Here is a 57084-nt window from a genome sequence, read left to right on the forward strand (position 1 = left end):
CCGGGATACGTCCATGGTAGTCGTGGCCCGCCCCGGCGGCGGTGCGCATGACGCTGTGCGAAGCCGGGGCCGGCCCGGCGGTGTTACAGCTGGCCCAGCACGCTGTCCATGATCTGCTTGGCGACCTGGCCGAACTGTTCATCGGCCAGCGATTGGCCGGAGATGAAGGAGACCATGGCCACGTACTGGCCTTTGGTCTGCACCAGCACCAGGGTGTCCTGGGCGGTGTCCGCGTTGCCGCGCCGGGTGTAGGCCAGCTGGGACTCCACCTCGCCGACCTGCGGGTTGCTGAACTTCAGCGTCTCGGTGTACTCGCTGCGGTTCAGCTTCACGCTGGAGCAGTCGGTGCGCATGGTCAGCACGGTCTTGAAGTGCTCCTCCACCGGGGCCCGGTCCGCGACCTTGGCCACCTCCACCGAGCCGGCGATGTTCCCGGCCTGGTTGGTGAAGTCGGTGCGCGCCACCTCGGTGCCCAACTGCGCCGGGGACCAGTTCAGCGCCTCCAGCGGCTGCTCGCACTGGGAGGGCAGCACCACCACATCCTTCAGGGTGTCGGTGGGCGGGGTGGCCAGTTCCTTCAGCTGCTCCTGGCCGATCCGCTGGGACTGGTCAAAACCCAGTTGGGCGGCGAAGACGGCACCGACCTGGGTGGCCAGCTCCACGGTGGAGGCCTGCCCGGTTTGCTCGCTGCTGCCCGGTTCGGGGCTGGGCAGCGGCTTGCCGCTGGGCTTCGGGTTGGCGGTGGCGGAGACATGGATGTCATCCTGCGGCATCTGCTCGGCCTGTGGTTCTGCCGAGCAGCCCGCCAGCAGCAGCCCGGCCACCAGCAGTCCAGCGCCGGCCCTGAATCGTTTAGCTGCCACGGTGCTCCCTGTGCTCAACTTGCTGCTCCATTTTCTTGTCCATCTGCTTCAGCCGGGCGAACATTTCGTTGTAGGCGGCCAGGTCCGCGTCCCCGTCACGGTCCGCCTGGCGGTCCACGCGCTTCTTCTCCCGGTCATCGCTGCGCGCCCAGGTGATCATCACGGCGATGGCGATCACCAAGGTCGGCACCTCGCCGATCGCCCACATCGCCCCGGCACCGACCACCTGGTCCTCCAGGGCGCTGCCGCCCCAGGTGCGGCCCATGTTGCCGAACCAGTCGGCGGCCAGCAGCGTGTCGGTGCTCATCAGCGCCACGGCGAAGAACGCGTGGAAGGCCACGGTGGCCAGCAGCAGCAGCAGGCGGAACGGGTAGTTGAAGCGGAACGGGATCGGGTCGGCCTCAATGTGGCTGAGCACGAACAGGTAGCCGGTGAGCAGGAAGTGCACGTTCATCAGCTCATGCCCGGCGTGGTAGCGCATGGCCGGTTCCAGGATCGGGGTGAAGTAGAAGATCACGATGGACCCGGCGAAGTTCACGGCGGCGAAGATCGGGTGGGTGATGACCTTCGAATACGGTGAATGCACCAGCCACAGGATCCATTCGCGGGCCCCGCGGGTCCCGTCGGTGCGGGTGGGCAGCACCTTCAGCGCCAGGGTGACCGGGGCGCCGAGCACCAGGAAGATCGGCACGATCATGGTCAATGACATGTGATCGATCATGTGCACCGAGAACTGGATTTTGCCGTAGACGGTCAGGGCGCCGCTGGTGACATAGAACAGGGCCACCAGGCCCACAATCCAGCTGATCAGGCGCAGCACGCTCGGCTTGTCCCCGCGCCGGCGCAGGGTGATGAACGCCCACAGGTAGAACACCAGCAGGAACACGCACACCGCCACCCACAGCCAGTCCGGGCGCCACACGGTGAACCAGCTGGAGGTCTGCAGCGGTTCGGGCAGCTCATAGCCGGTCAGCAGCCGGGCCGGGGTAGGCTCGGTCGGCGGGTCATCCGGGGTGGGCGGTGCGGTGCGGGAGAGCACGGTGGCCACCGACATGGTGGCGCCCATCAGCGCCACCTCCACGGCGATTACCCGCCAGGCCGCGGCCACGGCACTGACCTTCCCGGCCAGCAGCCGGGGAATGTTCCAGTTGCGGTGCGCCAGGCCCAGCGCCCCCAGGATGAGGGTCAGCACGATCTTGGTGATCACCAGGGTGCCGTAGGGGCTCAGCCACTGGTCCCAGTCGGTGATGCGGATCAGGGCGGAGACCAGCCCGGAACCGGCCATCAGCACGATCGCGCCGGCGGCCAGGGTCGAGTAGCGGCGCAGCACCACGCCCAGCAGCAGCGGCCGGTCCTGGTAGCGTCCCGGGGCCGGGCCGGTCAGGGTGGGGGTCAGCAGCCCAAGCACCACCAGCCCGCCGAACCACAGCACCACGGCCAGCAGGTGCAGCCCGATGCCGTTGACCGCGGCGTAGTGGTCATCCCCGCCGGCGGCGTGGCCGATGAAGGCCAGCGGCACGATTCCCAGCAGGGAAAACCCGGCCACCAGACCCACCCCCACCTGGGAACGCACGGCCAGGGCCAGGGAGGTGACGATCGCGGAGATCACGATCATCCACGCCCAGGCCCGCCCGGTGGCGATCTGCAGGATGTAGTCCAGGATCGCGGCGGTGTAGTTCGGTTCAAAGTTGATCGGCACCCCGGCCAGGTCCCAGAAGGTCAGGATCAGCACGCTGCCGGCGGCCAGCGTCCACACCACCCCGGCCCCTGCGGCCAGGTTCATGGCGCGGGTGAAGGAGGGGTGCTCCGTGCCGGCGTCGGTCACCGGGTTCTCCGCGGTGGGCCGGCGCGACTTGGTGCTGCGCGGGATGATGCAGGAGGCGAAGATCAGTGCCGCGATGGCCACGGACATCGCGGTGTGGTGGATGATCCGGCTGATCGGCAGCGCCCAGCGCACGAACCCGCCCGGATCAGCCAGCAGCCGGGGGGCGGTGATGCCGCCGACCAGCACGGCCAGCAGGAAAGCCACCACCATGCCCAGCACACCGGGGATGATGAAACGGGTCAGTTTCGGGACAGGCATGCCCAGCTCAGCCTGCCGGGGTTCGCGTGATTGTGTCGCCATAGCCTCTCCATCATCTCATTGCGTACCAACCGCCGTTAAGCTTCCGGCGGCTGGTTGGCGCATCTCACATGTGCGCCTCCGAAGGGGCCTGGCCCGACGCCCGGGCCCCTTCGGACGGCGCTAGTGCCCTGCGGCCTGGAACAGCTGCTGGCCCAGGTACATGCCCTGGCTGATGCCCGGCAGCACCCCGTACACGGCCGAGCCGATGGGGCTGGTCCATTCGTTCAGGGCATCCAGTTCGGCCAGCCGGATTTGGACCGGGATGAAGCTGCGGGCCACATCCACCTGGTAGCTGGCGAACAGCAGGCCGGCACTCCCGCCCTCCTGGTAGCTGTAGCCGCGGCGCCACAGCACCTCATCCCCGCTGGCGGGCATCGCCCGGGCCACATGGGCGTGCCCGGCGATCGCCGGCAGCCCCAGTTCGGTGACCGCCTGCAGGTCCACCGGGTCCTGCGGGTGCTGCCCGGACAGCGGGGCGCCGTCGCTCTGCCGGCGCCCGAGCGCGAAGTCCCGGGCGGGGCGGTCCACCTCATCCCAGGTGTCCAGATCCATCTGGATCCGGCGCAGCACCAGGGTGGTGGCATCCGGGAACCAGGCGTCGGACGGCTCATGGCCGAACACCGCCAGCCGGCGGGTGTCATCCTTCGGGTTCGCGATCCCGTCCACCTGCCCAAACAGGTTGCGGAACGGTGAACCGGCCGGTTGGGAGCTGGCGGCATGGGTGAACCCGTGCTGCTCGTATTTCACCCGGGTGATCGAGCGCAGGTTCTTGCGCACCGAACGCACCGCGTGCGCCAGCACCGTGGGGTCCTCCGCGCACAGCTGGATCACCAGGTCCGACTGGCCGTACTCTTCACGCAGCCGGTCGATCTTGAACTTGGGCAGCGGTCCCAGGCTGGCGGGGGCTAGGTCGGGGCCGATCAGCCCAATCGCGGCACGGCTCAGGCCCACGGTCAGGCTCAGGTTCGCCGGCAGCTGCGCCATCTCCGGTTCAGTGTCGGCCAGCACCCCCTGGCCGGCCATGAGCCGAACCACGTCATCGGTGATCATCCGCAGAATCGAGCGCAGCCGTTCGCGCTTCGCGGCGGGCTCCAACCCCTCCAGCACCATGTCGATACCCAGGAACACGGCGTGGGCCTGCGGATTTTCCAGGATCCCGGGCTGGTGGCGCCCGTACGGGGAAAGGTATCGGGCCAGTGCCGGTTCGGGCCCCGCCGGGCTGGCGGCGGCCTGCTCGGCGGTGAGCTGGCCAACCCCGAACCCACTGACCAGCCCGCCCAGCGCCGCCACGGCGGAGCCGGTCAGCAAGGTGCGCCGCGAAGGTTCAGCACGGCGGGTCGATGCCGGAACTCCGCTCATTTAGTGCCCTCCCCCGTGCTCCTCGTGGGTGCCCTCGGTGTCCTGGGAGTGCTGCGAGTGGTAGCTTTCGTTCGCGCCGTCGTAGTTGCGGATGGGGAACTGCACGTCCTTGCTGGAGCCGTCGGCGAATTCCAGGCGCAGGGTGGCCACCTCGGCGGGCACCAACGGCTGCTTCAGGTCCATGAACATGATGTGGTTGCCGCCCGGGGCCAGTTCCACGCTCTGTCCGGCAGGAATCTGCAGCGCCCCCTCGATCTGCTGCATGACGGCATCGGTGCCCTGGCCGGCCATTTCATGGATCTGCAGGGTGTTGCCGTGTTCCTGGTCCACCACTGCCTCCAGCTCCACCGGCTGGTCGGAGTCATTGCGCAGGGTGCCGAACGCGGCGCTCATTCCCTTTTCGGCGGCCTTCGCCCACGGGTCGGTGACGGTCAATGCGTCGGCCTGCCGGCTGGCGTGCTGTTCGTGGTGGCTGTTCTGGGCCGTTGGCTCCTGTGTGGTGCCGTCGGCTGGGGCGCAGCCGGTGAGCAGCAGGGCCGCCCCCAGGCCGAGGGCGGCAAGGGACTTGGTCGAGATCTTCTCTGACATCATGATTTGTTCGCTTTCTTGCCCGCCGCGCGTGCTCACCAGGGGTGCGCAGGGTAGGGCTGGGCGCGCCTCGCAGGTGGACCGGGAGGGCGCGCCGGATGGGCGCGTCAACCCGGAGAAATGCGTTGGGGTGCGCGGCAGCGGCGCGCGGCAACTGCTGGGCTGCGGCGGCGTGGCGGTAGGTTCGGGAGGTGGCGCGATTCCGCGCCGGAAATTTGGTGGAGGGGCTACTTCATGTTGTTGCGGCGGGCGAAGTTCACCAGCACCGCCACGGCGACACCGAAAATCGCTACGCCGACGATGATCCACACGATCGGGCTGATACCGGCGGCGGCCTCCTGCGGCGCGGTGGCCGGTTCCTCCGGTGACTGGGTGGCAGCATCCTGGGCGCCGGGTTCGTCGCTGGCCTCGGTGCTCGGGGCCGCTGCGGTTTCGGTCGCGTCGCTGCCGGCCGCCTGGCCTTCGAGGGTGAAGCCCACGGTTCCGTCGATGGGGTGACCGTCGGAGGAAACCACGCGGTAGGTCACGGTGTATTCACCGTTGGGCAGCGGCTGGTTCGGGGTGGCGATGACATCCCGGCCCTTGACCTGCAATTCGTTGTCGAACTTTTGGCCCTCGGCGTTCGAGATGACCACCACGGTCATGTCTGCGCCCTCCACGTGCTGCAGTTCGCCGGAGAAGTTAAGCTTGATCTGTTCTGGCGATTCACTGATCGTCGATTCGTTCTTCGGGGTGGAGCCGGTCAGCTGATCGTGGGCGTTGGCCGCGGTGCCGGCGGTGAAGATCGCCAGCACGGCGATCAGCAGGGCCGCGAAGAGGCGTGCGGCGTAGGTCGTCTGGCGGGAGATGGCCAGGGTTTTCATGGGTTTTCCTTCCATCCCTGTCCGCAGGTGTTCCCCTGGGACAAGGCAGGTATTGAGTTCGGGGTTCAGGCGAAGGTCAATACGGCGGAAGGCGGTCCGCGCAGCAGCGGCAGCCGGTGGTCGTGCCGGCCGGAGAGCACCGGCACTTCACGAGTGTTCGTGGTGACGCGGGGCCAGGGAGCCGGGGCGGTGCGCAACAGCAGCAGCAGTCGGCGCACGAAGGAAAGGCTCAATATCTCCAGCACGGCCCGGGCCAGTCGTTCGCCCTGGCGCAGGGTGAAGATGGTCAGCACGGCGGCGCCCATGTGGGCGGCGAGCATGTCCAGCGACTCGGCCTGGACAGCTTGCGGGTTCACGCCCAGCGACATGACGTGGTTGGCGTGCACGCCGGTGCCGGTGGCGGCAACCAGGCTGGAGCCGTGGTGCGTCATGACCGACAGTGCCAGGTGGTAGAGTCCCTGGCTTCCGAAGACGAGCAGGCTCAAACTCAACAGGCTGTTCTTGCGCCCCAGCATCGCCATGGCCACCACCGCGGAGACGCAGGTGATCAGGACCATGACCACCAGGGATGCGACGGTGGGGACGGCGTGGGCGTGGGCGGCAAACGCCATCCAGGTGCACACAGCGGCAGCAAGCCATCCGCGCATGACGCGTGGTGCTGCTGTGCTCATGACTGTGCTACCCCTACCGGTTCGAGCTGGACGTGCCCATTGTGGGTAATTCTACGTCAGGTAGAAGCAGGGATCGAATCGGCCCCTGCACCATGCAGCAGAGGCCGGAATCCATGATGGATTCCGGCCTCTGGCAACAGTTCGCCCGGGTGAGCCCGGACACCGTTGAAAGTCTGAAAGAAGACTACTTCTTGGCTACGGCGGCCTTCAGCTTCGAACCAGCGGTCAGCTTCACCGAGTGGCCGGCCGGGATCTGGATGGCTTCGCCGGTCTGCGGGTTGCGGCCGGTGCGGGCGGCGCGGTCGGTGCGCTCAACGGCCAGCCAGCCCGGGATCGATACCTTCTCGCCCTTGGAGATCTGCTCGACGAAGACGTCGAACACGGCATCCAGCACACCGTTGACGGCAACCTGGGAGTTATCGGTCTTTGCTGCAACAGCAGCAACAAGTTCGCTACGGTTCATAGCCAATGTATGGTCCTCCTGGACTAGTCTTCCTTGGCCCAACGAGCCTTGGACGCCACGCGGTCGCGCGGTCTTCTAGAAACAGAACCTATCAAATGATTATGGGCGAAACGCCCGAAATCACCGGAAATCTGCGGATTTTTTTGGAGATTGGCGGAATTTCACGCTCGGCTTGACTAGTTCACCACATTTTGAGGTGCGCCGATCCGGCTCTGAGTGAAGACTGGGCCATCTGTTGCTAGAGGCCGAAGGGATCGGCCCCGTCATTGGCTCGCCGATAAAGCTCCCACACCGGATCCAGGAGTTTCTTGCTGCGGGTCAACCGGGACGGTTTGACCATGCGCACCCGCCCCTTGGAGAGCAGTGCCGGGCCAAAATACGCCCCGCGTTCGGTGGCGGCGATCCCCGGGTTCAGGGCTGCCTCGATGATCGGCACCGCCCCCTGGTGCTTGCCCTGGGCAAAGCCCGACTGCAGCTGATCGCGCCAGCGCCGGGCCGGGGTCGGTTCGTTGATCCCCGGCACCGCGATGCTCAGACCGGATATGGAGTATCCCGGGTGCACGGCCAACGACCGGGCCGGCCAGGACAGTTGCTTCAGGCGGTGGTCCAGGGCCATGGTGAAGCACTGCAGGGCCGCCTTGGACTGGGTATAGGCGCGGTAGGCGCTGTACCTGTGGTGCAGTTCCAGGTTCTGCGGGTCGGCCGGCAACATCCGGGTGGACATGGATCCCAGGCCAATTAGTCGCAGCTGCCGCTGGCGGAACTGCTCCGCCAGGGAGCCGATGAGCCGGGCATGGCCCAGGAAGTTGGTGGCCAGGGTCAGTTCGTGCCCGTCGACGCCCACCTGGCGTTGCCGTGGGGTGTGGATCAGGCCGGCGTTGGCGACGATGATGTCAAGTTCCTCCGAGGCCAGGTCGCGGCCAAGCCGGTCAACGGAGGCGTAGCTGCTGGTGTCCAGTTCATGCTGCCGTATCCGGCTGCCCGGGACGAGCTGTTCAATCAGCTCCCGGGCCAAGCGACTGCGCTGCATCGAGCGGCTGGCGATGATGACCTGTGCCCCGCTGGCCGCCAGACCCAGTGCGGTGAAGAAGCCAAGCCCGGCGTTGCCGCCGGTTACCAGGGCAGTCTTGCCCTGCCCCCAGCCGTTCCAGCGTTCCCGGTTGGCATGGACGGTATCCGCTGGTTCCCCGTGCCCCAGCAGGCCTACCGCTCCGTGTCGATACTTTCTGGTCATGGCTTTCAGGCTACTACGGGCCATGGCACGACACTGGGAGGCGGACGGCGACTATTGCCGCAGCGACCGGCACGGTGACACGATGGATTCATGAGCAACGAGTCCAAACGCCCCGGCGAAGACGCGTCGCTAAATGCCGCCCGCTATCAGATGCAGCGCTCCAGCGAGGAGGCGTTGCCCGAGGACGAATATGCCCGGCGGGCAGGACGCAGCGACCCGCAGGCCAAGCCCCGCACTCCCCTGCAGTATCACGCCGAGGATGAGGCGTGGCAGGTGGCCAATTCGGCGATCGAGGAAGCCATGTCTCGCGGGGAATTCGACAACCTGGCGCTGGCAGGTCAAAGGATTGACCATGTCACCGGCGACAGCGACCCGGACTGGTGGCTCAAGGGCCTGATGAAGCGCGAACAGATCAGCGGACTGGGTCCTCCGGCCCTGACGTTGCGGGTTGAGGATCAGCACCTGGAGCAGGTACTGGACCAGCTGCCCGGCGAGGCCGGAGTGCGGGAGCATCTGAAGGATTTCAACCGCCGCGTTATTGAGGCCCGCCGTCAGCTGCAGGGTGGTCCGCCGGTGATTACGGCGTTGCGCGACGTGGAGGAAGAAGTGGCCCGGTGGCGGGATCGTCGTGCCGCCCGCAAGCCACAGCAGCCCTCGAACGAGCCCGCGGCCCGCCGGCGCTGGTGGCAGCGGCGCACCGACCAGCCACGGCCGTGATGATCCAGTTCGGCCGTTAACGGCAGCATGCCGCCGCGCCATTCGGCGCAGCGGCATGCTGCTGGGGACGAATCCCTAAACTTTGGTGCTTACCAGGAGGACTTGGTAATGCCCGGCAGCTCACCGCGGTGAGCCATGTCGCGGAAGCGAACACGGGAGATACCAAACTTCTGGAAGGTACCGCGCGGGCGACCGTCGATGGAGTCGCGGTTGCGCACGCGCACCGGCGAAGCGTCACGAGGAAGCTTCTGCAGGCCCACGCGGGCTGCTTCGCGAGCCTCGTCGGAAGCGTTCGGATCCACAAGGGTCTTCTTCAGTTCGAGACGCTTTTCGGCGTAACGCTCGACGATGACCTTGCGCTGTTCGTTCTTGGCGATCTTTGACTTCTTGGCCATGTCTTAGCGCTCCTCTCGGAATTCAACGTGCTTACGGACAACCGGGTCGTACTTCTTCAGAACCATGCGGTCCGGGTTGTTACGACGGTTCTTGCGGGTCACGTAAGTGAATCCGGTACCGGCGGTCGACTTCAGCTTGATGATCGGACGTACGTCCTTATCCTTCTTTGCCATGTTTAGAGCTTCACACCCTTCGCAAGCAGTTCGGAAACAACGGCGTCGATACCGCGCACGTCGATCAGCTTCATACCGCGAACGGAAACGTTCAGGGTCACCTTACGACGCAGGGAAGGAACCCAGTAGGTCTTCTTCTGGATGTTCGGGTCGAAACGACGCTTGGTGCGACGATGCGAGTGGGAGATGCTGTGTCCGAAGTTCGGAACTGCACCGGTCACCTGGCATACAGCTGCCATGATCACTCCTCAGTTAGTAGTAGTAAAATTTGACGGTACTCGCGCGTGACAAGGGCCAACGAGCCCATACCACTCAGGCGTTATGAGTCCCGCCAACCAGTGAAACACCGTTAATACTGCACACTATGAAGGTAACCAGGCTGGGTGAGAACCAACCGAAGCGCCTTGAAGCATGTAAGACGGTGAACTTCGTGACCGGTAGAGCATTTTCCCCGTACTCAGGTGGTCGCGATATTCGGTATTACGGGCTACGCACGCCCACCATGCCACCGCAATGGCGGCACAACGAAGCGCGCGATTAACGCCATATTAGGATAGCCAATAAATCGGCGGCAATCCAAATCGGCTCAGGAGCGCTCCAGGATCCAGTGTTCGGGGTCCAGACGCTGCACAATTTTTCGCGCAATCCGCCTCAGATCCTTAACGTCCTTGTCATCGAGGGATTCGAAAACCAGTTGGCGTACCGTGGCCACATGATGCGGGGCCATCTGCACCAGCATGTCCCATCCCTTGGTGGTCAATGAGGCGATCTTCACACGCGCGTCCCCCTTGGACTGCAGGCGCACCACCCAGCCGCGGGCCTCAAGCTTCTTCACCACGTGGGACAGCCGGGAGAGCGAGGCGCTGCTGCGCGAGGCCAGCTCGGTCATGGTCAGGTTGCGTTCCGGGGCCTCGGAGAGCATCGCGAGCATGTGGTAGTCGAACAGGGTGATGCCCTGCAGGTTCTGCAGCTCGGTATCCAGTGCTCCGGGCAGCAGGGTGATCACGCTGTTCAGGGCCAGCCAGGCCTCGCGTTGTTCCTCGCTGAGCCAGACTTGCTGATCTTCCATCGTGCCCCGTACCCCGTTCACTGTCGTTCCACCGCCTGGGTTGCGCCCCGGGAACCAAGTGTAGGCCACCGTGGCCGGCGCTCCCCGCCCGGCAGCCGCCACCGGCCGCAGCGCAGCACGGGTGCTGTCCTGCGGCCGGTGGTCTCACGCGGCGGCTTACTGCGCTTTTTCCAGGGCGCGGCGTTTGCGGTAGCTGAGCACCTGCCCGATGACCACGACCAGCAAGGCCAGGATGAACATGGCCGAGCCGATGACATTGGCCTGGGCCGGGATGCCGCGCGTGGCGGCCACGTAGATGAACTTCGGGAAGGTCTCATAGTTGCCCGAGTTGAAGTTCGTGATGATGAAGTCATCAAAGCTCATCGCGAAGCTCAGCAGGGCGGCGGCGATGATGCCGGGCAGCAGCAGCGGGAAGGTGACCTTCCAGAATGTGGTGCGCGGGTTGGCGTACAGGTCCGCTGCGGCCTCCTCCAGTGTGGGATCCAGGGCCGAGACCCGGGCCCGCACCGTGACAATCACAAAGGCCATGCAGAACACCACGTGGGAAATCACGATCGTGGTGAATCCCAGTTCCCATCCCAGGTTCAAGAACTGCGCCAGCAGCGCAGCACCGAGCACCACTTCCGGCGTGGCCAGGGGAAGGATGATCAGCAGGTCACTGACGTTGCGGAACCTGAACTTGTAGCGCACCAGCCCCAGGGCGACGCAGGTTCCCAGCGCGGTGGCAATCACGGTGGCGACCACCCCGATCTGCAGCGAATTGCCCAGTGCCTGGCATACGGCCGGGGCGCCGCATGGGTTCAGCCAGTTCCCCCAGGTGAAGCCGCGCCACTCCAGGTTGGTGCGGCCGGCGTCATTGAAGGAGTAGATAAATATGTACGCGATCGGCACCAGCAGGTAGATAAAGGCCAGCCCGCCGATGGCCGGGATGATCCAACGTCCAATCTTGTGTCGCATCATGTGCTCCTACATCAATTCCTTGGTGCCAAAACGTCGGATATAGATAATGACCAGGATCAGGATGGAGAGCATCAGCACGAAGCTGAGTGCCGCCGCCCCCGGATAGTCAATGACCCGGAAGAACCGGGAGTCGATGACCTGGCCGATCATCGTGGTGTTGCGGTTGTTGCCCAGCAGTGCGGCGTTGATGTAGTCGCCAGCCGCCGGGATGAACGTCAGCAGGGTTCCGGCGAACACCCCGGGCGCCGACAACGGCAGGGTGACCTTGCGGAAGGTGGTCGCCGGGCTGGCGTACAGGTCCCCGGAGGCCTCCAGCAGCCGGGTGTCCAGGCGGTCCAGGTTGGCATAGATCGGCAGCACCATGAACGGCAGGAAGTTGTAGGTCAGCCCCGCCACGACGGCGAAGGGTGTCGCGGTCAGGTGCCCGTCGGGCGGCAGCAGCGCCAGCGCCTTCAGGCTCTGGGCGACGAATCCCTCATCGGCCAGGATCTGTTTCCAGGCCTGGGTGCGCAGGATGAAGCTGGAGAAGAAGGGGGCGATCAGCAGCACCAGCAGGATGCCCTTGAGCAGCCCGTGGTTGCGCAGGCGCACCGCCACCAGGTACGCCATCGGGTAGCCGATCAGCAGTGCCAGCACCGTGGCGATCAGCGCGAACCAGAAGGAGCGCAGCAGCTCGGGCCAGTACGCCGACAGCACCGTGGCGTAGTTGCTGATCTGGAAGGAGGGGACGAATTCCCCTATTTCCGCGCCCGGTGGGCGGGTGTACAGCGACATGGACAGCAGCACCAGCACCGGCAGCGCGAAGAACAGCAGCAGCCCGATGATGCCGGGCAGCACCAGGTACAGGCCGGTGCGCCCCTTCTTGCGTTCGGCCTTGATCTCCTCCTTGCTGCGCAGGTCCGCGATCTTTCCGCGCTTGGTCATCACCGGGGTGCTCATGACTCCTCCACCCCCGCGGCCGCGTTTTCGCTGCCCTCCAGTCCGAAGGTGTGCACCGGGTCCCAGGAGAGGTAGACGCGTTCCCCCACGTCCCCGGGCTGCTGCCCGCGGTTCTGCGAGAACGTGCCCAGCAGGCCGATCCCCTCCACCTGCACCAGGTACTCGGTGGTGGTGCCGGTGAACGAGGCGTCCTTGATGGTGCCGCTGAGCAGGTTCGCCCCCGGTTCCACCGCATCCGGGGTGGCGGCGATGTGCATCTTTTCCGGGCGCACCCCAACCATGATCTGTCCCTGGGCGGAGACGGCGCGTTCGGCCGGCAGCAGGACCTGGTTGCCTGCGACATCCACGCGCAGCATGCCGGCCTCGCCGCCGGTGACCTCGCCGCGCATCAGGTTGGACTTGCCCAGGAAGTTGGCCACGAAGGCGGTGCGCGGCAGGTCGTAGAGTTCGCGGGGCGGGCCCATCTGCTCGATGCGCCCCTCGTTCATGACCGCGACCACGTCGGCCATGGTCATGGCCTCCTCCTGGTCGTGGGTCACGTGAATGAACGTGAGTCCCACCTCGGTTTGGATGTTCTTCAGCTCCAGCTGCATCTGGCGGCGCAGCTTCATGTCCAGGGCGCCGAGCGGCTCGTCGAGCAGCAGCACCTGGGGACGGTTGACCAGGGCACGGGCCAGGGCCACCCGCTGCTGCTGGCCGCCGGAGAGCTGGGCGGGTTTTCGGGTGGCCAGGTGCCCGAGCTCCACCAGCTCCAGGGCGGCTTTCGCCTTGGGCATCGCTTCGCGGTCCTTCTTGCGCTTGAGTCCGAACGCCACGTTCTCCAGCACGCTCATGTGCGGGAACAGCGCGTAGGACTGGAACACCGTGTTCACCGGCCGCTGGTGGCTGGGCAGCTGGGTGACGTCCTGGCCGCCGATGGAGATGCTGCCCACGCTGGGGGCCTCCAGTCCGGCGATCATCCGCAGGGTGGTGGACTTGCCGCAGCCCGAGGGGCCGAGCAGGGCGAAGAAGGTGCCCGAGGGCACCGTCAGGTCCAGCTGGTCCACGGCAATGAATTCCGCGAAGCGCTTGGAGATGCTGCGCAGGTGCAGATCCGCGCCTTCGCTGGTGTTGGTGCGGGTCTTGGCCGATTCCCGGCTGCGAATTTGAGTGTTCATTTCGTCCTATACCCCAATGACTGCTTGGAATTGGTTCTGCAGGTCGGTTTCTTCCTCAACCGACAGTTCACGTTCGGTGGTGGCCTTGGCCAGGAACTCCTGATCCGGGAAGATCAGCGGGTCCTCGACCAGCTCCGGGTCGATCTTGGCCATTTCCTGCTGGGCGCCGACCACCGGACAGAGGTAGTTCACGTATGCGGCCACCTCCGCGGCGACGACCGGGTCGTAGTAGAAGTCCATGAGCTTCTCGGCGTTGGCCTTGTGCCGGGCCCCGATGGGCACCATGAAGTTGTCGGACCAGATCAGCCCCCGCCGCTCGGGCATGATGAACTCCCACTGGTCCCCCTCCTCGAAGTTCAGCTGGGTGATGTCCCCGGAATACACGATCCCGGCCAGGGCGTCCCCGGAGACGAAGTCCTGTTTGTACGAGTTGCCCTTGACCTGCCGGATCTGTCCGTTGGCGATGTTGCGTTCGAGCACTTCCAGGGCCGAGGAGTATTCGTCCTGACCCCAGTTGCCGGCGATGTCCACGCCCTGGTCCAGCAGCAGCATGGGCATGGTGTCGCGCATTTCGTCCAGCACCGTCACCCGTCCCTTGAGCGCCGGATCCCACAAGTCCTCAACGTTGCGCAGCCCCTTGGGGAAGGCCTTCTTGTTCCAGGCCAGGCCCGTGTAGCCGGATTGCCAGGTCAGTGAGAATTTCCGTCCCGGGTCAAAGCGCACGTCCTTCAAATCCGGCAGCAGGTTGGCCAGGTTGGGGATGTTGGCGTGGTCCAGCGCCTGGGCGTACCCCATGCGGATCAGCCGTTCGCTCATCCAGTCGGTGAGAGTGATCAGGTCCTGTCCGATGTCCTGCCCGGCCGCCAGCTGTCCCTGGATTTTCCCGTAATACGAGTCATTGGAGTCGATGTCCTCGGAGTACTGCACATCGATCCCGGACTGCTTGATGAATTTCTCCAGTGTCGGGTACGTCTTGGACTGGTCGTCGTAGTCCAGGTACAGCGTCCAGTTCGCCCATCCCAGCCGTTGCTCCGCGTCGGAGAGGTCGGCGGCGGCGGTGGGAGCGGTGGTGGTCTTGCCCGTTCCCCCGGTGCCGCAGGCCGCCAGCAGCCCGGCCAGGGCCAGGCCCGCCGCACCGCCCAGCACCCCGCGCCGGGTCATCTGTGCTTCGGCAATCGCCCGGGAAAGCGCGCGCCGCTGCCCTGCCTGGTGTTGTGCACGAGACATTACGAATCTGCTCCCCTCGGCTTCTTAAGCCCCGATGGCACTTTGGAATTCGGAACTGAAGCTGGTTTCCTCCTCCGGCTCCAGGGACCGGAAGGCGAAGGCACGGTTGAGGTCTTCCTCAGTGGGGAAGATCAGCGGGTTGTCCACCAATTCCGGGTCAATGGACTGCATGGCTTCGCGGGCCCCCACGACCGGGGAAATGAAGTTCACGTACGCCGCAACCTCGGCGGCCACCTGCGGCTCGTAGTAGAAGTTCATCAGCTTCTCGGCGTTGGCCTTGTGGGGTGCGGCAATGGGCACCATCATGTTGTCGCTCCACAGGGTGCCGCCGGTTTCGGGCAGCACGAACTCCCACTGGTCGTCGTTCTCGAAGTTCATCTGCACGATGTCCCCGGACCACACGATCCCGGCAATCGCATCCCCGGAGATGAAGTCCTCCTTGTACGCGTTGCCCTTGACCTGGCGGATCTGGCCGTTGGAAATGTTCTGGCGCAGGGTATCCAGGGCGGTACCGAACTCCGATTCGCCCCACTGCCCCGAGATGTCCACGCCGTTGTCGAGCATCAGCAGTCCCATGGTGTCGCGCATTTCATCCAACACGGTGATCCGGCCCTTCAGCTCCGGCTGCCACAGGTCGGCAACGGTTTTCAGGCCCTTGGGGAAACGCTTCTTGTTCCAGGCGATGCCGGCGTAGCCGGACTGCCAGGTCAGTGAGTGCTTGCGTCCGGGGTCAAAGTCCACCTCCTGCAGGTTGGGCAGCAGGTTGGAGATGTTAGGGATGTTGCCGTGATCCAGTTCCTGGGTGTAGCCCTGGCGGATCAGCCGGGCGCTCATCCAGTCGGTGAGGGTGAAGATGTCCTGGCCAATGTCCTGGCCCGCGGCCAGCTGGCCCTGCACCTTGCCGTAGTAGGTGTCGTTGCCGTCGATGTCCTCGGAGTAGTTCACCTTGATGCCGGTGTCCTTGGTGAACTGCTGCAGGGTGGGATACTTCTTGGTCTTGTCGTCGTAGTCCAGGTACAGCGTCCAGTTGGCCCAGTTCACGACCTTTTCGGAGTCGGACAGATCGGTGACGTCCACCGGCGCCGCCGAGGTTCCCCCTCCGGTGCCGCTGGTGCCGCAGGCTGCCAGCAGACCGGTGAGTCCCAACGCGCCGGCGGCCCCCAGCACCGAACGGCGGGACATGGAGCGGGCGGCCAGGGCCTGGGCCAGCGCCCTGATCTGTGGATCTTCAGGCAGTCGTCTTTGCGAGTGAGACATGGGCTTCCCTTCATCAGCAAGGTCCACGGGAAACTGTGGCGTGCACCACAGTCGTTGGTGCCGCTTATCCTTTCAGCATTTCCGGCGCGAAACAAGAGCCAAACGAAAGAATCCTTTACTCGCCCGAAAGGGTGCAACGAAATCATTTTCTCCATAGCCCTTCCGCAACTGATTTAGTCGCTGTATGGTCGGGATTACACCTCAGTGCCGCGGCCGGGTGGCAACGGCGCTTCCAGCAATGACCGGGGAGGTCGATATTTAATGACGGTGCCGCACAACGGAAGTACCCCCCACGCAATTGACGAAATCTCCAAGGAGATCATCGAGCAGCTGCAGGAGGACGGGCGTCGCTCCTATGCGGCTATCGGCAAGGCCGTGGGCCTGAGTGAAGCCGCTGTCCGGCAGCGGGTACAAAAACTGGTCGAAAGCCGCGTGATGCAGATCGTGGCGGTCACCGACCCGCTGGAACTGGGCTTCACCCGCCAGGCCATGATCGGCATCGTCGCCTCCCAAGACATCAACACCACAGCGGATCGCATCGCGGCCCTGCCCGAGGTCGACTACTGCGTGGTCACCGCCGGTCCATCGGACATCCTGGCGGAAGTCATCTGCGCCAACGACGAGGACCTGCTTCGCGTCGTCGCCAACATCAGGGGCATCGAAGGGGTCAAAAGCACCACCACCTTCATGTACCTCTCACTAAAGAAACAGGAATACAACTGGGGAACGAGATGAGCACAACTCCACGCGGCACAGACCGCCAACAAGCCGCCCGCGACCACCTGTGGATGCACATGGCCCGCCATTCACACCTGGCCTCCGGGGGCACCGTCCCGGTCATTACCCGGGGCGAAGGCCACAACATCTACGACGATGCGGGCAAGGAATACTTTGACGGGCTCTCGGGCCTGTTCGTGGTCAACGCCGGACACGGCCGCACGGAACTGGCCGAGGTCATGGCCAAGCAGGCCGAAAAGCTGGCCTTCATGCCGCTGTGGTCCTACGCCCACGAACCAGCCATTGACCTGGCCGAGCGCCTGGCCGGCTACGCTCCGGGCGACCTGAACCGCGTCTTCTTCACCACCGGCGGCGGTGAAGCGGTCGAATCCGCGTTCAAGCTGGCCAAACAGCACTTCAAGATGAAGGGCAAGCCGGGCAAGACAAAGGTGATTTCCCGTGCCCTGGCCTACCACGGCACCCCGCAGGGGGCGCTGGCCATCACCTCGCTGCCGGACATGAAGACCCCGTTCGAGCCGCTGGTGCCCGGCACCTTCCGGGTACCGAACACGAACTTCTACCGCGCCCCGGAAATGTTTGCCGACAATGAAAAGGACTTCGGGTTGTGGGCCGCCGAACGGATCCGCGAGGCCATCGAGTTCGAAGGCCCGGATTCGGTTGCCGCCGTGTTCCTGGAGCCGGTGCAGAACTCCGGGGGCTGCTTCCCGCCTCCCCCGGGCTACTTCGAACGCGTGCGTGAAATCTGCGACGAGTACGACGTGCTGCTGGTCTCGGATGAAACCATCTGCGCCTTCGGCCGCATCGGCTCCATGTTCGCGTGCAACGATTTTGGCTACGTCCCGGACATCATCACCAGCGCCAAGGCGCTGACCAGCGGCTACGTCCCGCTGGGCGTCATGATCGCCTCGGATCGGTTGTTCGAGCCATTCACCAAGGGCGACACCACCTTCTACCACGGCTACACCTTCGGCGGTCACCCGGTGGCGGCCGCGGTGGCGATGGCGAACCTGGACATCTTTGAACGCGAATCGCTGAACGAGAACGTGAAGAACAACGCGGAGAAGTTCAAGGAAACCCTCTCCAAGCTCACCGATCTTGACATCGTCGGCGACGTGCGCGGGGCCGGTTACTTCTACGGGATCGAGCTGGTCAAGGACAAGAGCACCAAGGAGACCTTCAACGACGAGGAATCCGAGCGGCTGCTGCGCCAGTACCTGACCCCGGCCCTGTGGGAGGCCGGCCTGTACTGCCGCGCCGATGACCGCGGCGACCCGGTGATCCAGCTGGCCCCGCCGATCACCATCGGCCAAAGCGAATTCGACTACATCGAATCCACGCTGCGTTCGGTCCTGGCCGAGGCCTCCAGCAAGATCTAGGATCCTGGACCCCAACCCCGGCGGGCCGCTCCACTGCTGGAGCGGCCCGCCGGGGTGCATCCGGCCTTGGGTTGTTGGGTCCCGGGTCGGCGCCTACCCCTACCCCAGGGGCCGGTTCGGCGCTAGGCTTGGGGCACCTCATCGGTCTGGCAGTCTGCCGCCGGCAGATTGCGCGCTGGTACTAAGGATCTGCCATGAACCAACAAGCCGGATTGAACCACGTCGACGCGGCCCGCTCCCGGGAAGTCGCCGAAGCCTCCCGTGAACAGGACTGGCAGCGGCCCAGTTTCGCCAAGGGCCTGTACATGGGGGATGCCGATTTCTCCCTCATCGACCCGTTCCCGCAACCCGACCCGGACGCCGCCGCACGCGGCGCCCACTTCCTCTCCCGGCTCGATGCCCTGGTGCAGAACATCGATGCGGCCCGCATCGAGGCCGAGGCCCGCATCCCGGATGAAACCATCGCCGGGCTGCGCGGCATCGGAGCGTTCGGGATGAAGATCCCCACCGAATACGGCGGACTGGGCCTGAGCCTGCTGGACTACGGCCGGGCGCTGATGCGCATCGGCTCGGTCTCCCCCGCTATCGGGGCGCTGCTCTCGGCCCACCAGTCCATCGGGGTGCCCGAACCGGTCAAGAGCTTTGGCACCGAGCAGCAGAAGCGCACCTACCTGCCGCGTTGCGCCGCCGGGGCGATCAGCGCCTTTCTGCTGACCGAGAATGACGTCGGCTCCGACCCGGCCCGCCTGGGCACCAAGGCCCGGCTCAGCGAGGACGGGGAGCACTACATCCTGGACGGCGCGAAGCTGTGGACCACCAACGGGGTGGTGGCCGAGCTGCTGGTGGTCATGGCCGCCGTCGCCCCGCATGAGGCCACCGGCTCCCAGCCGGCTGGCCGCGGCGGGATCACCGCGTTCGTGGTGGAGGCGGACAGCGCCGGAATCACCGTGGAGAACCGCAACGCCTTCATGGGCCTACGCGGAATTGAGAACGGGGTCACCCGATTCCACGGGGTCAAGGTGCCGGTGGCCAACCGGTTGGGCAAGGAGGGCAGCGGGCTGAAGATCGCGTTGAGCACGCTGAACACCGGCCGGCTTTCCATTCCGGCCATGTGCGCCGGGGCCGGAAAGTGGGCAACCAAGATTGCCCGGGAGTGGTCCGCGGCACGCGTGCAGTGGGGCCACCCGATCGGCCGGCACCAGGCGGTGGCCTCCAAGCTGTCCTACATCGCCGCCAGCACCTACGCCCTGGAGTCGGTCTTTGAACTTTCCGCCTCACTGGCCGATGCCGGGATGAAGGACGTGCGCATCGAGGCGGCACTGGCCAAGCTCTACAGTTCGGAGGTTTCCTGCAAGATTGCCGACGAGCTGCTGCAGATCCGCGGCGGACGCGGTTACGAGACGGCCGCATCCCTGGCCGAGCGCGGCGAGCGCGCGGTGCCGGTGGAACAGCTGGTGCGGGACCTGCGAATCAACCGGATCTTCGAGGGCTCCACCGAAATCATGCACCTGCTCATTGCCCGTGAGGCGGTGGACGCGCACCTGCAGGCCGCCGGGGACCTGGCCCGGTCGGATTCGAGCATGGAGCAGAAGGCGAAGGCCGCGCTGGGGGCCTCGGGGTTCTACGCCAAATGGCTGCCCCAGCTGGCGCTGGGCTCCGGGAACCTGCCCACCGCCTATTCGGGACACGGTCCGCTGGCCCGGCACCTGCGCTATGTGGAACGCGCCTCGCGGCGCATTGCCCGCCAAACGTTTGCGGGCATGGCCCGCTGGCAGGCGGCCATGGAACGCCAGCAGAACTTCCTGGGGCACATCGTGGACATTGGCGCCGAACTGTTCGCCATGGCGGCGGTAATCTCCAAGACCCACGCCCTGCAGGAGGCCCAGGACGGCCGGCACGATGCGGCGCTGGCCCTGGCGGAGGCATTCTGCGAGCAGGCGACGCTGCGCTGCGAGGAGCATTTCGAGCGCCTGTGGCGGAACACGACGCAAACCGATGACAAGCTGGCCCAGCGGCTGCTGGACGGTGACTTCAGCTGGCTGGAGGAGGGCGTGCATGACGTCTCCGCGGGCACCGGGCCATGGATCGCGGACTGGTCCCAGCAGCAGCGGCCCGATGCCCGACGGCTCTACGGGCCCGGTGCGGGCCAGGCGGAACCCACCGCCGACGCCAACGGCTAGGACCAGGCGGCGCCGGGAGCTAGCCGTGCAGCCGGTACCACATCAGTGCCACCTGCAGGCTGGCCCGGGATTCGGCGCTTTCCAGCGATAGCCCCAGCTTGTCCTCCAGCTTGGCCAGCCGGGCGTAGAGGGTGGGGCGTGAGAGGTACCCGGCCTTGGCCAGCGCGGACTTGTTCCCGCCGTGGCGCAGGTAGAGCTCGAGCAGTTCCAGCCCCTCCACGTCCAGGGGCTGCAGCACCCCGGAAAGCTCGGTGTGGGCGAAGCTGCGCATCCTGGCGTCCTGGCCCATGGCCGCCAGCACCCCGCGCAGGCGCAGGTCCGCGAACCGGTAGTAGGGCTGGGCGCGGGTGGGCAGGTTCGGCACGATCTCGGCCACCTGCGCGGCATCCTCCAGATTCTTGGCGCACTGGGAAATCCCGGTCGCCTCGGCCCCCACGCCCACCGCCACCGTCAGGCTCAGGCTTTCGCCCAGCTCCCGGGAGAAACGCTGCAAGGTTCCCTCGACCAGTTCCCGGGCCGCCACCGGCAGCACCGCCCCGAGCACCCCGGAACGCAGGGAGCCGGCCAGCACGCCCAGGCGCATGGTCTCGGCCACCTGGTCCATGACCTCCAGCACCTCGCGTTCGCGCAGCTGCATGCTCGTGGGGCTCTGCCCGGCCGGCAGCATCAGCCCGACGGCGACCGGCACGTAGTGCGCGGCCGCGTCCAACCCCAGCGCCTCGGCGCGCACCTGCACCTCCCCGGCGGAGAGCGAATGGTGCTGCAGCAGTTCGTGCAGCAGTGAGGTGCGCGCCTGGTAGAGCAGTTCGCGCTGGTCGCGCCCGGAGAGCCGGGCAATGGTCAGCGTCTGCCCGGCGCGTTCGAGCACCAGGGCGGCATTGGCTTCATCCTCCAGCCGGGCCGGCACCACCAGCCGGCCCCAACGGCTCTTGACCGCACCGACCGGGGTCTGCAGCCAGTCCTCGGCCCCGTGGCTGCGCCCGGTGGATTCGGCGTAGGCCACGAACCGCGAGCGGCTGATCCAGTGCTCCAGCACCGAGGCGGCCCCCTGCCCTGCCCCGGCGTGCGCGAGCACCCGGTGGCGGACGTCTTCGAGCACCACCGGGGCCTGCAGCAGTTCGGCGGTGCGCTCCACGATCATGTGTTCATCGGCTTCGCTCAGCGAGAGCTCGGTGAAGATCTCATGCACGTGCCGGGAGAACTCGACCACGCGCAACTGCTCGGCCACAAGCAGCTTGTGGATCACCTCGGTGATCTGCACGAACCGCACCCGCCGGCGCAGCCAGATCACCGGCAGCCGGTGTCCGGCCGTGGCCTGTTCAAACAACCCCTGGCACACCTCCGGCTCGGCCGAGTAGTACTCGATCAGCACCCCGGCCGCCCCGGCCCGCTGCAGCTCGTCGAGGAATTCACGCAGCCGCCGTGGGCTGGGTTCCACGTTGCGCAGCGTGCTGAGCACCAGTTCCCCGCCTTCGAGCAGCCCGGCGTTGTCCGGGGACTCGGTGACGTGCACCCAGCGCACCGGACGGTGCAGATCCTGGCTGCTCCCGTAGACCACCGGCTCCGCGGCGCGCACCACCTCCAGGTCCAGTACCTGCGCCATTGTCAGTTCACCCACGGCCAACCTTTACAGTTCGATAACTCCTTCAGGTAAATCATGACACGTTGCCTGTGTGGTTCGTCATATTTTTGGCCCATGATGTTTTCAAGAGCACCCGAACGTCCCGGAAAGGACCACCTCGATGACCACCACCATGACCGAAACCCTGCAGCACTGGGTCAACAACGCCGCCTTCTCCGGTGAGGGCCAGAGCCGCACCGGCAAGGTCTACAACCCGGCCACCGGCGAGGTCGCCCGCGAGGTCGCCCTGGCCTCGAAGGCCACCACCGAGGCCGCCATCGCCGCCGCGGCCACCGCCTTCCCGAAGTGGCGCGACACCTCCCTGGCCCGCCGCACCGCCATCATGTTCCGTTTCCGCGAGCTGCTGGCCGAGCGCAAGGGCGAACTGGCCGCCATCATCACCGCCGAGCACGGCAAGGTGCTGGATGACGCACTGGGCGAAGTGGCCCGCGGCATGGAGGTGGTCGAGCTGGCCTGCAACGCCCCCTACCTGCTCAAGGGCGAATACTCGGAAAACGCCTCCACCGGGGTGGACGTGCAGTCGCTGCGCCAGCCCGTGGGCGTCTCGGCGATCATCTCCCCGTTCAACTTCCCGGCCATGGTGCCGCTGTGGTTCTTCCCGGTGGCCATCGCCGCCGGCAACGCCGTGGTCCTCAAGCCCTCCGAGAAGGACCCGACCGCGGCGAACTGGCTGGCCGAGCTGTTCGCCGAGGCCGGGCTGCCCGAAGGCGTGCTGAACGTGGTGCACGGGGACAAGGAGGCGGTGGATACCCTGCTCACCGACGAGCGCATCGCCTCGGTCTCCTTCGTTGGCTCCACCCCGATCGCCCAGTACGTCTACTCGACCGGCACCGCCCACGGCAAGCGGGTCCAGGCCTTCGGCGGGGCGAAGAACCACATGCTGGTGCTGCCCGACGCCGACCTGGACCTGGCGGCCGACATGGCCGTGAACGCCGGCTATGGCGCCGCCGGCGAGCGCTGCATGGCCATCTCCGTGGTCGTGGCCCTGGAGCCGATCGCCGATGAGCTGGTGGCCAAGATCGCCGAACGCTCCAAGAAGCTGCGCGTGGGTGACGGCACCCGCGGCTGCGACATGGGCCCGCTGATCACCGGGGAACACCGCGACAAGGTCGCCGGGTACATCGATGCCGGCGTGGCCGCCGGGGCAGAGCTGGTCCTGGACGGGCGAGAGGGTTCCACCGACGCGGACGGTGAGGGCTTCTTCCTGCACCCGACCCTGTTCGACAAGGTCGGCACCGACATGTCCATCTACACCGATGAGATCTTCGGCCCGGTGCTCTCGGTGGTGCGCGTGGAGAGCTTCAACGAGGGCATCGAGCTGATCAACGCCTCGAAGTACGGCAACGGCACCGCGATCTTCACCAACGACGGCGGCGCGGCCCGCCGCTTTGAAAACCAGATCCAGGTGGGCATGGTCGGGGTCAACGTCCCGATCCCGGTGCCGGTGGGCTACCACTCCTTCGGCGGCTGGAAGGCCTCCCTGTTTGGTGACCAGCACGCCTACGGTCCGGAGGGCTTCAAGTTCTTCACCCGCAACAAGGTCGTGACCAAGCGCTGGCTGGATCCCAGCCACGGCGGCATCAACCTCGGCTTCCCGCAGAACGACTAGCGCCGCGCCCCGGCGCACGTCACCCAATGCGTTTCGTTGAGTAAAGGAAAGAACTCATGACCGAACAACTGACCAGCGATCTCTCCGCCGAGCAGATCACCGCGGGCCGGCGCGCCTACGAGCTGGACAAGGCGCACGTCTTCCACTCCTGGCAGGCCCAGGGCCCGTTCAGCCCGATGACGATCCTGAAAACCGAGGGCTCCCACGTCTGGGACGGCGAGGGGCGCAAGCTCATCGACATCTCCAGCCAGCTGGTGAACACCAACATCGGTCACCAGCACCCCAAGGTCATCGCCGCCATCCAGGAGCAGGCCGCCAAGATCGCCACGATCGCCCCGCAGCACGTCAGCGACGTGCGCTCCGAGGCGGCCCGGCTGATCGCCGAACGCACCCCCGGGGATCTGAACAAGATCTTCTTCACCAATGGCGGGGCGGACGCGGTGGAGCACGCGGTGCGCATGGCGCGGCTGCACACCGGGCGGAACAAGGTGCTTTCGGCCTACCGCTCCTACCACGGCGGCACCCACATGGCGGTGAACATCACCGGGGATCCGCGGCGCTTCGCCTCGGACAAGGCCACCGACGGGGTGGTGCACTTCTTCCCGGCCTACCCGTACCGTTCCTACTTCAACTCCACCACCGAGGCGGAGGAAACCGAGCGGGCGCTGAAGCATCTGGAGGACACGATCATCCTGGAGGGCCCGGGCACCATTGCCGCGCTGATCCTGGAAACGATCCCCGGCACCGCGGGCATCTACCTGCCGCCGCCCGGCTACCTGCAGGGGGTGCGCGAACTGACCCGCAAATACGGGATCGTGTACATCGCCGACGAGGTCATGGCCGGCTTCGGGCGCTCGGGTGAATGGTTCGCGGTGGACCACTGGAACGTCACCCCGGATCTGCTCACCTTCGCCAAGGGCGTGAACTCCGGCTACGTGCCGCTGGGCGGGGTGGCGATCAGCGAACCGATCTTCGAGACCTTCCGCGAGCAGGTCTACCCCGGCGGGCTGACCTACTCGGGGCACCCGCTGGCCTGCGCCGCGGCGGTGGCTACGATCAACGCCATGGAGGACGAGGGCATGATCGCCAACGCCAAGCGGTTGGGCGATGAGATCATCGGGCCGCGGCTGCGCCAGTTCGCCACCGAGCACGCGGCGGTGGGCGAGGTGCGCGGCACCGGGGTGTTCTGGGCGATCGAGCTGGTCAAGAACCGGGCCACCCGAGAACCGCTGGCCCCCTACGGGGGCAGTTCGCCGCAGATGAACGAGGTGGTGGCCGCGGCGAAGTCCGCCGGCCTGCTGCCCATGGCCAACTTCAACCGGCTGCACGTCGTGCCGGCGATGAACATCCCCGACGAGGTGCTCATCGAGGCACTGGACCGGCTGGAACAGGCCCTCATCGTGGCCGACCGCTTCGTCGAGGAATAGACGCAAAATCCGGCACAGCCCGGAAAAACACCGCGGTCCGATCCCTGGCACGGGCCAGGGACCTGGACCGCGGTGCTGTTCCCGGCATGGAGGCAACCCTTGACAGGGTGATCCGCTGCACTAGATTTGGATCATGGATGCCCGGACATACGCTGAGGTGGACTACCTCACCCCGATGATGCATCTGGGGATCGCGGGCATCCTGGTGGTCTTTGGCATTCCGCTGCTGCTGCACGGGCTGTTCCGCCGACGCCGGTTCAGCCGGTTGCGCGACGGGGAACAGACGTGGAAGGCCCGCTCCTCCATCCGTATCGAGCTGCTCACCGGCGGTGTGGCGCTGCTGATCGCGGCCGTCTTTGGCGCCCTGTCGTGGAACGGCTACGAGCGCTCAACTCGCCACCTTGAGGCGAACATCGTCCAGCGCTACCACCCCAGCAGCTTCGAACTGGGCTACTGGAACGGCTCCTGGGCCACCATCGACATCACCTTGCCCGACGGCACCCGTTTCCCGGACAGCATCGTGATGCTGCGCGCCGGCAGCGAACCGTTCATTGAGGACATCTGGTACCACCACAACCCCAAGCCCTGAACCTGGCCCCACCCCGGTTTCGGCCCCGCCGCACCCCACGTTAACGGCCACCGGCGCCGGACACGGTTTCCCGTGACCGGCGCCGGTGGGTGCAGCCTGGCGCTAGCTCTTGATGATCTGCGGCTGGGCCAGGGACTTCAACCCGTCCAGGCCGAACTCCAGCCCGTAGCCGGACTGCTTGGCCCCGCCGAACGGCACCCGCGGGTCAATGGTGCCGTGCGAGTTGATCCACACGGTGCCGGCCTGCAGCTGCGCGGCGACCTCCTGGGCCTTGGCCTTGTCGGCGGACCAGACCGAGGCGCCCAGGCCCACCTCCAGCGAGTTCGCCAGCTCGATCGCCTCCTGCACGTCCTTGACCTTCACGATCGGCAGGGCCGGGCCGAACTGCTCCTCGGTGACCAGGCGGTTCTGCGGGTCGATGTCCGCCACCAGGGTGGTGGGGTAGAAGTAGCCGGTCGCCTGCCCATCCGGGTTGGCGCCCAGCAGCACCCGCGCCCCGGAGTCCACCGCGTCCTGCACCAGGTCCGCGACGATGTCGTACTGGGCCTTGTTCTGCAGCGGGCCGAGCACGTTCTGCTCCTCCAGGCCCACCCCCATCGGCATCTTCCCGGCGACCTCAACCAGCGCGTCGCACACCTGATCGTAGATCGCCTCGGGCACGTAGAGGCGCTTCAGGGCCGCGCAGGTCTGCCCGGTGTTGATGAAGGCTCCCCAGAACAGGTCCTCGGCCACCGCTGCCGGGTCCACGTCCGGCAGCACCACGCCGGCGTCGTTGCCGCCCAGTTCCAGGGTCAGGCGCTTGACCGTGTCCGCGGAGGAGCGGATGATCGCCTTGCCGGTGCGGGTGGAGCCGGTGAACATGATCTTGGCGATCTGCGGATGGCTGGAGAGCTTCTCCCCCACCTCACGCCCGCCGGGCACCACGTGCAGCACGCCCTGGGGCAGCACCTGGTTGATCACGTGCACCAGGGCCACCACCGACAGCGGGGTGTACTCGCTGGGCTTCATCACCACGGTGTTGCCCATGCGCAGGCTCGGGGCCAGCTGCCAGATTGAAATCATCATCGGCCAGTTCCACGGGCCGATCGCGCCCACCACGCCCAGCGCCCGGTAGTGCTTGACGGCCAGGGTCTGCCCGTCATCGACCACGACCTCCGGCTCCACCTCATAGGCGGTGGCGGCGCGCAGCCAGCCCACCGCCCCGCCGACCTCGAAGCGGGCGTTCGGCCCGTTCAGCGGCTTGCCCTGCTCCCGGGAGAGCAGTTCGGCCAGCGCCTCGGCGTTGGCTTCGATGGCGTCGGCGGCAGCGTTCAGCAGGCGCTTGCGCTCCTCATGGCCCAGGGCGTCCCAGCCGGGCTGGGCGGCCCGGGCGGACTCGACGGCGGCGTCCAGGTCAGCGGCGGTGCCTTCGGCCACGCGGCCCACCAGCTCCCCGGTGGCCGGGTCGTGGACCTCGGTGCCCCCGGAGGCCGGCTGGATCGCGGCCAGCAGCTGCTCGGCGTTCGCGTACTGTACTTCGGTGTTGGCGGTAGTCATTGCTAACTCCTTCGACTCGGTCTGTTGCGGGCCCTAAATCGGGTGATCCCGCAGGTGGGTCTTGGTTCAATCATGCCAGCGGCGCACCGGGAGGACAGGGACCCGGTGCGGGCGGTGCCGGCGGTACGAGGTGGTGGCGGCCGGCCGGGGCCTAGCCGCGGTGGGCCGGCACCTCATCGCGGGCCGGGTCGTGCTGGTCCTGCCGGGAACGGCGGGCGATCAGGGCGATCAGGAAGCCGAGCACCCCGGGCAGCAGCACCACGGCCTGCAGCACGTACTGCAGCGGCCCGGCCTCCTCCATCCCGATCAGCACATCGAAGTTCACCACGATCTGGGTGAACACATAGCTCAAGGCGATCCCCGCGGCGATCGGGGCGATCACCCTGGTCAGCAGCGAGGCCTCAATGCGCCGGCGGGCGAAGTAACCGACCACCGCGAAGGAGGTCAGCGCCATCAGCAGCACCAGCCCGTAGGCCCCGGAATTGGTCATCCAGGTGAACATGGTCAGCACGATGAACATCGGATCCTTGCCGGTGGAGATCACGGCGAACACCGCGATCACCAGCAGCGCCAGCACCGACTGGGCCAGCGAGCCGGCCAGCGGGGCCTGGGTGCGGGCCGAGGTGCGGGCCAGGACCCGGGGCAGCGCGCCGCCGCGGCCCATCGCGTAGAAGTATCGGGCCACCACGTTGTGGAAGGCCAGCAGCGCGGCGAACAGGCTGGTGATGAACAGCAGGTTGGCCAGGTCGATGAACCAGCCCGGCGCATGGCTGGCCAGGAACACGAAGATCAGATCCGGGCCGTGCTCCTGGGAGGCGCCCACCACCTGGTCCGGCCCCAGGGCCACCAGCACCGCCCAGGAGGACAGGGCGTAGAAGCAGGCGATGATGCTCACCGCGATGATGGTGGCCAGCTGCGCGGTGCGCTTGGGGTCCTTGACCTCCTGGTTGTAGATCGTGCCGGACTCAAAGCCCATGAACGCGGCAATCGAGAACGCGAGCACCGCGCCGATGCCGGGCATGAACAGGTCCCCGGTGGCAAAGCCGGTGCTGCTGACCCCCTGCGGGGACTGGGCCACGGCCACCACGTCGAAGATGATCACCACCAGGAACTCCAGGCCCACCACGATGCCCAGCACCTTGGCGGAGAAGTCCACCCGGTTCACCCCCAGCATGGCCACCAGCGCCCAGGCGACCAGGGCGCACACCCACCACGGGATCGCGGTGCCCAGCACCGCGTTGACGAAGGAGGCCGCGGCGAAGCCGAACAGCCCGTAGATGCCGATCTGCATCAGGTTGTAGCTGACCACCGCCACCATCGCCGCACCCACCCCGGCCGGCTTGCCCAGCCCCTGGGCGATGTAGGCGTAGAAGGCGCCGGCGTTGCTCACGTGCCGGCTCATGGCGGTGTAGCCGATGGCGAACACCAGCAGGATCGCCCCGAGCACGACGAAGGACAGGGGCACCCCCAGCAGCCCGGTGACGGCGAAGTTGGTGCTCACCCCGCCGGCGACCACCGTCAGCGGCGCGCTGGCCGCGATGATCATGACAACGAGGGCCGGCACGGTCAAGGTGCGCTGTTCGATACCCATTGGTTTTCCCCATTCCAAACGATGACCATCCCAGCATCTGTGATGGGCGCCGCAGGTGTCTTGGCATTGCGCGCACACCACTTGGCATCGGGTGCAGACCTGGCCTGTGGGCGGTGAAAATCCGGGAGCGGCGCGGCGGGCCCTAGCCGGCGAGCTGCTGCCGGTAGCGGCTGGGACTCACCCCGTGGTGGGCGGCAAAGGCCCGGGCGAAGCCGGCCGCATCGGGCAGGCCCACCCGCGCGCCGATCGCCTGGATCGGCACCTGGACCAGCATTGGGTCCGTCAGCAGTTCGGCGGCCAGTTCCATGCGCTGGTGGCGGATCAGGGCGCCGACCGGCCGGGGCTCGGCGGCGAACAAGGCGTGCAGGCTGCGCACCGAAAGGTAGTGCGCGGCGGCGATGCTGCCCGGGCACAGCGCCGGATCGGCCAGCCGGGTTCGGATGTACTCCTGGATGCGCTGGCGTTGGCGCTGCTTGTCCCCGGCGGGGCTGGCCGGGGTCAGCACCCCGCCCAGCGCCGTGGCCAGCAGGTCCGAGGCGTTGCGCGCCAGCGGCGCGCCGCCGTGTTCATCCCACTGGTCCAGGTGCTCGCCCAGGTGGTGCAGCAGCGGGGTGACGGTGCCGGCCAGCGGATGGCGTCCGTCCAGCTTCACGGCGGTGATCTGGTGGACCTGCTCCTGGGGCAGGCGGAACTGCTCGTGCGGGATCATGACCACCATGGTGGTCGCCTCGCGTTCGAAGGCCAGCGAATAGGGCCGCTGGGTGTCGTAGATGGCCAGTTCCCCGGGGGCCAGCAGCACCTGGCGCCCGTCCTGGACCAGCAGCCCATGCCCGGTCAGCTGCAGTGAAACCTTGAAGTACTTCCCGTCCCCGGCCGCCGCCAGCGGTTCGGTGCGCTGCACGGCGTGGGGCTTGGCACTGATGCGCATCATCCCGATCCCGCCAAGCATGTTCGTGGCCAGGCTGGCGCGGAACCGGCCGGAGGACACCGCTTCGCTGCGCAGCGGGACGAAGGACTGGGAGACCAGGTCCGACCAGGCGGTGTGCGAATCCACGTGCTGAAACTGGTACATCCCTCTCCTCCCGGCGCCGGCACCGCCCCTGTAGTGCGCGTCACGTTGAATGTACGGCAGATTTTCGTCGCTGTCACCTGCTCCCGCTGCGCCAGGGGGGCTAATGCAGGGATTCGAGGAGGTAGTCCAGCTGCGCCAGCAGCTGCTGGCGCGAGTTGCCCGCATGGTCCAGCACGGCGGTGATCTGCGCCCCGAGCAGGAAGGTCATCAGCGCATTGCGCGCCACCTCCACGCGCTGCGGGTCCAGGCCCGGCACCTGGTGCAGCCAGCCATCGAGCTGGCGGCGCCAGTCATCCATGGAGTTTGCGTTCAGCTGCGCCATCTTCTCATCCTGCAGGGCCACGTGCCAGAAGTGGATGACCACCCGGGACTCGTCGCGGCGCTCCTCATCCAGCGGCAGCACCTCGGCGGCGAAGGCGCGGATGGCAGCCATTCCCGCCAGGCCGCGGGTGGTGCGGGCGATGCGCCGCCCGGTGGAGTTGAACACGAAGTTGAACGTGGCCGAGAGCAGCGAGTTGCGGGTGGGGAAGTACGGTTTGAGCCCCCCGTTGGCGTAACCGGCCGCGGCGGCCAAATCACGCAGGTTCAGCTTGTCGAAGCCCTGCTGGGCAATGAAGCGCCAGGTGACTTCGATGATTTCGCGGCGGCGCTGCTCATGGTCAACGATCTTGGGCATGTCACCAGTCTAGGGCCGGGGCAGAAATATCCCGTGACCCCTTGTGAAGCACTCCACAAATCCGTATTCTCTACACGTAGAGAATTAAAAGTGTTTCGCTTCACACCCCCTGGAAGGTTGCATCACATGAAGACTCGCACCGTGGACTACACCCTGCTGGGCGCCGAGGAAATCGCCGCCGCCCGCCGGCTGCTGCAGGAGAACAACCTGTTCACCGCCTCCACCCGCATCGCCTACCTGGGCCTGGAGGACCCGAACCCGCAGGCCCCGGCCCGCCGGGTGCGAGTCATGCTCATGGATTCGGCGCTGAATGAGCCCAAGGACGTGGTGCTGGACCTGACCCGCAACGAGATCGAGCAGGTCACCGAGATCGACGCGGCGGCCGTGGGGCAGCTGCCGGTGCTGGAGGAGGAGTTCGAAAAGGTCGAGGCCATCGTGGCCGCGGACGAAGGCTGGATCCAGGCGCTGGCCAAGCGCAACCTCACCGTCGAGCAGGTGCGCGTCGCGCCGCTGTCCGCCGGCGTCTTTGAGTACCCGGAGGAATCCGGGCGGCGCATCCTGCGCGGGCTGGCCTTCCGCCAGGACTTCGCAGAGGACTCGGCTTGGGCCCACCCGGTGGACGGGCTGGTCGTCTACATCGACACCGTCGCCGGCAAGGTGGACCAGATCCTGGACTTTGGACCGGTGGACATCCCGGCCGACCACGGCAACTACACCGACCCCGAGCTCACCGGCCCGATCCGCGACACCCAGAAGCCGCTGCTGATCACCCAGCCGGAGGGCCCCAGCTTCACCGTCACCGACGGCAACCACGTCGAGTGGGAGAAGTGGAGCCTGGATGTGGGCTTCGACATGCGCGAGGGCCTGGTGCTGTACAACATCGCCTTCGACGACAAGGGCCAGCGCCGACGCATCCTGGACCGCGCCTCGATCGCCGAGATGGTCGTGCCCTACGGCGACCCCTCCCCGGTGCGCAGCTGGCAGAACTACTTCGACACCGGCGAATACCTGATCGGACGCATGGCCAACTCCCTGGAACTGGGCTGCGACTGCCTGGGCGAAATCCACTACATCTCCCCGGTGGTGGCCACCGCCGACGGCGAGGCCCGCACCATCCACAACGGCATCTGCATGCACGAGGAGGACTCCTCGATCCTCTCCAAGCACTCCGATGACTGGTCGGGGGTGAAGTACACCCGACGCAACCGCCGCCTGGTGATCAGCTTCTTCACCACCGTGGGCAACTACGACTACGGCTTCTACTGGTACCTGTACCTGGATGGCACCATCGAATTCGAGGCCAAGGCCACCGGCATCGTGTTCACCTCCGCGATGCGCGACGAGCGCTTTGCCTCGGAGATGGCCCCGGGCCTGGGGGCCCCGTTCCACCAGCACATCTTCGGCGCCCGGCTGGACTTCGCGCTGGATGGCGGGCCGAGCCAGGTCATCGAGGAGGAGGCGGTGCGCCTGCCGATCAGCAAGGAGAACCCGCGCGGCAACGCGTTCAGCCGCAGCCACACGGTGCTGTCCACCGCCAAGCAGGCGGTGCGCGATGCGAACATGCCCGCCGGGCGCTCCTGGGTGGTCACCAACCCGGAATCGAAGAACTACCTGGGCAAGCCGGTGGGCTTCAAGCTGCACCCGCAGGGCCTGCCCACCCTGCTGGCCGCCGAGGGCTCCTCGATCCACAAGCGCGCCACCTTTGCCTCCAAGGCGCTGTGGGTCACCAAGCGCGAGGCCGGGCACCGCTACCCCACCGGCGACTTCGTGAACCAGAACCCGGGCGTGGAGGGGATCAACGACTGGATCGCCGATGACCACAGCGTGGACACCCAGGACATCAGCCTGTGGCACACCTTTGCGCTGACCCACTTCCCGCGCACCGAGGACTGGCCGATCATGCCGGTGGACTCGGTCGGGTTCAAGATCCGCCCCGAGGGCTTCTTTGACCGCTCCCCGGTGCTGGATGTGCCCGAGCCGGTCAAGCACGGCTGCTGCTCCTGCGGTGAGACCGAGTGCTGTGGCGGCGGAAACTAGGCGCACCGCGGGCACCTGGGTGCTGGCCGGCGGCGCCGCGGCGCTGGCGGCCGCCCACGTGCTGATGCTGCTGGCCCTGCCCCACTCTCCAGGCTGGGTCATCGCCCTGGGCGTGATGACCCTCTGGTGCCTGAAGTGTTCGGTGGACGCCCTGCGCACCGGGCAGCTGCTGGGGCTGCTGCTGATGAGCGCGGCCATGGGCATTGCGCACGTCGTGATGGTGCTGGGCCTGCCGCTGGGGCACGCCGGACACGCGGCGCATGCCGCGGCTTCCGGCGGCCATGCGGACGGGCACCTGTGGATGCTGGTGATCGCGCTGGCCGAATTCACCCTGATGTTCGGCTGCGCCCTGGGGATCAGCGCCGGGCGCCGGGTCCGCGGTTCCACCGCGGCCCGCAACGCCGCCGGGTGCGCCGTGGCGCACCGCAGCACCCGGAGCGCGCGCGCCGTCCCGGCGGCCGCGCCCCTGGTGCCCTCCGGGTCTTGACAGTCTGCCGGCCACCGCGGTTGAATGTGTAATGAATCACATTCATTACACATTCAACCGTGATCCTTGTGGGGAAGAGGGATAAGCGTGGCCAGCCTCCGGCTCCCACTGAGCACCCCTCCCCCGCTGCGACCACACTGGTCATCCCACCACTTCCAACGCTGGCGATGAACGGGCCCGCCTTCGCCCACCCGTTCACCGACCTCGACAAGGGATGACCTGCCCGTGACCGCCACCCCCTCCACCCCCGCCACCGGCCCGCTGAGCTTTGATCGGCATGAGGCCGAAATCGACCCCGAATGCATCCGCCGGTCCCTGGCCGGGGCCCGGCACACGTCCTATTGGCTCGACACCCCGCTGCGCCCGGACCCGCACCCGGCCCTGGACGGCTCCGCCTCCTGCGACCTGCTGGTCATCGGCGGAGGCTACACCGGGTTGTGGACCGCCCTGCAGGCCAAGGAGCGCGACCCGCAGCGCAGCGTCATCCTGCTGGAGGCCGAACGCATCGGCTGGGCCGCATCGGGACGCAACGGCGGGTTCTGCGAGTCCTCCCTGGTGCACGGCGAATCCAACGGCGAACAGCACCTGCCCCGGGAGAACGCCCGGCTCACCGAGCTCGGTGAGGAAAACCTGCTGGAGCTGCTGGAGACCATCTCCCGCTACAACATGGACGTGGAGCTGATCAAGGACGGCATCCTCACCGTGGCCACCGAGGACCACCAGGTCCCGTGGCTGCGCGAGGAGCACGCGGCACACCCCGACACGCTCTACCTGGGCCCCGATCAGGTGCGCGGCTGGATCAACTCCCCGGACTTCAAGGCCGGACTGTACAGCGAAACCGACGGGGTGCTCGTGCACCCTGCCAAGCTGGCCTGGGAGCTGGCCCGGGTGTGCGACGAGATGGGGGTGCAGATCCACGAGCACACCCGCGCCGAAGCGCTGGCCCCGGTGGAGGGCGGCCTGCGCGTGCTGACCCCCAGCGGACAGGTGCAGGCCGAACGCGTCGCCCTGGCCACCAACGCCTTCCCCTCGCTGCTGGCCCGGCACCGGCTGCACACCATCCCGGTCTACGACTACGCGCTGATGACCGAACCGCTCAGCCCCGGGCAGCGGGCGGCGCTGGGCTGGGAGAAGCTGGTGGGCCTGTCCGACATGAACAACCGCTTCCACTACGTGCGCCCCACCATTGACGCCGAGGGCGGTTTCCGGCTGCTCTACGGCGGCTACGACGCGCTCTACCATTTCGGCGGGCGGATCCGCTCCAGCTACGACCGCTCCGAGGCGACCTTCGAAAAGCTGGCCGCCCACTTCCTGGGCAGCTTCCCGCAGCTGGGCCAGGTGCGCTTCTCCCACGCCTGGGGCGGGGCGATCGACACCTGTTCACGCTTCTTCGCATTCTTCGACAGCGCCTACGGCGGGAAGGTGGCCTACTCGGCCGGCTACACCGGCCTGGGGGTGGGGGCCACGCGCTTTGGGGCGAAGGTGATGCTGGACCTGCTTTCGGGGAAGCCGACCGAGCTGACCGGACTTGAGATGGTGCGCCGCAAGCCGATCCCGTTCCCGCCCGAACCGGCCGCCTGGCTCGGGGTGAAGCTGATGACCGGCCAGCTGGCCCGCGCCGACCGCAACCAGGGCCAACGCTCCCTGTTCCTGAAGGCCATGGACAAGCTCGGCATGGGTTTCGACTCCTAGAACTTCGCGCCGACACCGGCCCGCGGCCGGACCCATTAACAACCACCCCCAGGAAAGGGACCCCAGATGCACAGCTACGACTTCCCCCACGGCCACCAGTTCATCAACGGCGCCTGGCGCCGCGGCGGCGGCCAGCGGGTGGAGCGGATCAATCCCGCCACCGGCACCGTCCTGGAAACCATCGACTACGCCAGCGCCGAGGACGTGGAGGATGCGGTGCGCGCGGCCCACACCGCCTTCGGGTCCTGGTCGCGGCTGACCCCCGCCGAACGCTCCGGGCACCTGCTGGCGCTGGCGCGCGAACTGGAATCCCGGGCCGAACTGCTGGCCGCGGTGGAAACCGCGCAGACCGGCAAGAGCATCCGCATGTCCACCGAGTTCGACGTGCCCGGCTCCATCGACAACGTGAACTTCTTCGCCGGGGCGGCGCGCCACCTGCAGGGCCTGGCGGCCGGGGACTACGCCGGAAACTCCACCTCAATGGTGCGCCGCGAGCCGGTCGGGGTCATCGGTTCGATCTGCCCCTGGAACTACCCGCTGCAAATGGCCGCGTGGAAGATCCTGCCGGCGATCGCCGCCGGGAACACCATCGTGCTCAAGCCCAGTGAGCTCACCCCCGGCACCACGCTGCTCTTCGCCGAGGCCGCCCACGCCGCCGGGCTGCCGGCCGGGGTGATCAACGTGGTGGTCGGTCCGGGGCCGAGCGTGGGTGAACAACTCGTGGGCCACCGGTTGGTGCGGATGAGCTCCTTCACCGGTTCCACCGCGGTGGGCCGGCGCATCATGGCCCTGGCCGCGGAAACCGGCAAGCGGGTGCACCTGGAACTGGGCGGCAAGGCCCCGTTCGTGGTGTTCGACGACGCGGACCTGGAGGCCGCGGCACACGGCGCGGTGGCCGCCTGCACCATCAACGCCGGGCAGGACTGCACGGCCGCCACCCGCGCCTACGTGCACAGCTCGGTCTTCGAGGCGTTCACCGCCCGGGTCACCGAGCTGATGGAAACCATGGTGGTGGGAGATCCCACGGACCCGGACACGGACATGGGGTCCCTGATCAGCGACACCCACCTGCGCCGGGTCGCCGCCATGGTGGACCAGGCGCTCGCCCAGGGCGCCACGGTGCGCACCGGCGGAACCCGGCTGCCGCGCCCTGGCTCATTCTTCCGTCCCACGCTGATCACCGGGGCCCGGCAGGATTCGGCGATCGTGCAGCAGGAGGTGTTCGGCCCGGTGCTGGTCGCCCTGCCTTTTGACACGGACAATGAGGCGATCACCCTGGCGAACGACACCCCCTATGGCCTGGCGGCCAGCGCCTGGACGCGGGATGTGAACCGGGCCCTGCGCGCCGCGGCGGAGATCGAGGCAGGCTGTGTGTGGATCAACGAGCACATCCCGATCATCTCCGAGATGCCGCACGGCGGCTACAAGGCCTCGGGGCAGGGCAAGGACATGAGCCAGTACTCCTTCGACGAGTACACGAACATCAAGCACGTGCTGCTCTCCCACGAACGGGCCGCGCACCGCCCGTGGCAGGACACGGTGTTCCGCCAGCGCTAGGAGCCGCAGACCAGCCGGCGCAGCAGCTCGGTGGCCTGCCCCGGGGTGGTGGTGGCGAAGAAGTAGCTGGCCAGCTCCTGCTGCCCGGCACTGCCGGCCCGGCCCAGTTCCAGGACCCGCTCGGCCAGGTCCTGGCCCGCCGCCGCGGAGCCCAGCAGCTGGTCGGCCGGCAGCCGGCGGGTCAATTCGCAGTCCTGGCTGCCAACCGCCAGCAGCGGCACATTCAGCGCGATCGCGTCATAGGCCATCGCCGAGATGTCGCAGATCGCCACGTCGCTTTCGGCCAGGGACTGGCCGGGGTCGGCGACTGGGTCCAGGTGCGCAGCGTACTCCCGGCGCAGCCCGGCCAGCAGCTTGCCCACCTGCGCCGAGGTGTCCCCGGTCTTCGGGTGCGGCCTGAAGCGCAGCTCAATGCGCTCGTCCCCGGCCAACGCCTCCAGCAGCTGGACGCCATGGGTTTCCAGCGAGGAGTAGCCCATCGCCTTCGAATCGCCCTCCCAGGTGGGGGCGTAGAGCACCCGCAGCCGGCGCAGCCCGGTGGTGCGGGTAATCCCATCCAGCTGTGGGCGCCCGATCGGCACCAGCGCGGCCGGGTCAAAGCGCGGGATGTGCGCCCTGATGCGCTCGATGGCCGCCGGCCCGGCCACCGCCACCCGGTCGTAGGCCTTGAGCTGGTTGGAGACCATGGAGATCTTCTCGCTCTCCCCATGGTTCAGGTGCACGTGCAGCGGGCCGTTCATCCGCAGCATCGTGAAGTTGCCCTGTGCGTTGTTCACGTAGCAGATGGTCCTGGTCCCGGCCTTGGCCAGGCGCTGCTCGACCTGTTCCATGGAGCGGGAGAAGAACACCGGCAGCCCGGTCATCTGAAGCAGCTGGCGGGCGGTGAGCGCGTTCATCACCACGATTCCGATCCGCGCCCCGGATTCGGCCAGGGCCTCGAAGGGACGCAGCCACACCTGCAGCTGGTAGATCTGGCTGGGCGGTTCGGAGAAGAACAGGACCGTGTGCGTCTGGCGCAGTTCCCGGTGCTGGGCGTTGATGCTGCGGCGCACCGCCGGTTCGGCGGCCAGGGCTCGGGCCCGGCCCACGGCCAGGCGCAGTTGTCGGGTGATCAGGGACATGGCTTAAGTCTACGGAACCACCGCGCCCGCCCTGCCCGGCGCGCCACGGGCCGGCTTGGCCGCCGGCTCGACCGCCGGTTCGGCGGGCTCCTGCGCTATTTGCCTGCCGCGGCGGCCAGGTCATCGACCTGGGCGCCCATCCAGCCGACGTAGTCCTCATCCGGGCCCATGGTCTCGGCGAAGTCGACCACCGGCACCGAATGGGCCTCGGCGGTGGAGCGGATCGCGACGCTGTCGTGCCCCTCGGTCTGGATGTTGTAGGCCAACAGGTCAATCTGTCCGTCGGCGAGCGCATCGTTCATCTTCTTCAGGGTCTGCGGCGGGATGTCGCCGCCGGCCTCGACCGCTTCGCTCAGCCCCTGCGGGGTGGCGTCGTGCATCCCGGCGTCCTTCAGCAGGTAGAAGGGCACCGGCTCGGTCATCGCAAAGCTCTTGCCGTCCAGCCCGGCGGCCGCCGCCCGGTCCTTCAGTTCCTGCAGCTCGGTGCTGAACTGCTCGGCGTTGGACTGGAACTGCTCGGCGTGCTGCGGGTCGAGTTTGCCGAACTCGCTGGCCAACCGCTCCCCCAGGGCCTGCATCGAGTCCAGGTCGAACCAGACGTGCTCGTTGTACCCGGCATGCTGGTGGCCCTCATGCCCGCCATGCTCGTGCTCGTGCTCTCCTTGTTCATCGTGCCCGGCCTCGGCGCTCGCTTCGACGGCCTCGGGCGAGGTGTCCACGGCGTGGATCTGCTGGGCCACCTGTTCGGAGGGCATTGAGGAGATCAGCTGGTCCATGAAGGCGTCGTAGCCGCCGCCGTTGGCCAGCACCACCTCGGCCTTGGAAATGGTCAGCTTGTCCCGTGCGGTGGGCTCGTAGGAGTGCGGGTCCTGGGCCGGGGAGGAGATGATCTCGGTGGCCTGCACGCGGTCGGCGCCAATGCGCTGGGCAATGTCACGGTAGACGTTGGTGGTGGCGACCACCTCAATGGCATCGGGGTTCTGTTGCTCCTGCGGGGACTGGGCGCTGCCCTGGGCGCACCCGGCCAGGATCAGTGCGCCCACCGGCAGCAGCAGAAGCGTCGGGGTCAGGTGGCGTGCGGTCACGGGCGGCTCCATTCCAAAGAATCACTAATGAGAACTATTCTACATTAATGTGAGAATGGTTCGCACCAGCGGTTTCGGCGCCGGCTCGCCGGGCCCGCGGCAGGGTCCCATGGGCTCCCCCGGTTCCGGTGGCCTTGACCACCAGCACGGCGATCAGCGTGGTCACCGGGATCGCCAGCACCAGCCCGATCGAGCCAATCAGGATGCGGATGACCTCCTCGGCCATCGACCCGGTGCTCAGCGTGCTGCCCACCCCCTGGTTGCTCAGCGCCGCGATCGCCAGGATCGGCAGCGCCGCCCCGGCGTAGGCGAAGGCGATCGTGTACACGGTGGAGGCGATGTGGTCCCGCCCGATGCGCATCCCCTTGGCGAACAGTTCGCCGGCCGTGGCCCGCGGCGCGGCCTCGGCCAGCTCCCAGACGGTGGCGGACTGGGTGATGGTCACGTCGTTGAGCACCCCCAGCCCGCCGATCAGCAGCCCGCAAATCAGCAGCCCCGTTAACGACACCTGCGGCGCCACCGTGGACAGGGTCAACGCGTGCTCATCGGTGGCCCCGGTCAACGCCGCCGCATCGGTCAGCCACACGGCCAGCCAGGCGGTGACGCCCAGCCCGAAGAGGGTGCCCAGCAGCGCCGTGGAGGTCTTCGCGTTCAGGCCGTGGGCAAAATACAGCGCCCCGAACATGATCACCGTGGAACCCACCAGCGCCACCAGCACCGGGTTCTGCCCCTCCAGCAGGGCCGGGACCATGAACATCATCATGAACGCCACCCCGCCCAGCAGCCCGATCAGTGCCCGCCCGCCACGCCACCCGGCGACCAGCACCACCACCAGCGCGTAGGCCAGGGCCAGCAGCACCATCGGGGTGGTGCGCACGAAATCGACGAAGACATAGGGCACCGCCTCGGTGCTGGCCCCCGCCAAATCCAGGTAGCGCACCCGATCCCCGGAACCCACATCCCGGGAGCTGAGCGTTTCGGGCGGCACCTCCAGCTGGATCTCCGCCCCGCCGCCGTCGGGCATCACGTAGGTGACCGGGCACTGCAGCTCCTTGCCGCCCACCTCGTCCAGCCCCTGGCTGGAGGGGCAGATCTGCGACTCGGTGCGGGTGACCGTGCCGGTGGACATCTGCACCGACCCGCTGGTGTCCATCGGGCCGCTGAGCGCGAAGCGATCGTAGTTTCCCTGGGGCCACAGCACGATCACCATCACCAGCGCAATGGCTCCCACCGGCGCCAGCAGCGCCCAGAGGATGATCGAGGCGCGCTTGCGGCGCCGGGGATCCAAGAGGATCTGCGAATGTTCGTGATGGTGATGGCCCACGTGCCTGCCTTTGTCGTCCTGCCCGAGATGGGCCGCTGCGTGCCCGGATGTCGTGGCACCACATCGAAGACGATGCGCAATGGTGCCCGCACCAGTGTAGCCAGCGCGCCGGGGCCAGGACAGCGGCGAATCGCACAACGCCCCGCGTGCGGCGCCGTCCGCGGGGATGAGCAAACAAATCCACCCAAAGGTTCATGGGTTTACCCCACCGCACCAGCGAGAATTGCCTTATGACCAGCCAGCCAGAACGCCTTGAGCCTTCGCCTTCCCCCGCGGGCGGCGATCCGCAGACCGAACCCCGCTACGCCTTCCACCGCCTGATGCGCCGCGACCGGCAGTACCGGTGGTGGCGGCCGCTGGCGGTGGGCGGCACCACCCTGGGCTTCTATCTGGCGCTCACGGTCCTGATCGTCATCGCCATGATCGCGATGATGCTGGCCTCCCCCACCGCGTGGATGGACACCGGTACCGGCGACCCGTTGGCGGCCAGCGAGGAACTGGCACTGGACATGAGCAATCCCTCGGATTTCATCCTGACCATGCTCTCGCTCATCCTGCTGATCCCGGCCTGCTTCTTCGCCTACCTGCTGCTGGGCCCCAAGCCGGTGGGCCTGCTGTGGTCGGTGACCGGCAGGCTGCGGTTCCGCTGGCTGGCGGTGTGCCTGGGTGCGGCGCTGGGGGTGTACCTGCTCTACTTTGGCGGCGGGCTGCTGCTGGAAAAGACCGGGGTGCTGCCCTCCGCGCCGGTGCCCGCCCAGAGCGTGCCCGATTCCCCGCTGCTGATGGTGATCCTGGTGCTGCTGCTGGTGCCGTTCCAGGCACTGGCCGAGGAGTACCTGTTCCGCGGGATGCTGATGCAGATCATCGGCGGCTGGCTGAAACATCCGCTGTTCGCGATCCTGCTGCCCCTGCCGTTGTTCGTCTTCGGGCACCTCTACGACGTCTACGGCCTGCTGGATGTGGCGGCCTTCGCGCTGGCCGCCGGCTATCTCACCTGGCGCACGGGTGGGCTGGAGGCGGCCATCGGAATGCACGTGGTGAACAACGTGCTGCTGTTCCTGATGGGCGCGGCCGGGCTGATGGACATGAACGCCACCGAGGGATCCCTCGCGGCCCTGCTGCCCTCACTGGTGCTGACCGCGGTCCTGACCTTCCTGCTGGTGCGCCTGGCCGATCGTTTCGGCGTGCAGCGCACCGCCGGGCCGGCTCCGCTGCCGCCGCAGCCGCAATACCTGGTGCCGTGGTCAACCGGCGGTCACCCGCATTTCCCGCAGTACCACCAGCAGCAGTACCCGGGGCAGCAGTACCCGGTGCCGGGGCACCCGGCCCCGGGGAACTACCCGTCGGGCCATGCCCCGCACCCCGGGCACCCCACGGGCGCCTATTGGGCGCCGCCGGCCGAACAGCTTCCGCCGTACCCGAACCCACCGCAGCAGGGACCGGGCGCTGCGGGGCAGGGAACCGATAACCCGCCGGAGCAACAGCCCGGCGGCTAAGCGCCGCCCCTGACGCCCCGGTCGGCGGCGGGCAGGGAAAAGGCGTGAGCATTGGGTAATGCTCACGCCTTGGGACTAGTGGGATCAGTGGTTGTTGCGCGGCCAGCGCAGCAGGGCAGCGATGCCCACCCCGTTGGGCAGCAGCCCGTCGGGGACGTAGCGGATGGTCGCATCGGTCAGCGCGGTGGCCCGCAGCAGCACCTCAGGCGCCGGCCATTGGCCGATGACCAGTTCGGCGTGGTTCGGATCATCCTCCACCGCCACCCAGGGTTCGGCGCTCAGGGCCCGCAGCGTGTGCTCATCCTGGTACTGGCTGACCAGGATCGTGTCGGCCTGCGCCTGCTGCAGGGCCTCCACCACCTCGTTGATGCCCAGGGCCAGGTTCGCCCGCGAGTTGCCCGAGTTGTCCGCCACCCGCTGGGAGAGGGTCTCCAGCTCGGTCGCGGTCACGGTGTCCACCAGCTTGCGGATTTCCGCGTCCACGGCGTTGCGGTCGGCCCCGCCGGTGCGGGTATTGGCCTCCAGCATGGCCACCAGGGGCTGCAGCGAGGAGTGCACATAGTCGCGCACCATCTCCCGGGATTTCACATCCCCGGAGATCACGATGAGCCGCACGTAGTTATCGTGCGCCATCTCCCGGATCAGGTCGGCGACCTCCTCGGCGTTGCGCCGGGCCATTTCTTCGGCCGCGGCCTGGTTCTTGGGCTGGTCGTATTCCCCGGGCACCTTGCGGGCCACGTGGGTTTCCTCCGGCACGCCCACGATGCCCCGGCTGGCGACCCGTTCGGGGGAGGTGGTGTTGTACAGGTGCACTTCACCGCCGGCCCGCCCGGCCTCGGCCACCAGATAGGAGAAGGCCCCGCCGCGGGCGCGGGCCAGGGCCACAAAGTTCGGGAACGGTCCGGTGTCCACCGCAGTGTTTTCCACCTTCAGGCCCGGGATGATTTCATTGAGCACCACCTGTCCGTCGTGGACGGCAACCATGCGGGCCACCGGGGCGCGCAGCCCCTCGACCGGCTGCAGGGCTTCGGTCATTGCTGAGATGTCGCGAGGATCCGCTTGCTGACTTTTGAGGGTCTTGGCAACTTCATCAGGTAGCCGGTCAGCGGCCTCCTGCGCCGCCGTGGTTCCCAGCGAAGCATCTGCCAAAACAGTGCTCCAAGAGCCGGTCTTTCGATAGAGCGAAGCGTCGATTCCATTAGAATCCGCGCGCAGTGCCATGCTGACTCCCTTCCGCACGCGACCGTTGCAGTCGCGCAGCGACTAGATCCGTGTGACTAACCTAACACCCCAAGTGGTTCCCCGGAAGAGGTGCGGCTCATCAGCTGGTGTCTTGCCAGTGTGCCCCATCGCGACGGTTCATGGCACCGCAGAAGACCGGTTCTGCGGTGCCTTTGAGGGAACTACCAGCGCCCGCGCCAGTATTGTGGTGGGATGGCAGGTTCGGCCTGTAGGGTGTGCGCGGCGCGGTTGGCCCACTGCGGGTCGCCCAGCGCGGCCCGTCCGATGCTCACCCCGTCCGCAGCGCCGGTGACCAGGACCTGTTCGGCCTGCACCGGGTCGGTAATCGCCCCGACGGCGGTGACGAACGCGTCCTGCGGCAGCCCCTGGCGCACGGCGGCGGCCAGCGGCACCTGGTAGCCCGGGCCGCTGGGGCCGTGGAAGGCGCCGATCCCGGCACTGGAGATGTCAAAGGCCCGCACCCCCATCTGGTACAGCTCCCCGGCCAGGCGCACCGTGTCCGCAATCCCCCAGCCCTGCGGCACCCAGTCCTCCCCGGAGAAGCGGATGCCCAGCACCTTCTCCTGCGGCCAGACCTCGGCCACCGCCTGCACCACCTGCTTCAGGTAGCGCACCCGGTTCTCGTAGCTGCCGCCGTACTCGTCGGTGCGCGTGTTGGACAGCGGGGAGAGGAACTGGTGGATCAGGTAGCCGTGGGCGGCGTGGATCTGGATCGCGTCGAACCCGGCAACGTCGGCACGCTGGGCGGCCGCCGCCCAGTCGCGCACCGAACGCTGGATCTGTTCGATGCTCATTGCGGTGGACGGGGCCAGCCCGTAGAGGTCAGAGGGGCTGGAGGTATAGGTCTGCCAGCCGCCGTCCTGCTCGCCGATGCTGCCGGTCTTGCCGTCCTTCGCCGGGCCGGGCAGCCAGGCGTAGGTGGAGGCCTTCGCCCCGGCGTGGGCCAGCTGCACGCTGATCTTCGCGCCGTGGGAGTGGACGTAGTCCACGATCGGCGCCCAGGCCCGCTCCTGTTCGTTGTTCCACAGCCCGGCATCCCGATCCGAGATCCGCCCCTCGGCGGCGACCGCGGTGGCCTCGGTGTGGATCAGGGAGAACCCGCCGTGGGCCATCGAGCCCAGGTGCACCAGCTGCCAGCTGGTGGGCACCCCGTCGCGGGCGTCGACCGCGTACTGGCACATCGGGGCCAGCACCACGCGGTTGCGCAGCTCAAGGCCCTGCCCGTCGCGGGTGGGAATGGTGATGGGGGTAAAGAGTTTGCTTTGCGCCATGCTAGGTGTGACACCGCGGCCGGCGGCATTATTCCGTCCCGCACGCGCTCGGTGCCCAAATGTTGGCGGTGTCACACCCCGGCGCCGCTACATCCCGCCGAAGTTTTGCACCACGCTCATGGCGACGCTGAAGTACACGACCAGCCCGGCCGCGTCGACGAACGTGGAGATGAACGGGTTGGAGAACACCGCCGGATCCACCCGCAGCAGCTTGCCGATGATCGGCATGATCCCGCCCACGGCCGCGGCGATCGTGCACAACGCCACCAGGGTGATGCCGATGATCACCGCCACCTGCAGGTCAAAGACCAGGCTGGCGATCAGCAGCGCCAGCGAGCCCAGGCACAACCCCAGGATCCCGCCCACGCGCACCTCGCGCAGCAGCACCCGGCCCAGGTCCGCCACCCGGATGTCCCCAACCGCCAGGGCGCGGGTCACGGTGGTGGCCGCCTGGTTGCCGGTGTTCCCGCCGATGCCCACGACCAGCGGGATGAACAGGCTGAGCACCACCATGGACTCCAGGGTCTCCTCGAAGCTGGAGAGCACCTGCACGGTCAGGGTCGCGCCGATGCCCAGCACCAGCAGCCACACCAGCCGGGACTTGACCAGTGAGCGGATCGGGGTGGTCAGGTAGGGGCGGCGCAGCGGTTCGGTGCCGGCTCCGCGCGCCGAACGCTCCTCTTCCTCCAGGTCGATCAGCCGGATGGCATCGTCGATGGTCAGCACCCCCACGACCCGTTCCTCCAGGTCGAGCACGGGCATGACCATCACCCGGGTGTCGATGGTGCGCCGCGCAGCGACCGCCACCGGTTCGTTCGCGGTGGCGGTGTAGGGCTCGCTGGCCAGTTCGCCGACCAGCTGCTCATCATCCGCCCCCATCAGTTCACGCAGGCTGACCACCCCGACCAGGCGCCGCGCGCCGTCGGTGATCAGCACGGTGTAGATGCTTTCCACATCGTCCATGACCCGGTGGATGCGCCGCATCGTCTGGGCGACGCTGAGACCGGGGTGGGTGGTGACGAAGTTCGGGCTCATCACGTGGCCCACCACCCCGGAGGAGTAGCCCAGCAGCACATTGGTTTCACGCCGTTCACGCTCCCCCAGGCCCTGCAGCAGTTTGGCGGCGACCTGGGCGGGAAGCTCATCCAGCAGCGCCACCCGGTCATCGGGGTCCATCGCGGCAAAGACCTCGGTGACCGGGTGGCCCTGCATGGCCTCGAGCAGTTCGGCCTGCACGGGGGCGTCGAGCATCTCGAAGACGTCCATGGCCCGGTCCTTGTGCAGCATCCGGTAGGCGATCGCCGAGTCCTTCAGCGGCAGGCTTTCCAGGTGCTCAAGCACCTCGGGGACCTCCAGGGCGTCCAGCACCCGGGACAGTTCGGCCATGTCGCGCTCGTCAATGGCGCGACGGATCATACGGGAAGTAGTTGAGAAATCTACCTTGTCGGTGGTGTTCACTGGCATCAGTCCAAACACGGTTCAGGGGCGCGCCGAGACCCGCCCTTCCGCAGATTTCCGCGGACTTTTGCAGGAAGCCCGGAACGAAGCCCGCTTCTTGGATGCGGGGATAAATCTACTGGTCAGGCAGCTGGCGCGCTGGCGAATGGGGTCATGGTCGCGAGACCCCCGTGCATGACTGAGTACTTCCGGGCTAGCGGGCCAGGAACAAAGAGGGAACGGAGGTTCGCGTGGTGGTAGATCGACTCGGTCCGTCTTCCATGCGGTTCACCTCCTGGATTGGTCGGGGATCGGCACCCCGGAACGTATCCTTATCTCTTAGTTCTATCACCGAACGGTTGCTTTCCCGAATCGGTGCCGCGAATCTCACAGCCCGTGACGCCCCGGCAGGGCCGCATTCGGTGGAACGCTGCCAGGCATCGAACGATGCCGGGTGAGCGCTTTAAAGGTGTGTCCCCACTAATGACGGCGCGGTCAAGGGGTGTTTCTCCAGTCCCGGGGCTCACCGCGTTAAATGGCAACGGGTGGCGGAGCATTCCGCCACCCGTTGGGTGTCCGCGGCCGCCGACGGTGCTGCCCGCCGCGGCTCAGGCGTCGGCGATCAGCATTCGACGACGTTGACGGCCAGGCCGCCCATCGCGGTTTCCTTGTACTTGTCGCTCATGTCCTTGCCGGTTTCGCGCATCGTGATGATCACTTCGTCCAGCGTCACGTGATGCTGCCCGTCGCCCATCAGGGCCATCTTCGCGGCGTTCACCGCCTTGGAGGCGGCGATCGCGTTGCGTTCGATGCACGGTATCTGCACCAGTCCCCCGATCGGGTCGCAGGTCAGACCAAGGTTGTGTTCCATGGCGATCTCCGCGGCGTTCTCCACCTGGGCGGGGGTGCCGCCCAGCACCTCCGCCAGGCCGCCTGCGGCCATGGAGGAAGCCGAACCGACCTCACCCTGGCAGCCGACCTCTGCCCCGGAGATGGAGGCCTGCTCCTTGTAGAGCACGCCGATGGCCCCGGCGGTGAGCAGGAACTTGACCACGGCCTCGTGCTTTTCCTCCTCGTTCCAGAACTTGGCGCCCGGAGCGTAATGGGTGGCGTAGAACAGGACGGCTGGGATGATGCCGGCGGCCCCGTTGGTCGGGGCGGTGACCACCCGGCCACCGGAGGCGTTTTCCTCGTTGACGGCCAGCGCCACGAGGTTGATCCACTCCTGCCAGTAGACCGGGTCGCGGTCCTTGTCCTCCTTGCGCAGCCGGGCATGCCATTCCGGCGCGCGGCGGCGGACGTTCAGCCCACCGGGCAGCACCCCGGTGCGTTCCAGCGCCGAGTCCTTGCACTGTTCCATGACGTTGTAGATGTGCACCAGCCCGGAGTAGATTTCCTCCCGGGTGCGCCAGGTTTCCTCGTTGGCGAGCATGATCTGGGCGATCGACTTGCCGGTCTCGGCGCAGTAGTCCAGCAGCTGCGCGGCGGTGGTGAACGGGTAGGGCTGGGCCTTGACCTTTTCCTCGAGGTTTTTCTCGATCCGTTCCTCGGCGCCGTCCTTGACGATGAACCCGCCGCCCACCGAGTAGAAGGTCTCCTCCAGCAGCGTTTCACCGCTGGCGTCCAGCGCCGCGAACTTCACGCCGTTGGTGTGCCGGGGCAGGATGGTCAGCGGGTGTTGGATCATGTCGGGCACCGAGTAGGCGATGTCCTTGCGGGAGCCGAGCTGCTCGGCCAGGCGCAGCGGTGCGCCGGATTCGATGTCGGCCAGGCGCTCATCGACCTGTGCGGGCAGGATGCTTTCCGGCTCGTAGCCCTCCAGCCCCAGCAGGATGGCGGTGAAGGTGCCGTGTCCCCGCCCGGTGGCAGCCAGCGAACCGTAGACATCAACCCGCACGGTTTCCAGCTGCTCCAGGTATCCCTTGTTCACGACATGGGAGATGAAGGCATGGGCCGCGCGCATCGGGCCCACGGTGTGGCTGGATGAGGGGCCGATACCCACAGAAAACAAATCAAAGACGCTGATTGCCATCGCAGATCACTTCCTTAGGTATAACGAGACCGGCCGGGCCGGCCCTAAAGTAGGTGCGGGTTCCAGGGCTCGGCCTGGAACACCCGCGGTGTGGGAACGCGAAGTTCCCGTGATGACGAAGGGTCCGGAAAGTGCGTCCAGCGCACTTCCCGGACCCCTCATCGGGTGTTACCGGGTGTTACTTGGACACCTTCGGCAGCTCCGGGTAGAGCGGGTGGGCCGCAGCCAAATCCAGCACCCGCTGCTTCAACTCCCCAAGCTTGCCCGTACTAACGCGCCAACTCAGCATCAATCCGCGCCGCCACCTCAGGATCAAGCTCACCCAACGACTGGGTCAGCGAGGCGGGGGCCATTGACTGGAAAGTGGTGTTGCCCATTTACTCGACGCTCCCGCCGTTGGCGCTGGCGTAGTCGGCGGCCGAGAGCAGCGGGCCTTCCTCGCTGACCTCGACGGTGAACAGCCAGCCGTTGCCGTACGGGTCCTCGTTCAGGATGGCTGGGTTGTCCACGGCCTCCGAGTTGACCTCGACGATGGTGCCGGTGACCGGGGAGTACAGGTCGGAGACCGACTTGGTCGACTCGACCTCGCCGCAGGTCTCACCGGCGGTGACGGAGTCGCCGACCTCCGGCAGGTCCACGTACACCACGTCGCCCAGCGCATCGGCTGCGACCTGGGTGATGCCGACCTTGGCCGGGCTGGAATCGTCAATCCACTCGTGCTCGGCCGAGTAGCGCAGGCTTGAAAGAACTTTACTCATGATGGTTCCTCTCCGAAGGGAATCAATGGGCGCTGTGCGACGCCCGTCGGTATCAACGTTACTTGGCGCGGGTGTAGAACGGCAGTTCGACAACTTCAAATGGCAAAGTCTTACCGCGCAGCTCCACTTCGAGCTGCGTCCCGACTTCACTGTGCGCAACATCCACGTAACCCAGGGCCACCGGGTAGCCCAGGGTTGGCGAGGGCAGGCCGGAAGTGATCTCGCCGATGACTTCCCCGTCCTTCAGGATCGGGTAGCCGGCGCGCCCGGCCCGCTTGCCCAGGCCCTTCAGGCCCACCAGCTTGCGGGCGGTGCCGTTGGCGCGCACCTCTTCCAGGGCCTGGCGGCCGATGAAGTTCTCCTCCTTCTTGAAGGAGACCACCGGGCCCAGGTTCGCCTCGAACGGGTTGCGTTCGGTGGACAGCTCGTTGCCGTACAGAGGCATGCCGGCCTCCAGGCGCAGCGAGTCGCGGGCGGCCAGCCCGCAGGGCACCAGCTCGTGGTCCTTGCCGATCTGCACGATCTGCTCCCACAGGCCTTCGGCGTCCTCGTTCGCGATGATCAGCTCGAAGCCGTCCTCACCGGTGTACCCGGTACGGGCCAGGATGGTGTCCACCCCGCCCAGGGCCAGGCGGGCGGCGGAGTAGTACTTCATCTCCTCCACGGCGCTTGCGCCGGCCTCGTCGGCGGCCAGCGCCTTGACGATGGCCTGCGCGTTCGGGCCCTGCACGGCGATCAGCGAGGTTTCGGCGGTGACGTCCTGGACGGTGGCGTCAAAGCCCTTGGCGCGTTCGGCCAGTTCGCGGGCGACCAGTGCGGCGTTGCCGGCGTTCGGCACGACCAGGAACTTCTCCTCCTCCAGGCGGTAGACGATCAGGTCATCGAGGATTCCGCCGGCCTCGTTGAGGATCAGCGAGTACTTCGCCTTGCCCAGCTTCACCACCCCGAGGTTCCCGGCCAGGGCCGTGTTCAGCGCGGTGGCGGCCTGCGGGCCGCTGACCCACACCTCGCCCATGTGGGAGAGGTCGAACAGGCCGGCGGTGGAGCGCACCGCCTTGTGCTCGGCCAGTTCCGAACCGTAGCGCAGCGGCATGTCCCAGCCGCCGAAGTCGGTGAAGTTCGCGCCGAGCTGCTCGTGCTTGGCGTGCAGCACGGTGTGCTTGATGTCAGTCACGGTAGTCATGTCCTAGTCTTCGAAGGCTTCAGGGGCGGGGCAGGAGCAGATCAGGTTGCGGTCGCCGGCGGCGCCGTCGATGCGGCCCACCGGCGGGAAGTACTTGTCCTGCTTCAGGCTCGGCACCGGGAACACGGCCTGCTCGACCGAGTACTTGCGGTCCCACTTGCTGGTGATCACCGCGGCGGCGGCGTGCGGGGCACGGCGCAGCGGCGACTCGGCGACCTCGTACACCCCGGCCAGCACCTCCTCCATTTCCTGGCGGATGGTGATCATCGCCTCGATGAAGCGCTCGATCTCGGCCAGGTCCTCGGACTCGGTGGGCTCCACCATCAGGGTGCCGGCCACCGGGAAGGCCAGGGTCGGGGCGTGGAAGCCGAAGTCGATCAGCCGCTTGGCCACGTCCTCAGCAGTGACCCCGGTCTTGGCGGTCACTTCGCGCAGGTCCAGGATGCACTCGTGGGCGACCAGGTTGCCGTTGCCGGTGAACAGGATCGGGAAGTGCTCGTTCAGCCGGGTGGCGATGTAGTTCGCGGAGAGGATCGCGGTCTTGGTGGCCTGGGTCAGGCCCTCGGCGCCCATCATGGCGATGTACGCCCAGGAGATCGGCAGCACGCCGGCCGAACCGAAGGCGGTGGCCACCACCGGCACGCCGTCACGCTCGGTGTAGGCGCCGTTGGCGTCCCCGGGCAGGAACGGCACCAGGTGCTCGGCCACGGCCACCGGGCCCACGCCCGGCCCGCCGCCGCCGTGCGGGATGCAGAAGGTCTTGTGCAGGTTCAGGTGCGAGACGTCGCCCCCGAACTGGCCCGGCTGGGCCAGGCCCACCAGGGCGTTCATGTTCGCCCCGTCGATGTACACCTGGCCGCCGGCGGCGTGGATCTTGTCGCACACCTCGCGCACGTCGGTGTCGTACACCCCGTGGGTGGAGGGGTAGGTGATCATGATCGCGGCCAGCACGTCCTTGTTGGCCTCGATCTTCGCGTCCAGGTCGTTCGCGTCGATGGTGCCGTCGGCGGCGGTCTTGACCACCACCACCTTCATGCCGGCCAGCACCGCGGAGGCGGCGTTGGTGCCGTGCGCGGAGGCCGGGATCAGGCAGACGTTGCGCTGCGCCTCGCCACGGGAGGCGTGGTAGCCGCTGATGGCCAGCAGCCCGGCGTACTCGCCCTGCGATCCGGCGTTGGGCTGGATCGAAACCCCGGCGTACCCGGTGATCGCGGTCAGCCGGCCCTCCAGGTCGGCGATCAGCTCACGCCAGCCAATGGACTGCTCGGCCGGGACGAACGGGTGGATGCCGGCGAATTCGGGCCAGGTGATGGATTCCATCTCGGCGGCCGAGTTCAGCTTCATGGTGCACGAGCCCAGCGGGATCATGGTGCGGTCCAGCGCCAGGTCGCGGTCGGACAGGCGGCGCAGGTAGCGCATCATCTGGGTTTCGGAGGTGATGGTGTTGAAGATCGGGTGGGTCAGGTAGTCGCTGGTGCGCACCATCGCCTCGGGGATCTCAAAGCCCTCGGGGGCGCTGAGCTGCACGCCGAACACCTCGGCCAGGGCGGCGATGTGCGCGCTGGTGGTGGTTTCGTCGGTGGAGACGCCCACCTGGGTGTCACTGACCTTGCGCAGGTTGATCCCGGCCAGGGAGGCCTGGGCCAGCACGGCGGAGGCGTCCTGCACGTTGACCACCACGGTGTCGAAGAACGATTCGGCGGCCAGGGTGTAGCCCCCGGCGATCAGCGAGCTGGCCAGCACCCGGGCGTGGTTGTGGGTGCGGCTGGCGATCTGCTTCAGCCCGGCCGGGCCGTGGTAGACCGCGTACATGGAGGCGCAGATGGCCAGCAGCGCCTGGGCGGTGCAGATGTTGGAGGTCGCCTTCTCGCGGCGGATGTGCTGTTCGCGGGTCTGCAGCGCCAGGCGGTAGGCCGGCAGCCCGGCGTCATCGGTGGACACCCCGACCAGGCGTCCGGGCATGGAACGCTCCATGCCCTTGCCCACGGCCATGTAGGCGGCGTGCGGGCCGCCGAAGAACAGCGGCACCCCGAAGCGCTGGGTGTTGCCCACCGCGATGTCAGCGCCCTGCTCCCCCGGAGGGGTGATCATGGTCAGCGCCAGCAGGTCGGCCACGACGGTGACCATCGCCCCGGCGTCCTTGGCGGCGGCGATGATCTGCTGGTGGTCCACGATCGCGCCGTCATTGCCCGGCTGCTGCAGCACGATCCCGGAAATCTCGCCCTCGGGCAGCCCGGCGCCCAGATCGGCGATCTCGATCTCGAAGCCCAGCGCCTCGGCGCGGCCCTGCACGACCTTGATCGTCTGCGGGAAGAGGTTCGAATCCAGCACGGTCTTGCCGTTGGCCTTCTTCTTGTTGGCCCGGCGCATCATCAGCACCGCCTCGGCGGCGGCCGAGGACTCATCGAGCAGCGAGGCGTTGGCGATCGGCAGGCCGGTGAGGTCCATGACCATGGTCTGGAAGTTCAGCAGCGCCTCCAGGCGGCCCTGGGAGATTTCCGGCTGGTACGGGGTGTAGGCGGTGTACCAGGCCGGGTTTTCCACGATGTTGCGGCGGATCACCGGCGGGGTGATGGTGTCGTAGAAGCCCTGGCCGATCATCTGGGTCTTGAGCACGTTCTTCGACGCGATGCCGCGCAGGGTGGCGAGCACCTCGGTCTCGCTCAGTGCGGCCGGCAGGTGCAGCGGCTCGCCCTGGCGGATGTCCGCGGGCACCGCGGTGTCGACCAGCTCATCCAGGCTGGAGTACCCCAGGGTCTCGAGCATGGTCTGGATGTCGGATTGACGTGGGCCGATGTGGCGCGAGACGAATTCGCTGCTCGTCGATGGCGAGGTCTGCGTGATGGTCATGGTGCAGGAAACTCCGTGGGATCTGTCAAGGCGCATGCCAATGGAAGGTCGTTTCCCTCCCCATCCCTGTTGTCATACCTGAGAGTTTTACGTAGCCGGCAAACGGATGCGACTACTTGCACCTTCGGTGAACCGGTCAAACCGGCTGCTTTCCAGAGTTGCCTCTTGATGGCGGTACGGTGGCCTGAGAGTTTCCCGGGGAGGAATTGCTCCTTCGGCGCCCTTCCGTGGCGTGGGAGGGTCTCTCCCGCCATCCGTCAGCGGCGTGGATCCCGGGGCCAGCCCCGGAACTCCTCGTTAAGGATAGCCGGTGCGTGGCGGAACCCACAACACCGGCTGTCAGCCGCGCGCCCGGCACAGATGCGCCCGGCGCGGGCAATGCCGCGGGCTACTGCCCGGTGCCCAGCGTGATGTAGTGCGGATACTTGGCCTGCAGGGTGTCGCCCGAGGAAGTGCCGGTCAGCCGGCGTTTGATCCACGGGGCCAGGTGTTCGCGCGCCCAGCCCAGGTCCTGGCGGATCTTTTCCCCGCGCGAGTTCTCCGGCACCGGGGCCAGCACCGGGGCCGGGATCTGCTCCTGCCAGGCTTCGGGCACCACGCCGTGGGCGCCAAGCACGCCCAGCACGCGCCGGGCCATCATCGTGTGCCCCAGCTCGTTCATGTGCAGCCGGTCCACCGCCCACAGGCGCGGGTCGCTGAATTCGCGCCAGCGCCAGTAGTCGGCGATCATCGCCCCGTGGCGTTCGGCGATGGTGCGCACCAGCTCGTTGTACAACGCGGTGCGCGGGCGGGTGCGGGAAAACAGGGGCGAGTCGGCCGTGTCGAACCCGGTGAACAGCACCACCTTCGCCCCGGAGTCCGTGAAGCGCTGCACCATGCCCTCATACCCGCCCATCAGCGAGTTGATGTCGACCTTCGGACGCAGGATGTCGTTGCCGCCGGCGTAGATGGTCACCAGGTCCGGCTCCAGGGCCAGGCCCGCCTCCAGCTGCTGGTTGATGACCTGGCGGATCTTCTTGCCGCGGATGGCCAGGTTCGCGTACTGCCAGTCCCCCTGGGCGCACAGCACCTCGGCGACCCGGTCCGCCCACCCGCGCACCTGGTTTGGGCGCAGCTGGTCCACGTCGCCCACCCCTTCGGTGAACGAGTCACCCAGTGCCACGAACTTCATTACTTCTCCTTCGCTTGCAGAATCTGGCGGATCGTTCGGCTGAGCTGGACCCCGGTCGGGTTCTGGGTCTCGCCTTCCGGCCCGGCCGGCAGGTAGGCGACCGCGAGCTTGTGCGCCGGATCGGCGAACGCGATCGACGAATTCGCCCCGTTGTGCCCGTAGGCGAAGATCGAGCCGTACTCCTGGCCGGGGGTGCCCTTGGTGAACCCCAGCCCGAAGGACTGCGGCTGCCCGCTGATCCGGTCCGGGCCGAAGACCCGTTCGCGGGAGACCTGCGCCCAGGTGTCCGGATCCAACAGCCCGCGCTCGATACCCAGCTCCGGCACCGGCCCAAAGGAGGCGGCGTAGATCGCCGCCAGGGCCTGGGCGTTGGCCACCCCGCCCAGGCTGGTGGGCCCGGCGGCGCGCACGTTGGGCTTGTTCGCCCACGCCAGCAGCCCGGCCTGGCCGTGGCGCACGCCGTCCACGGCGAACCCCGCCCGCGAGTTCAGCGACATCCCGGACAGTGACAACGGGTCCACGAACGTCTCGGGCGTATTGGTGATCAGGGTGGGGCGGAAGCGCGGCTCCAGCTCGGCGGGCTGGCCGATGTAGGCGTCCACGCCCAGCGGCCGGCGGATGCGCTGTTCAAAGATCTGCTGCAGCTCCTGTCCGCTGACCCGGCGCACCAGTTCCTCCATCAAGGTGCCCATGCTCAGCGAGTGGTAGCCCACGATGTGCTGGCTCAGCGGCCAGTAGCTGGGGATCTGGGCCAGCATCCCGGCCAGCCGGCGCGAGTCCAGCAGGACCTCCTCCGGCACCCCGCCGGGCACCCCCAGCACCCCGGCCTGATGGCTGAGCAGCTGCCCGACGGTAACCTGCTCCTTGCCGGCGACCGCGAATTCGGGCCAGTAGCGCCCCACCGGGGCCTCGGGGTCCAATTTACCCTCCTGCACCAGCAACGCGATGACCAGCGCCCCCAGCCCCTTGGTCACCGAGTAGATGCAGGTCAGCGCGTCCCCGGCCAGGTAATCTCCGGCGGTGTGGCTGAGCACCAGTTCCCCGCGGTGGTAGACGGCCAACTGGGCGCAGAATTCGGTACCCTGCCCGGCCCGCTCATCGAGCTGCGCGGCCAGCTCGGCGAACTGCTCGGTGATCACTTGTTTCATGGTTTCCGATCCTATCGCGGCTGTTCGGCGGTTTCCTGCCGGAAGCGCAGCTTCCAACCCTGCTCGGTGTGCTGCCACCAGGAGGAGCACACCAGCGTCGCCGACCCGTCGGCCGGCTTCATCCGGTAGGCGAGCAGCACCAGGTCATCGGCCAGCGCGTGGGCGGTGAGCAGCTGGGTGGGACCGGTGGCCGGTAGCCGCTGCCCGGAGTCGAGCACCTGCTGCACGGTGGCCACGTCCAGCAGCCCGCCGTGGCGGCTGACCTCCTGGTATCCGGGATGCAGGAAGTCGACGAACTCCTCAAAGGAGGTGCGCACCTTCCCATCGAGCATCCCCCGCTCCAGGCCGAACACCATGGCGGTGGTTTCCGCTCCGGCCGGCTCCGCCTGGCCCGATGCGGCCAGCTCCCCGGGCGCCGCGGCATGCGACCCGGTGTGCACCGGCGCGGCCTGGCCCGCGCCGGTCTCAGCCTCGGTCTTCGCTGTGGTCCTCGGCCCCGCCGCGGACACCGTCGTGGCCGCAGCCGCCGACCCGGGGGCGGCGTCGCGGGTGAAGCCCGGCCCGTGCGGGACCGGGGCGGAGCGCTGGTGGGCGGTGGCCGCGGCCCGCGCCCGCTCATCGGCCGCCTCGTTCAGCTCATGTCCGGCGTGGCCGCGCACCCATTCGAAGGTGTAGGAACGGTTCTGGATCGCCGCATCCAGCTCCTTGAGGATTTCCTGGTTCATGACCGGCTTGCCGTCGGCCTTCTTCCAGCCGCGCTTCTTCCATCCGGGCATCCACTTGCTGATGCAGTTGATGGCGTACTGCGAATCGCACAGGATCCGCAGCTCCTCGCCCGCCAGGTGCTCGGTGGCCCGAAACAGTTCCAGCACCGCCTGCAGCTCGCCCATGTTGTTGGTTCCGTGGTCCCACCCGCCGGCCGCCCAGTTCTGTTCGTCGATGTACCAGGCCCATCCCGCCGGCCCGGGGTTGCCCAGTGCCGATCCGTCCGCTGCAGCAATGATCGTCATGGGTTTAATCCTGCCACGCGACGCCCACGGTTTCCGATTTGCGCCCCAGCGCGGTACGGGTGCGGCGCGGGCACGGCACCGGCAGGACAGCGGTCCGAAAATTGTTATCCACAGATTTGCTTCATCGGCTCCAGCCGCCGGTTTTTGCGGGCATCATCGGGTCATGGCACCAACACTTCCCGGTTCGCTCATGGACCGGCTCACCCAGCTGGTCACCGGCGGCGAGGCCGACTCGCCCTCGGGGCGCGGCCTACGTGTGCTCGCGCTGCTGGATGCCGCCGCCCGCCAGGTGCTTGACGGGCTGGATGATGAGCAACTCACCGCCGCCGAGGCGCTGAGCATGCTGCGGGTGACCGAGTCGCTGCAGCGCAGCGCCACCTACGCCCGGGTGCGGGCGGCCGGTGCGGTGGCGGGCACCGCCGCGCACCGGTTGCAGGCCGACTCGCTTTCCCATGCGCTGGATACCTCCACCGCCGAGTTGGCCACCGGGGCGCCGCTGCCGGTCAACGCCAAGATCCCCGCCGCGGCCAAGTCCCGGTTCCGCTCGGAAATTGACCTGGTGGCCCGGGTCATCGACGCGAACTTCTTTGCCGCCAAGGCGCTGGTGCGCACCCACCGCCAGCTGGTGGGCAGCGGCAGCCGTCCGGCCCAGTTCACGCAGCTGTCCAGCCGTTTTGCCGACGCCTCCCAGAACCCGGCCACCGTGGGCGCGGCCGCCGCGAAGCTCGGTTCGCTGCAGCTGTCCGGCGCAAGGCTGCGCGATGCCGAACGCCGGGTGGACGGGGCCGCCGCGCAGGGGCATTCGGCCGTGAAGTCGGAGCTGAAGTCGATCAGCGAGGAGCTCAGCACCCCGGATCTTGCCGAACGCGAAGCGGTGCATGAACGCTGCGCGGGCCTGCGCTACCGCGGGCTGGGCCCCTACGGCCACGTGTGGGAACTGACCTGCACCACCACGGATCACGAACTGCTGCTGATGACCGCCGACCGCTTGTCCAACCCGAACCTGGCGGCCAACCGGCAAGCCCGGGCCGCGGCCGGCGCCGCCCCCGAAAGCCCGAGCGGAGACACCAGCGACCCGAGCGCCGTGCGCGCCCGCAAGCTGCTGCGCACGGTCCTGGACATCGTGCGCCAGTCCCTGTTCAGCCCCCGTCCGGCCACCGCCACGCGGCGTGGTCCCGGGGAGCCGGCCTCCATCGCGGTACCCAACGGCTCGGGTCTGGTGCTGCCCTCGATGGTCGACCTGCTGGTCACCATCGAATACGACGCACTGCGCGGAATGACGGACGCGGCGGGGCTAACCAGTCACGGCCAGCGGATCAGCGCCAGCGAACTGCGTTGCAGCGCCTCCATCGGCGGAATCATCCCGGGAATCCTGGGCGGGGCCGGCGAAGTGCTGGACCTGGGACGACGACGAAGACTCTTCACCATCGGGCAGACCCGCTCGGTGGTGGCCCGAGACCGTGGATGCATCAATCCCGGTTGCACGATGCCGGCTCACCGGTGCGAGGTGAACCACTGCCAGCCCTGGGTGCTGGGCGGGAAAACCAGCGTGGACAATGGATGCCTGCTGTGCAAGTCCTGCCACCTGGCCTTCCACGCCGGATTCCTGAAAATCCGCATGGTCAACGGGGTTCCCTATGTGCTGCAAAGTCCGCAGCAGGATCCGGAGCAAAGATACCGACGCAA

The 57084-nt window shown here is 67.4% G+C and carries 48 protein-coding genes and 1 riboswitch (1 of these 49 cut by a window edge); of the genes, 13 read left to right on the forward strand and 35 right to left on the reverse strand.

Features of this window, described 5'->3' with window-relative positions; genetic code table 11:
• Window positions 1–83: 83 nt before the first annotated feature.
• The 8 genes from GcLGCM259_RS11805 to GcLGCM259_RS11840 form a co-directional block, all read right to left on the reverse strand.
• Window positions 84–863 carry a hypothetical protein gene (locus tag GcLGCM259_RS11805; RefSeq protein WP_138176688.1) on the reverse strand — a complete coding sequence of 260 codons (780 nt, stop codon included), beginning with the start codon at window positions 861–863 and terminating at the stop codon, window positions 84–86.
• A complete protein-coding gene (locus GcLGCM259_RS11810) occupies window positions 853–2988 on the reverse strand; it encodes a bifunctional copper resistance protein CopD/cytochrome c oxidase assembly protein (RefSeq protein ID WP_138926702.1) in 2136 nt (711 codons plus the stop codon). Before GcLGCM259_RS11810 ends, GcLGCM259_RS11805 begins: the two co-directional genes overlap by 11 nt.
• Window positions 2989–3108: 120 nt before the next feature.
• Window positions 3109–4347, reverse strand: a complete 1239-nt coding sequence (locus GcLGCM259_RS11815) for a Dyp-type peroxidase (protein ID WP_138926703.1) — start codon at window positions 4345–4347, stop codon at window positions 3109–3111.
• Entirely contained in the window at window positions 4348–4938 is a 591-nt protein-coding gene (locus tag GcLGCM259_RS11820) for a copper chaperone PCu(A)C (protein ID WP_138926704.1), read from the reverse strand. It lies immediately after the preceding gene.
• A 224-nt stretch (window positions 4939–5162) separates the two neighbouring features.
• Window positions 5163–5798 carry a copper resistance CopC family protein gene (locus tag GcLGCM259_RS11825; protein ID WP_175419413.1) on the reverse strand — a complete coding sequence of 212 codons (636 nt, stop codon included), beginning with the start codon at window positions 5796–5798 and terminating at the stop codon, window positions 5163–5165.
• A gap of 65 nt (window positions 5799–5863) precedes the next feature.
• Window positions 5864–6469, reverse strand: a complete 606-nt coding sequence (locus GcLGCM259_RS11830) for a hypothetical protein (protein ID WP_138926706.1) — start codon at window positions 6467–6469, stop codon at window positions 5864–5866.
• Window positions 6470–6653: 184 nt separating this feature from the next.
• Window positions 6654–6938 carry an HU family DNA-binding protein gene (locus GcLGCM259_RS11835; RefSeq protein ID WP_054821492.1) on the reverse strand — a complete coding sequence of 95 codons (285 nt, stop codon included), beginning with the start codon at window positions 6936–6938 and terminating at the stop codon, window positions 6654–6656.
• Window positions 6939–7170: 232 nt separating this feature from the next.
• Window positions 7171–8166 (reverse strand): SDR family NAD(P)-dependent oxidoreductase, encoded by a 996-nt coding sequence (locus GcLGCM259_RS11840; RefSeq protein WP_175419414.1) that lies wholly within the window; start codon window positions 8164–8166, stop codon window positions 7171–7173.
• A 90-nt stretch (window positions 8167–8256) separates the two neighbouring features.
• On the opposite strand from GcLGCM259_RS11840, the gene GcLGCM259_RS11845 reads away from it, so the two are divergent.
• Window positions 8257–8883: a DnaJ family domain-containing protein gene (locus tag GcLGCM259_RS11845; RefSeq protein ID WP_246049564.1), complete on the forward strand. Its 627-nt coding sequence runs from the start codon at window positions 8257–8259 to the stop codon at window positions 8881–8883.
• 89 nt (window positions 8884–8972) lie between these two features.
• Here the strand turns inward: GcLGCM259_RS11845 and rpsN are convergent, their stop codons facing one another.
• From rpsN to GcLGCM259_RS11890, 9 genes are all read right to left on the reverse strand, one after another.
• Entirely contained in the window at window positions 8973–9278 is a 306-nt protein-coding gene (gene rpsN / locus GcLGCM259_RS11850; protein WP_054821833.1) for a 30S ribosomal protein S14, read from the reverse strand.
• A gap of 3 nt (window positions 9279–9281) precedes the next feature.
• On the reverse strand, window positions 9282–9452 hold the full coding sequence (gene rpmG, locus GcLGCM259_RS11855; RefSeq protein WP_054821834.1) for a 50S ribosomal protein L33: 171 nt from the start codon (window positions 9450–9452) through the stop codon (window positions 9282–9284).
• 2 nt (window positions 9453–9454) lie between these two features.
• On the reverse strand, window positions 9455–9691 hold the full coding sequence (gene rpmB, locus GcLGCM259_RS11860) for a 50S ribosomal protein L28 (RefSeq protein ID WP_054821836.1): 237 nt from the start codon (window positions 9689–9691) through the stop codon (window positions 9455–9457).
• A gap of 347 nt (window positions 9692–10038) precedes the next feature.
• Window positions 10039–10521 carry a MarR family winged helix-turn-helix transcriptional regulator gene (locus tag GcLGCM259_RS11865; protein ID WP_054821835.1) on the reverse strand — a complete coding sequence of 161 codons (483 nt, stop codon included), beginning with the start codon at window positions 10519–10521 and terminating at the stop codon, window positions 10039–10041.
• Window positions 10522–10677: 156 nt separating this feature from the next.
• Window positions 10678–11478: an ABC transporter permease gene (locus GcLGCM259_RS11870; RefSeq protein ID WP_138177556.1), complete on the reverse strand. Its 801-nt coding sequence runs from the start codon at window positions 11476–11478 to the stop codon at window positions 10678–10680.
• Window positions 11479–11487: 9 nt separating this feature from the next.
• The gene (locus GcLGCM259_RS11875; RefSeq protein WP_138176660.1) at window positions 11488–12420 is read right to left on the reverse strand and encodes an ABC transporter permease; all 933 of its coding nucleotides are present in this window, start codon (window positions 12418–12420) and stop codon (window positions 11488–11490) included.
• On the reverse strand, window positions 12417–13577 hold the full coding sequence (locus GcLGCM259_RS11880) for an ABC transporter ATP-binding protein (protein WP_138926708.1): 1161 nt from the start codon (window positions 13575–13577) through the stop codon (window positions 12417–12419). The genes GcLGCM259_RS11875 and GcLGCM259_RS11880 overlap by 4 nt, the downstream gene beginning before the upstream one ends.
• A 6-nt stretch (window positions 13578–13583) precedes the next feature.
• Window positions 13584–14804, reverse strand: coding sequence for an ABC transporter substrate-binding protein (locus GcLGCM259_RS11885; RefSeq protein ID WP_138926709.1), 1221 nt, complete (start codon window positions 14802–14804; stop codon window positions 13584–13586).
• A gap of 24 nt (window positions 14805–14828) precedes the next feature.
• Window positions 14829–16061, reverse strand: coding sequence for an ABC transporter substrate-binding protein (locus GcLGCM259_RS11890; protein ID WP_138926710.1), 1233 nt, complete (start codon window positions 16059–16061; stop codon window positions 14829–14831).
• A gap of 261 nt (window positions 16062–16322) precedes the next feature.
• On the opposite strand from GcLGCM259_RS11890, the gene GcLGCM259_RS11895 reads away from it, so the two are divergent.
• The 3 genes from GcLGCM259_RS11895 (at window position 16323) to GcLGCM259_RS11905 (ending at window position 20355) form a co-directional block, all read left to right on the forward strand.
• Window positions 16323–16796, forward strand: coding sequence for an Lrp/AsnC family transcriptional regulator (locus tag GcLGCM259_RS11895; RefSeq protein ID WP_138176647.1), 474 nt, complete (start codon window positions 16323–16325; stop codon window positions 16794–16796).
• Window positions 16793–18175, forward strand: coding sequence for an aspartate aminotransferase family protein (locus GcLGCM259_RS11900; RefSeq protein WP_054821243.1), 1383 nt, complete (start codon window positions 16793–16795; stop codon window positions 18173–18175). Before GcLGCM259_RS11895 ends, GcLGCM259_RS11900 begins: the two co-directional genes overlap by 4 nt.
• 194 nt (window positions 18176–18369) lie before the next feature.
• On the forward strand, window positions 18370–20355 hold the full coding sequence (locus GcLGCM259_RS11905) for an acyl-CoA dehydrogenase family protein (RefSeq protein ID WP_138926711.1): 1986 nt from the start codon (window positions 18370–18372) through the stop codon (window positions 20353–20355).
• A gap of 19 nt (window positions 20356–20374) precedes the next feature.
• Here the strand turns inward: GcLGCM259_RS11905 and GcLGCM259_RS11910 are convergent, their stop codons facing one another.
• Window positions 20375–21973, reverse strand: a complete 1599-nt coding sequence (locus GcLGCM259_RS11910; RefSeq protein ID WP_138926712.1) for a PucR family transcriptional regulator — start codon at window positions 21971–21973, stop codon at window positions 20375–20377.
• A 124-nt stretch (window positions 21974–22097) separates the two neighbouring features.
• Here GcLGCM259_RS11910 and GcLGCM259_RS11915 point away from each other — a divergent pair, with 124 nt between their 5' ends.
• The 3 genes from GcLGCM259_RS11915 (at window position 22098) to GcLGCM259_RS11925 (ending at window position 25622) form a co-directional block, all read left to right on the forward strand.
• Window positions 22098–23606, forward strand: a complete 1509-nt coding sequence (locus GcLGCM259_RS11915; RefSeq protein ID WP_138926713.1) for a CoA-acylating methylmalonate-semialdehyde dehydrogenase — start codon at window positions 22098–22100, stop codon at window positions 23604–23606.
• A gap of 56 nt (window positions 23607–23662) precedes the next feature.
• Window positions 23663–25033, forward strand: coding sequence for an aspartate aminotransferase family protein (locus tag GcLGCM259_RS11920; RefSeq protein ID WP_138926714.1), 1371 nt, complete (start codon window positions 23663–23665; stop codon window positions 25031–25033).
• Between the two features lie 133 nt (window positions 25034–25166).
• On the forward strand, window positions 25167–25622 hold the full coding sequence (locus GcLGCM259_RS11925; RefSeq protein ID WP_138926715.1) for a hypothetical protein: 456 nt from the start codon (window positions 25167–25169) through the stop codon (window positions 25620–25622).
• Between the two features lie 102 nt (window positions 25623–25724).
• Here GcLGCM259_RS11925 and GcLGCM259_RS11930 read toward each other — a convergent pair whose 3' ends face one another.
• From GcLGCM259_RS11930 to GcLGCM259_RS11945, 4 genes are all read right to left on the reverse strand, one after another.
• Window positions 25725–27158: an aldehyde dehydrogenase family protein gene (locus GcLGCM259_RS11930; RefSeq protein ID WP_138926716.1), complete on the reverse strand. Its 1434-nt coding sequence runs from the start codon at window positions 27156–27158 to the stop codon at window positions 25725–25727.
• A gap of 151 nt (window positions 27159–27309) precedes the next feature.
• A complete protein-coding gene (locus tag GcLGCM259_RS11935) occupies window positions 27310–28749 on the reverse strand; it encodes an APC family permease (RefSeq protein WP_138926717.1) in 1440 nt (479 codons plus the stop codon).
• A gap of 142 nt (window positions 28750–28891) precedes the next feature.
• The gene (locus GcLGCM259_RS11940; RefSeq protein ID WP_175419415.1) at window positions 28892–29821 is read right to left on the reverse strand and encodes an AraC-like ligand-binding domain-containing protein; all 930 of its coding nucleotides are present in this window, start codon (window positions 29819–29821) and stop codon (window positions 28892–28894) included.
• 100 nt (window positions 29822–29921) lie between these two features.
• Complete coding sequence (locus tag GcLGCM259_RS11945) at window positions 29922–30497, reverse strand: TetR/AcrR family transcriptional regulator (RefSeq protein ID WP_138176619.1); 576 nt, start codon at window positions 30495–30497, stop codon at window positions 29922–29924.
• Window positions 30498–30623: 126 nt separating this feature from the next.
• On the opposite strand from GcLGCM259_RS11945, the gene GcLGCM259_RS11950 reads away from it, so the two are divergent.
• From GcLGCM259_RS11950 to GcLGCM259_RS11965, 4 genes are all read left to right on the forward strand, one after another.
• Window positions 30624–32534 (forward strand): primary-amine oxidase, encoded by a 1911-nt coding sequence (locus GcLGCM259_RS11950; protein WP_138926719.1) that lies wholly within the window; start codon window positions 30624–30626, stop codon window positions 32532–32534.
• Entirely contained in the window at window positions 32518–33021 is a 504-nt protein-coding gene (locus GcLGCM259_RS11955; RefSeq protein ID WP_138926720.1) for a hypothetical protein, read from the forward strand. Before GcLGCM259_RS11950 ends, GcLGCM259_RS11955 begins: the two co-directional genes overlap by 17 nt.
• Before the next feature lie 225 nt (window positions 33022–33246).
• Window positions 33247–34713: an NAD(P)/FAD-dependent oxidoreductase gene (locus GcLGCM259_RS11960; RefSeq protein ID WP_342773558.1), complete on the forward strand. Its 1467-nt coding sequence runs from the start codon at window positions 33247–33249 to the stop codon at window positions 34711–34713.
• 66 nt (window positions 34714–34779) lie between these two features.
• On the forward strand, window positions 34780–36270 hold the full coding sequence (locus GcLGCM259_RS11965) for a gamma-aminobutyraldehyde dehydrogenase (protein ID WP_138926721.1): 1491 nt from the start codon (window positions 34780–34782) through the stop codon (window positions 36268–36270).
• On the opposite strand, the gene GcLGCM259_RS11970 is transcribed toward GcLGCM259_RS11965, so the two are convergent.
• From GcLGCM259_RS11970 to GcLGCM259_RS11980, 3 genes are all read right to left on the reverse strand, one after another.
• Window positions 36267–37391, reverse strand: a complete 1125-nt coding sequence (locus GcLGCM259_RS11970; protein ID WP_138926722.1) for a CDP-glycerol glycerophosphotransferase family protein — start codon at window positions 37389–37391, stop codon at window positions 36267–36269. The two genes, GcLGCM259_RS11965 and GcLGCM259_RS11970, sit on opposite strands and share 4 nt — an antisense overlap.
• Before the next feature lie 95 nt (window positions 37392–37486).
• Window positions 37487–38476, reverse strand: coding sequence for a metal ABC transporter solute-binding protein, Zn/Mn family (locus GcLGCM259_RS11975; protein WP_175419416.1), 990 nt, complete (start codon window positions 38474–38476; stop codon window positions 37487–37489).
• Window positions 38477–38510: 34 nt separating this feature from the next.
• The gene (locus GcLGCM259_RS11980; protein ID WP_138926724.1) at window positions 38511–39800 is read right to left on the reverse strand and encodes a YibE/F family protein; all 1290 of its coding nucleotides are present in this window, start codon (window positions 39798–39800) and stop codon (window positions 38511–38513) included.
• A gap of 230 nt (window positions 39801–40030) precedes the next feature.
• On the opposite strand from GcLGCM259_RS11980, the gene GcLGCM259_RS11985 reads away from it, so the two are divergent.
• A complete protein-coding gene (locus tag GcLGCM259_RS11985; RefSeq protein ID WP_175419417.1) occupies window positions 40031–41296 on the forward strand; it encodes a CPBP family intramembrane glutamic endopeptidase in 1266 nt (421 codons plus the stop codon).
• 84 nt (window positions 41297–41380) lie between these two features.
• Here the strand turns inward: GcLGCM259_RS11985 and GcLGCM259_RS11990 are convergent, their stop codons facing one another.
• From GcLGCM259_RS11990 to GcLGCM259_RS12035, 10 genes are all read right to left on the reverse strand, one after another.
• The gene (locus tag GcLGCM259_RS11990; protein ID WP_246049565.1) at window positions 41381–42331 is read right to left on the reverse strand and encodes a baeRF2 domain-containing protein; all 951 of its coding nucleotides are present in this window, start codon (window positions 42329–42331) and stop codon (window positions 41381–41383) included.
• 368 nt (window positions 42332–42699) lie between these two features.
• Window positions 42700–43809, reverse strand: coding sequence for an oxidoreductase (locus GcLGCM259_RS11995; RefSeq protein ID WP_138926727.1), 1110 nt, complete (start codon window positions 43807–43809; stop codon window positions 42700–42702).
• Window positions 43810–43896: 87 nt separating this feature from the next.
• Window positions 43897–45225, reverse strand: coding sequence for a magnesium transporter (gene mgtE / locus GcLGCM259_RS12000; RefSeq protein ID WP_246049566.1), 1329 nt, complete (start codon window positions 45223–45225; stop codon window positions 43897–43899).
• Window positions 45226–45868: 643 nt separating this feature from the next.
• A complete protein-coding gene (locus GcLGCM259_RS12005) occupies window positions 45869–47278 on the reverse strand; it encodes an L-serine ammonia-lyase (RefSeq protein WP_138176590.1) in 1410 nt (469 codons plus the stop codon).
• Window positions 47279–47655: 377 nt separating this feature from the next.
• Entirely contained in the window at window positions 47656–48036 is a 381-nt protein-coding gene (gene gcvH, locus GcLGCM259_RS12010) for a glycine cleavage system protein GcvH (protein WP_138176587.1), read from the reverse strand.
• A 58-nt stretch (window positions 48037–48094) separates the two neighbouring features.
• Complete coding sequence (gcvT, locus tag GcLGCM259_RS12015; protein ID WP_175419419.1) at window positions 48095–49219, reverse strand: glycine cleavage system aminomethyltransferase GcvT; 1125 nt, start codon at window positions 49217–49219, stop codon at window positions 48095–48097.
• A 3-nt stretch (window positions 49220–49222) separates the two neighbouring features.
• The gene (gene gcvP, locus GcLGCM259_RS12020; protein WP_138176585.1) at window positions 49223–52069 is read right to left on the reverse strand and encodes an aminomethyl-transferring glycine dehydrogenase; all 2847 of its coding nucleotides are present in this window, start codon (window positions 52067–52069) and stop codon (window positions 49223–49225) included.
• 162 nt (window positions 52070–52231) lie between these two features.
• A riboswitch (glycine riboswitch) is annotated at window positions 52232–52329 on the reverse strand.
• 128 nt (window positions 52330–52457) lie between these two features.
• Window positions 52458–53240, reverse strand: a complete 783-nt coding sequence (locus GcLGCM259_RS12025; RefSeq protein ID WP_138926729.1) for an SGNH/GDSL hydrolase family protein — start codon at window positions 53238–53240, stop codon at window positions 52458–52460.
• Window positions 53240–54388 (reverse strand): serine hydrolase domain-containing protein, encoded by a 1149-nt coding sequence (locus GcLGCM259_RS12030; protein ID WP_138926730.1) that lies wholly within the window; start codon window positions 54386–54388, stop codon window positions 53240–53242. The genes GcLGCM259_RS12025 and GcLGCM259_RS12030 overlap by 1 nt, the downstream gene beginning before the upstream one ends.
• Window positions 54389–54399: 11 nt before the next feature.
• The gene (locus GcLGCM259_RS12035; protein WP_138926731.1) at window positions 54400–55398 is read right to left on the reverse strand and encodes an RNase H family protein; all 999 of its coding nucleotides are present in this window, start codon (window positions 55396–55398) and stop codon (window positions 54400–54402) included.
• Window positions 55399–55561: 163 nt separating this feature from the next.
• On the opposite strand from GcLGCM259_RS12035, the gene GcLGCM259_RS12040 reads away from it, so the two are divergent.
• On the forward strand, window positions 55562–57084 hold the 5' portion of the coding sequence (locus tag GcLGCM259_RS12040) for an HNH endonuclease signature motif containing protein (RefSeq protein ID WP_175419420.1). Its footprint extends 40 nt past the window's final position; 1523 of the gene's 1563 nt are visible here — the first part of the coding sequence; it begins with the start codon at window positions 55562–55564; its stop codon lies beyond the right edge, outside the window.

This window comes from Glutamicibacter creatinolyticus (assembly GCF_006094275.1).
Taxonomy (GTDB): domain Bacteria; phylum Actinomycetota; class Actinomycetes; order Actinomycetales; family Micrococcaceae; genus Glutamicibacter; species Glutamicibacter creatinolyticus.

Bases quoted from the DNA above. Each gene is read 5' to 3' on its own strand.
- GcLGCM259_RS11825 (WP_175419413.1), bottom strand. From the start codon at position 5,798: ATGAAAACCCTGGCCATCTCCCGCCAGACGACCTACGCCGCACGCCTC.
- GcLGCM259_RS11870 (WP_138177556.1), bottom strand. From the start codon at position 11,478: ATGCGACACAAGATTGGACGTTGGATCATCCCGGCCATCGGCGGGCTG.
- GcLGCM259_RS11920 (WP_138926714.1), top strand. From the start codon at position 23,663: ATGACCGAACAACTGACCAGCGATCTCTCCGCCGAGCAGATCACCGCG.
- GcLGCM259_RS11845 (WP_246049564.1), top strand. From the start codon at position 8,257: ATGAGCAACGAGTCCAAACGCCCCGGCGAAGACGCGTCGCTAAATGCC.
- GcLGCM259_RS11885 (WP_138926709.1), bottom strand. From the start codon at position 14,804: ATGTCTCGTGCACAACACCAGGCAGGGCAGCGGCGCGCGCTTTCCCGG.
- GcLGCM259_RS11950 (WP_138926719.1), top strand. From the start codon at position 30,624: ATGAAGACTCGCACCGTGGACTACACCCTGCTGGGCGCCGAGGAAATC.
- gcvP (WP_138176585.1), bottom strand. From the start codon at position 52,069: ATGACCATCACGCAGACCTCGCCATCGACGAGCAGCGAATTCGTCTCG.
- GcLGCM259_RS11880 (WP_138926708.1), bottom strand. From the start codon at position 13,577: ATGAACACTCAAATTCGCAGCCGGGAATCGGCCAAGACCCGCACCAAC.
- GcLGCM259_RS11965 (WP_138926721.1), top strand. From the start codon at position 34,780: ATGCACAGCTACGACTTCCCCCACGGCCACCAGTTCATCAACGGCGCC.
- GcLGCM259_RS11995 (WP_138926727.1), bottom strand. From the start codon at position 43,809: ATGGCGCAAAGCAAACTCTTTACCCCCATCACCATTCCCACCCGCGAC.
- GcLGCM259_RS11820 (WP_138926704.1), bottom strand. From the start codon at position 4,938: ATGATGTCAGAGAAGATCTCGACCAAGTCCCTTGCCGCCCTCGGCCTG.
- GcLGCM259_RS11810 (WP_138926702.1), bottom strand. From the start codon at position 2,988: ATGGCGACACAATCACGCGAACCCCGGCAGGCTGAGCTGGGCATGCCT.
- rpmG (WP_054821834.1), bottom strand. From the start codon at position 9,452: ATGGCAAAGAAGGATAAGGACGTACGTCCGATCATCAAGCTGAAGTCG.
- gcvH (WP_138176587.1), bottom strand. From the start codon at position 48,036: ATGAGTAAAGTTCTTTCAAGCCTGCGCTACTCGGCCGAGCACGAGTGG.
- GcLGCM259_RS12030 (WP_138926730.1), bottom strand. From the start codon at position 54,388: ATGAAACAAGTGATCACCGAGCAGTTCGCCGAGCTGGCCGCGCAGCTC.
- GcLGCM259_RS12025 (WP_138926729.1), bottom strand. From the start codon at position 53,240: ATGAAGTTCGTGGCACTGGGTGACTCGTTCACCGAAGGGGTGGGCGAC.
- GcLGCM259_RS11895 (WP_138176647.1), top strand. From the start codon at position 16,323: ATGACGGTGCCGCACAACGGAAGTACCCCCCACGCAATTGACGAAATC.
- GcLGCM259_RS11875 (WP_138176660.1), bottom strand. From the start codon at position 12,420: ATGAGCACCCCGGTGATGACCAAGCGCGGAAAGATCGCGGACCTGCGC.
- GcLGCM259_RS11935 (WP_138926717.1), bottom strand. From the start codon at position 28,749: ATGGGTATCGAACAGCGCACCTTGACCGTGCCGGCCCTCGTTGTCATG.
- rpmB (WP_054821836.1), bottom strand. From the start codon at position 9,691: ATGGCAGCTGTATGCCAGGTGACCGGTGCAGTTCCGAACTTCGGACAC.
- GcLGCM259_RS11905 (WP_138926711.1), top strand. From the start codon at position 18,370: ATGAACCAACAAGCCGGATTGAACCACGTCGACGCGGCCCGCTCCCGG.
- GcLGCM259_RS11930 (WP_138926716.1), bottom strand. From the start codon at position 27,158: ATGACTACCGCCAACACCGAAGTACAGTACGCGAACGCCGAGCAGCTG.
- GcLGCM259_RS11915 (WP_138926713.1), top strand. From the start codon at position 22,098: ATGACCACCACCATGACCGAAACCCTGCAGCACTGGGTCAACAACGCC.
- GcLGCM259_RS11945 (WP_138176619.1), bottom strand. From the start codon at position 30,497: ATGCCCAAGATCGTTGACCATGAGCAGCGCCGCCGCGAAATCATCGAA.
- GcLGCM259_RS11865 (WP_054821835.1), bottom strand. From the start codon at position 10,521: ATGGAAGATCAGCAAGTCTGGCTCAGCGAGGAACAACGCGAGGCCTGG.
- GcLGCM259_RS12035 (WP_138926731.1), bottom strand. From the start codon at position 55,398: ATGACGATCATTGCTGCAGCGGACGGATCGGCACTGGGCAACCCCGGG.
- GcLGCM259_RS11990 (WP_246049565.1), bottom strand. From the start codon at position 42,331: ATGACCGAAGCCCTGCAGCCGGTCGAGGGGCTGCGCGCCCCGGTGGCC.
- rpsN (WP_054821833.1), bottom strand. From the start codon at position 9,278: ATGGCCAAGAAGTCAAAGATCGCCAAGAACGAACAGCGCAAGGTCATC.
- GcLGCM259_RS11830 (WP_138926706.1), bottom strand. From the start codon at position 6,469: ATGAGCACAGCAGCACCACGCGTCATGCGCGGATGGCTTGCTGCCGCT.
- GcLGCM259_RS11925 (WP_138926715.1), top strand. From the start codon at position 25,167: ATGGATGCCCGGACATACGCTGAGGTGGACTACCTCACCCCGATGATG.
- GcLGCM259_RS11940 (WP_175419415.1), bottom strand. From the start codon at position 29,821: ATGTACCAGTTTCAGCACGTGGATTCGCACACCGCCTGGTCGGACCTG.
- GcLGCM259_RS12005 (WP_138176590.1), bottom strand. From the start codon at position 47,278: ATGGCAATCAGCGTCTTTGATTTGTTTTCTGTGGGTATCGGCCCCTCA.
- gcvT (WP_175419419.1), bottom strand. From the start codon at position 49,219: ATGACTACCGTGACTGACATCAAGCACACCGTGCTGCACGCCAAGCAC.
- GcLGCM259_RS11900 (WP_054821243.1), top strand. From the start codon at position 16,793: ATGAGCACAACTCCACGCGGCACAGACCGCCAACAAGCCGCCCGCGAC.
- GcLGCM259_RS11840 (WP_175419414.1), bottom strand. From the start codon at position 8,166: ATGACCAGAAAGTATCGACACGGAGCGGTAGGCCTGCTGGGGCACGGG.
- GcLGCM259_RS11985 (WP_175419417.1), top strand. From the start codon at position 40,031: ATGACCAGCCAGCCAGAACGCCTTGAGCCTTCGCCTTCCCCCGCGGGC.
- mgtE (WP_246049566.1), bottom strand. From the start codon at position 45,225: ATGATCCGTCGCGCCATTGACGAGCGCGACATGGCCGAACTGTCCCGG.
- GcLGCM259_RS11815 (WP_138926703.1), bottom strand. From the start codon at position 4,347: ATGAGCGGAGTTCCGGCATCGACCCGCCGTGCTGAACCTTCGCGGCGC.
- GcLGCM259_RS11970 (WP_138926722.1), bottom strand. From the start codon at position 37,391: ATGTCCCTGATCACCCGACAACTGCGCCTGGCCGTGGGCCGGGCCCGA.
- GcLGCM259_RS11890 (WP_138926710.1), bottom strand. From the start codon at position 16,061: ATGTCTCACTCGCAAAGACGACTGCCTGAAGATCCACAGATCAGGGCG.